Source organism: Andreprevotia lacus DSM 23236, from assembly GCF_900176275.1.
Classification (GTDB): Bacteria; Pseudomonadota; Gammaproteobacteria; order Burkholderiales; family Chitinibacteraceae; genus Andreprevotia; species Andreprevotia lacus.
The window spans coordinates 110077-166476 of the sequence record NZ_FWXD01000001.1 but is presented as its reverse complement, the minus strand read 5'-3'; the positions used below and the strand labels follow the sequence as shown (position 1 = coordinate 166476).

General features: G+C 63.3%; 50 protein-coding genes and 4 tRNA genes (1 of these 54 only partly in view). 33 read left to right on the top strand and 21 right to left on the bottom strand.

Annotated elements, in window-relative coordinates; all coding sequences use genetic code 11:
• Nucleotides 1–47 precede the first annotated feature (47 nt).
• A complete protein-coding gene (locus tag B9A19_RS00915; protein WP_084088654.1) occupies nt 48–1583 on the top strand; it encodes a BCCT family transporter in 1536 nt (511 codons plus the stop codon).
• Nucleotides 1584–1595: 12 nt separating this feature from the next.
• On the opposite strand, the gene B9A19_RS00910 is transcribed toward B9A19_RS00915, so the two are convergent.
• Both B9A19_RS00910 and B9A19_RS00905 read right to left on the bottom strand, forming a co-directional pair.
• Nucleotides 1596–4046 carry an ABC transporter permease gene (locus tag B9A19_RS00910; protein ID WP_084088653.1) on the bottom strand — a complete coding sequence of 817 codons (2451 nt, stop codon included), beginning with the start codon at nt 4044–4046 and terminating at the stop codon, nt 1596–1598.
• A complete protein-coding gene (locus tag B9A19_RS00905) occupies nt 4046–4750 on the bottom strand; it encodes an ABC transporter ATP-binding protein (RefSeq protein WP_084088652.1) in 705 nt (234 codons plus the stop codon). The genes B9A19_RS00910 and B9A19_RS00905 overlap by 1 nt, the downstream gene beginning before the upstream one ends.
• Between B9A19_RS00905 and B9A19_RS00900 the strand changes: the two genes are divergently transcribed.
• Nucleotides 4749–5366 (top strand): arylesterase, encoded by a 618-nt coding sequence (locus B9A19_RS00900; protein ID WP_084088651.1) that lies wholly within the window; start codon nt 4749–4751, stop codon nt 5364–5366. The two genes, B9A19_RS00905 and B9A19_RS00900, sit on opposite strands and share 2 nt — an antisense overlap.
• A gap of 8 nt (nt 5367–5374) precedes the next feature.
• Here B9A19_RS00900 and B9A19_RS22395 read toward each other — a convergent pair whose 3' ends face one another.
• From B9A19_RS22395 to B9A19_RS00875, 5 genes are all read right to left on the bottom strand, one after another.
• The gene (locus B9A19_RS22395) at nt 5375–5818 is read right to left on the bottom strand and encodes a hypothetical protein (RefSeq protein WP_176216721.1); all 444 of its coding nucleotides are present in this window, start codon (nt 5816–5818) and stop codon (nt 5375–5377) included.
• Between the two features lie 12 nt (nt 5819–5830).
• Nucleotides 5831–6412, bottom strand: coding sequence for a BON domain-containing protein (locus tag B9A19_RS00890; protein WP_084088650.1), 582 nt, complete (start codon nt 6410–6412; stop codon nt 5831–5833).
• Nucleotides 6409–6999: a phosphoheptose isomerase gene (locus B9A19_RS00885; protein WP_084088830.1), complete on the bottom strand. Its 591-nt coding sequence runs from the start codon at nt 6997–6999 to the stop codon at nt 6409–6411. Before B9A19_RS00885 ends, B9A19_RS00890 begins: the two co-directional genes overlap by 4 nt.
• 61 nt (nt 7000–7060) lie before the next feature.
• A complete protein-coding gene (locus tag B9A19_RS00880; protein ID WP_084088649.1) occupies nt 7061–7390 on the bottom strand; it encodes a YraN family protein in 330 nt (109 codons plus the stop codon).
• Nucleotides 7390–8520, bottom strand: coding sequence for a penicillin-binding protein activator (locus B9A19_RS00875; protein WP_084088648.1), 1131 nt, complete (start codon nt 8518–8520; stop codon nt 7390–7392). The genes B9A19_RS00880 and B9A19_RS00875 overlap by 1 nt, the downstream gene beginning before the upstream one ends.
• Here B9A19_RS00875 and rsmI point away from each other — a divergent pair.
• Together rsmI and B9A19_RS00865 are read left to right on the top strand one after the other, a co-directional pair.
• Nucleotides 8515–9399 carry a 16S rRNA (cytidine(1402)-2'-O)-methyltransferase gene (gene rsmI / locus B9A19_RS00870; RefSeq protein WP_084088647.1) on the top strand — a complete coding sequence of 295 codons (885 nt, stop codon included), beginning with the start codon at nt 8515–8517 and terminating at the stop codon, nt 9397–9399. The genes B9A19_RS00875 and rsmI overlap by 6 nt on opposite strands.
• Nucleotides 9400–9443: 44 nt before the next feature.
• Nucleotides 9444–9528: transfer RNA gene (locus tag B9A19_RS00865), tRNA-Leu, on the top strand.
• 83 nt (nt 9529–9611) lie between these two features.
• On the opposite strand, the gene B9A19_RS00860 is transcribed toward B9A19_RS00865, so the two are convergent.
• Complete coding sequence (locus B9A19_RS00860) at nt 9612–10544, bottom strand: LysR family transcriptional regulator (RefSeq protein WP_084088646.1); 933 nt, start codon at nt 10542–10544, stop codon at nt 9612–9614.
• 125 nt (nt 10545–10669) lie between these two features.
• Here B9A19_RS00860 and B9A19_RS00855 point away from each other — a divergent pair, with 125 nt between their 5' ends.
• The 4 genes from B9A19_RS00855 to B9A19_RS00840 are packed head-to-tail and all read left to right on the top strand — an operon-like array spanning nt 10670 to nt 14415.
• Nucleotides 10670–10996, top strand: coding sequence for a putative quinol monooxygenase (locus B9A19_RS00855; protein WP_084088645.1), 327 nt, complete (start codon nt 10670–10672; stop codon nt 10994–10996).
• A gap of 10 nt (nt 10997–11006) precedes the next feature.
• Nucleotides 11007–11663, top strand: a complete 657-nt coding sequence (locus B9A19_RS00850) for an NADPH-dependent F420 reductase (protein WP_084088644.1) — start codon at nt 11007–11009, stop codon at nt 11661–11663.
• A complete protein-coding gene (locus tag B9A19_RS00845; protein ID WP_084088643.1) occupies nt 11660–12430 on the top strand; it encodes a type 1 glutamine amidotransferase domain-containing protein in 771 nt (256 codons plus the stop codon). Before B9A19_RS00850 ends, B9A19_RS00845 begins: the two co-directional genes overlap by 4 nt.
• A gap of 2 nt (nt 12431–12432) precedes the next feature.
• Complete coding sequence (locus B9A19_RS00840; RefSeq protein ID WP_084088642.1) at nt 12433–14415, top strand: ferritin-like domain-containing protein; 1983 nt, start codon at nt 12433–12435, stop codon at nt 14413–14415.
• 89 nt (nt 14416–14504) lie between these two features.
• Here the strand turns inward: B9A19_RS00840 and B9A19_RS00835 are convergent, their stop codons facing one another.
• Nucleotides 14505–17219 carry a glycosyl hydrolase family 18 protein gene (locus B9A19_RS00835; RefSeq protein ID WP_084088641.1) on the bottom strand — a complete coding sequence of 905 codons (2715 nt, stop codon included), beginning with the start codon at nt 17217–17219 and terminating at the stop codon, nt 14505–14507.
• Between the two features lie 543 nt (nt 17220–17762).
• On the opposite strand from B9A19_RS00835, the gene B9A19_RS00830 reads away from it, so the two are divergent.
• Nucleotides 17763–18797, top strand: coding sequence for an AI-2E family transporter (locus B9A19_RS00830; RefSeq protein ID WP_084088640.1), 1035 nt, complete (start codon nt 17763–17765; stop codon nt 18795–18797).
• A 62-nt stretch (nt 18798–18859) separates the two neighbouring features.
• Here the strand turns inward: B9A19_RS00830 and B9A19_RS21895 are convergent, their stop codons facing one another.
• The 3 genes from B9A19_RS21895 to B9A19_RS00815 all read right to left on the bottom strand — a co-directional run bounded on the left by B9A19_RS21895 (nt 18860) and on the right by B9A19_RS00815 (nt 21247).
• On the bottom strand, nt 18860–19099 hold the full coding sequence (locus B9A19_RS21895) for a hypothetical protein (protein ID WP_139798574.1): 240 nt from the start codon (nt 19097–19099) through the stop codon (nt 18860–18862).
• A gap of 226 nt (nt 19100–19325) precedes the next feature.
• Nucleotides 19326–20558 (bottom strand): phosphoglycerate kinase, encoded by a 1233-nt coding sequence (locus tag B9A19_RS00820; protein ID WP_084088638.1) that lies wholly within the window; start codon nt 20556–20558, stop codon nt 19326–19328.
• 113 nt (nt 20559–20671) lie between these two features.
• On the bottom strand, nt 20672–21247 hold the full coding sequence (locus tag B9A19_RS00815) for a TetR/AcrR family transcriptional regulator (RefSeq protein WP_245804230.1): 576 nt from the start codon (nt 21245–21247) through the stop codon (nt 20672–20674).
• 247 nt (nt 21248–21494) lie between these two features.
• Here B9A19_RS00815 and B9A19_RS00810 point away from each other — a divergent pair, with 247 nt between their 5' ends.
• The 12 genes from B9A19_RS00810 (at nt 21495) to B9A19_RS00755 (ending at nt 36663) form a co-directional block, all read left to right on the top strand.
• The gene (locus B9A19_RS00810; RefSeq protein WP_084088636.1) at nt 21495–23033 is read left to right on the top strand and encodes an MFS transporter; all 1539 of its coding nucleotides are present in this window, start codon (nt 21495–21497) and stop codon (nt 23031–23033) included.
• A 159-nt stretch (nt 23034–23192) separates the two neighbouring features.
• Nucleotides 23193–24137 carry a DMT family transporter gene (locus tag B9A19_RS00805; protein ID WP_084088635.1) on the top strand — a complete coding sequence of 315 codons (945 nt, stop codon included), beginning with the start codon at nt 23193–23195 and terminating at the stop codon, nt 24135–24137.
• 168 nt (nt 24138–24305) lie between these two features.
• Nucleotides 24306–24785 (top strand): Lrp/AsnC ligand binding domain-containing protein, encoded by a 480-nt coding sequence (locus tag B9A19_RS00800; RefSeq protein WP_139798573.1) that lies wholly within the window; start codon nt 24306–24308, stop codon nt 24783–24785.
• A 126-nt stretch (nt 24786–24911) separates the two neighbouring features.
• On the top strand, nt 24912–26018 hold the full coding sequence (locus B9A19_RS00795; protein WP_217806938.1) for a branched-chain amino acid ABC transporter substrate-binding protein: 1107 nt from the start codon (nt 24912–24914) through the stop codon (nt 26016–26018).
• 321 nt (nt 26019–26339) lie between these two features.
• Nucleotides 26340–29501, top strand: coding sequence for a bifunctional proline dehydrogenase/L-glutamate gamma-semialdehyde dehydrogenase PutA (gene putA, locus B9A19_RS00790; protein WP_084088634.1), 3162 nt, complete (start codon nt 26340–26342; stop codon nt 29499–29501).
• Between the two features lie 78 nt (nt 29502–29579).
• Nucleotides 29580–30494 carry a branched-chain amino acid ABC transporter permease gene (locus B9A19_RS00785; protein WP_084088633.1) on the top strand — a complete coding sequence of 305 codons (915 nt, stop codon included), beginning with the start codon at nt 29580–29582 and terminating at the stop codon, nt 30492–30494.
• A complete protein-coding gene (livM, locus tag B9A19_RS00780; protein ID WP_084088632.1) occupies nt 30494–31780 on the top strand; it encodes a high-affinity branched-chain amino acid ABC transporter permease LivM in 1287 nt (428 codons plus the stop codon). Before B9A19_RS00785 ends, livM begins: the two co-directional genes overlap by 1 nt.
• On the top strand, nt 31777–32601 hold the full coding sequence (locus B9A19_RS00775; protein ID WP_084088631.1) for an ABC transporter ATP-binding protein: 825 nt from the start codon (nt 31777–31779) through the stop codon (nt 32599–32601). Before livM ends, B9A19_RS00775 begins: the two co-directional genes overlap by 4 nt.
• A complete protein-coding gene (locus B9A19_RS00770; RefSeq protein ID WP_245804229.1) occupies nt 32598–33329 on the top strand; it encodes an ABC transporter ATP-binding protein in 732 nt (243 codons plus the stop codon). Before B9A19_RS00775 ends, B9A19_RS00770 begins: the two co-directional genes overlap by 4 nt.
• Nucleotides 33330–33389: 60 nt before the next feature.
• Nucleotides 33390–34277, top strand: a complete 888-nt coding sequence (locus B9A19_RS00765; RefSeq protein ID WP_084088630.1) for a DMT family transporter — start codon at nt 33390–33392, stop codon at nt 34275–34277.
• A 175-nt stretch (nt 34278–34452) separates the two neighbouring features.
• Nucleotides 34453–35919, top strand: a complete 1467-nt coding sequence (locus B9A19_RS00760; RefSeq protein WP_084088629.1) for a glycoside hydrolase family 18 protein — start codon at nt 34453–34455, stop codon at nt 35917–35919.
• 249 nt (nt 35920–36168) lie between these two features.
• A complete protein-coding gene (locus tag B9A19_RS00755) occupies nt 36169–36663 on the top strand; it encodes a hypothetical protein (protein WP_084088628.1) in 495 nt (164 codons plus the stop codon).
• A gap of 20 nt (nt 36664–36683) precedes the next feature.
• Here B9A19_RS00755 and B9A19_RS00750 read toward each other — a convergent pair whose 3' ends face one another.
• The gene (locus tag B9A19_RS00750; protein ID WP_084088627.1) at nt 36684–37181 is read right to left on the bottom strand and encodes a hypothetical protein; all 498 of its coding nucleotides are present in this window, start codon (nt 37179–37181) and stop codon (nt 36684–36686) included.
• Nucleotides 37182–37444: 263 nt separating this feature from the next.
• Nucleotides 37445–38710 carry an ABC transporter substrate-binding protein gene (locus B9A19_RS00745; RefSeq protein WP_084088626.1) on the bottom strand — a complete coding sequence of 422 codons (1266 nt, stop codon included), beginning with the start codon at nt 38708–38710 and terminating at the stop codon, nt 37445–37447.
• Between the two features lie 448 nt (nt 38711–39158).
• On the opposite strand from B9A19_RS00745, the gene B9A19_RS00740 reads away from it, so the two are divergent.
• From B9A19_RS00740 to B9A19_RS00720, 5 genes are all read left to right on the top strand, one after another.
• Nucleotides 39159–40232 (top strand): substrate-binding domain-containing protein, encoded by a 1074-nt coding sequence (locus B9A19_RS00740; protein WP_084088625.1) that lies wholly within the window; start codon nt 39159–39161, stop codon nt 40230–40232.
• 17 nt (nt 40233–40249) lie between these two features.
• Nucleotides 40250–41749 (top strand): sugar ABC transporter ATP-binding protein, encoded by a 1500-nt coding sequence (locus B9A19_RS00735; protein ID WP_084088624.1) that lies wholly within the window; start codon nt 40250–40252, stop codon nt 41747–41749.
• A gap of 7 nt (nt 41750–41756) precedes the next feature.
• A complete protein-coding gene (locus B9A19_RS00730; protein ID WP_084088623.1) occupies nt 41757–42731 on the top strand; it encodes an ABC transporter permease in 975 nt (324 codons plus the stop codon).
• 110 nt (nt 42732–42841) lie between these two features.
• Nucleotides 42842–44452 carry a glycoside hydrolase family 3 protein gene (locus tag B9A19_RS00725; protein ID WP_084088622.1) on the top strand — a complete coding sequence of 537 codons (1611 nt, stop codon included), beginning with the start codon at nt 42842–42844 and terminating at the stop codon, nt 44450–44452.
• Nucleotides 44453–44597: 145 nt separating this feature from the next.
• Nucleotides 44598–46802 (top strand): carbohydrate-binding protein, encoded by a 2205-nt coding sequence (locus B9A19_RS00720; RefSeq protein ID WP_217806937.1) that lies wholly within the window; start codon nt 44598–44600, stop codon nt 46800–46802.
• A 259-nt stretch (nt 46803–47061) separates the two neighbouring features.
• On the opposite strand, the gene B9A19_RS00715 is transcribed toward B9A19_RS00720, so the two are convergent.
• Together B9A19_RS00715 and B9A19_RS00710 are read right to left on the bottom strand one after the other, a co-directional pair.
• On the bottom strand, nt 47062–47847 hold the full coding sequence (locus B9A19_RS00715; protein WP_084088621.1) for a helix-turn-helix domain-containing protein: 786 nt from the start codon (nt 47845–47847) through the stop codon (nt 47062–47064).
• A gap of 136 nt (nt 47848–47983) precedes the next feature.
• Nucleotides 47984–48238 carry a hypothetical protein gene (locus B9A19_RS00710; protein WP_084088620.1) on the bottom strand — a complete coding sequence of 85 codons (255 nt, stop codon included), beginning with the start codon at nt 48236–48238 and terminating at the stop codon, nt 47984–47986.
• Nucleotides 48239–48381: 143 nt separating this feature from the next.
• Here B9A19_RS00710 and B9A19_RS00705 point away from each other — a divergent pair, with 143 nt between their 5' ends.
• The gene (locus tag B9A19_RS00705; RefSeq protein ID WP_084088619.1) at nt 48382–49518 is read left to right on the top strand and encodes an NHL repeat-containing protein; all 1137 of its coding nucleotides are present in this window, start codon (nt 48382–48384) and stop codon (nt 49516–49518) included.
• Nucleotides 49519–49563: 45 nt separating this feature from the next.
• Here B9A19_RS00705 and B9A19_RS00700 read toward each other — a convergent pair whose 3' ends face one another.
• The 4 genes from B9A19_RS00700 to B9A19_RS00685 all read right to left on the bottom strand — a co-directional run bounded on the left by B9A19_RS00700 (nt 49564) and on the right by B9A19_RS00685 (nt 50555).
• Nucleotides 49564–50064 (bottom strand): GNAT family N-acetyltransferase, encoded by a 501-nt coding sequence (locus tag B9A19_RS00700; RefSeq protein ID WP_084088618.1) that lies wholly within the window; start codon nt 50062–50064, stop codon nt 49564–49566.
• Between the two features lie 156 nt (nt 50065–50220).
• Nucleotides 50221–50296: transfer RNA gene (locus tag B9A19_RS00695), tRNA-His, on the bottom strand.
• Nucleotides 50297–50360: 64 nt separating this feature from the next.
• Nucleotides 50361–50437: transfer RNA gene (locus tag B9A19_RS00690), tRNA-Arg, on the bottom strand.
• A 41-nt stretch (nt 50438–50478) separates the two neighbouring features.
• Nucleotides 50479–50555: transfer RNA gene (locus tag B9A19_RS00685), tRNA-Pro, on the bottom strand.
• A 122-nt stretch (nt 50556–50677) separates the two neighbouring features.
• On the opposite strand from B9A19_RS00685, the gene folD reads away from it, so the two are divergent.
• Genes folD through B9A19_RS00660 form a run of 5 tightly spaced genes read left to right on the top strand, consistent with a single transcriptional unit; the run spans nt 50678 to nt 54798 of the window.
• The gene (gene folD, locus B9A19_RS00680) at nt 50678–51532 is read left to right on the top strand and encodes a bifunctional methylenetetrahydrofolate dehydrogenase/methenyltetrahydrofolate cyclohydrolase FolD (RefSeq protein WP_084088617.1); all 855 of its coding nucleotides are present in this window, start codon (nt 50678–50680) and stop codon (nt 51530–51532) included.
• Nucleotides 51529–52548 carry a quinone-dependent dihydroorotate dehydrogenase gene (locus tag B9A19_RS00675; protein WP_084088616.1) on the top strand — a complete coding sequence of 340 codons (1020 nt, stop codon included), beginning with the start codon at nt 51529–51531 and terminating at the stop codon, nt 52546–52548. Before folD ends, B9A19_RS00675 begins: the two co-directional genes overlap by 4 nt.
• Nucleotides 52545–53303 carry an RnfABCDGE type electron transport complex subunit B gene (locus B9A19_RS00670; RefSeq protein WP_084088615.1) on the top strand — a complete coding sequence of 253 codons (759 nt, stop codon included), beginning with the start codon at nt 52545–52547 and terminating at the stop codon, nt 53301–53303. The genes B9A19_RS00675 and B9A19_RS00670 overlap by 4 nt, the downstream gene beginning before the upstream one ends.
• A gap of 4 nt (nt 53304–53307) precedes the next feature.
• A complete protein-coding gene (locus B9A19_RS00665) occupies nt 53308–54012 on the top strand; it encodes a M24 family metallopeptidase (protein WP_084088614.1) in 705 nt (234 codons plus the stop codon).
• Between the two features lie 15 nt (nt 54013–54027).
• Nucleotides 54028–54798 carry an alpha/beta hydrolase gene (locus B9A19_RS00660; protein WP_084088613.1) on the top strand — a complete coding sequence of 257 codons (771 nt, stop codon included), beginning with the start codon at nt 54028–54030 and terminating at the stop codon, nt 54796–54798.
• Between the two features lie 5 nt (nt 54799–54803).
• Here B9A19_RS00660 and B9A19_RS00655 read toward each other — a convergent pair whose 3' ends face one another.
• Nucleotides 54804–55886: a PQQ-dependent sugar dehydrogenase gene (locus tag B9A19_RS00655; RefSeq protein WP_217806936.1), complete on the bottom strand. Its 1083-nt coding sequence runs from the start codon at nt 55884–55886 to the stop codon at nt 54804–54806.
• A 136-nt stretch (nt 55887–56022) separates the two neighbouring features.
• On the opposite strand from B9A19_RS00655, the gene B9A19_RS00650 reads away from it, so the two are divergent.
• Nucleotides 56023–56400: the 5' portion of a DinB family protein gene (locus tag B9A19_RS00650; RefSeq protein ID WP_084088824.1), read on the top strand. It continues 159 nt past the right edge of the window; 378 of the gene's 537 nt are visible here — the first part of the coding sequence; it begins with the start codon at nt 56023–56025; its stop codon lies off the right edge, out of view.

Sequence of the window (56400 nt, the reverse complement as noted above, 5' to 3'; positions counted from 1 at the left end):
CAGATCAAGCACTTAAAATCACGCCTTGCGCATAGAAAGGAGCTTGCATGGTTTTTGCCCTGTCCCTCGCCATTGCCCTGGGCTTCGTGCTGTGGGGTGCACTTGCACCAGCCAGCATGACCGCCATTACCCAGCACATGCTGTCTGCCACCATCGGCGGCTTTGGCTGGCTTTATCTGCTGGCCGTGTTCGGCTTTTTGTTGTTTGCGGTTTATCTGGCCTTTGGCCGCTTCGGCAAGATCAGGCTGGGCGGGCCGGACGCCGAACCAGAATTCAGCCGCGCCAGCTGGTTTGCCATGCTGTTTTCTGCCGGCATGGGCATCGGTCTGGTGTTCTGGGGCGCGGCCGAGCCGCTGGCGCACTTTGCCAACCCGCCGTCTGGCGAGGCACAAAGCGCCGATGCAGCGCGCACGGCACTGCGCTACACCTTCTTCCACTGGGGTCTGCACCCATGGGCCATCTACAGCATCATGGGGCTGGCGATTGGCTATTTCAGCTTCAACCGCAAGCTGCCGGCACTGGTGTCCGAAGCCTTCCGACCGTGGCTGGGGCACCATGTCGATGGCGTGTTCGGCAAGCTGGTCGATGTGCTGGCCGTCATCGCCACCGCCTGCGGCGTGGTCACCTCGCTGGGGCTGGGCACCTTGCAGATTGCCGGCGGGCTGACGCATACGCTGGGTGTGCCGGACAGCGATGCGCTGCACATCGCCATCATCGTCGTGGCCATGGGGCTGGCGCTGCTGTCGTCGCTCACTGGCGTGGGGCGCGGCATCAAGTGGCTGTCCAACCTCAATATCGGCATCGCGCTGTTGCTGCTTGCCGCCGTGATTGCCTTCGGCCCCACCTTGTTCATCGTCGAGTCATTCACCACCACGCTGGGCGGCTATATCGACAACCTGTCCTATATGAGCCTGCGGCTGACGCCGTTCAGCAAGGGATCATGGGTGGCGGACTGGACACTGTTCTACTGGGCGTGGTGGATTACCTGGGCGCCGTTCGTGGGGCTGTTCATTGCGCGCGTATCCAAGGGCCGCACCATCCGCGAGTTCATCGTCGGCGTGCTGCTGGCGCCCAGCCTGGTCAGCTTCATCTGGTTCTCTGCCTTTGGTGGCATGGCAATTCACCAGCAACTGCTGGGCGGCGTCGACCTGCTGAGCGTGCAGACGCAGGACTACGCGCGCACCTTGTTTGCCATGCTGGCGCAACTGCCGCTGGCAAAAACGCTGTCGGTACTGGCACTGCTGCTGATCGTCAGCTTCTTCGTCACCTCGGCCGATTCGGCCAATCTGGTGCTCAGCATGCTGTCCACCCGGGGTCGCGCCAACCCGCCCGCGTGGATCAAGCTGCTGTGGGGCTGCGTGATTGCCGCCATGGCACTGGTGCTGCTGTTCAGCGGCGGACTGAAGGCACTGCAGACGCTGTCCATCGTCGCCGCGCTGCCATTCGCGCTCATCATGGTTGGCCTGTGTGTGGCGCTTTACAAGGCACTGGCGGCCGACGAGCGCGAACAGGAGCACAAGGAAAAGATGCGCCGCCATGCGGTCGATGCGCTGCTGGCGCGTGAACCGGGGTTGGGCGATTAAACCAGCCCGGCATCACCCCGGATCGCGGATCAACTCCAGCGCCGTCGCGCGTGCCAGCCGGCGGCGCTCCCACGCCGTCACCACGCCGGCCAGCAGCAAACCGGTGATGGTGCTGTAGAACGGCAGCCCCCAGTTGAAGCCCACCTGCAGCTCCAGCACCGTCTTGCCGATGGCCCAGCCGCACACGCTGGCGGCCAGCCCGGCCACGAGGCCAGCAGCAGCGCCAATGGCTGCACCCTCGCGCCACAGGATGGCACCGATCTGACTGCGCGTGGCACCCAGTGCGCGCAGCACGGCGATTTCACGGTGGCGTTCCGGTGCGGTGGTTTCCAGCGCGGCCAGCAGCACGGTGATGCCGGCAGCCAGGCAGAACGCAAACACCAGCCGCAGCGCGCCCGAGACCAGATCAAGCACGCGGCGCACCTCGGCCAGCACGGCGCCGACGTCGATCAAGGTCACGCTGGGGAACTGCCTTGAGAGCTGCGCGACCTGCTGGTTACTGCCGGGCGGCAGGTGGAAGCTGGTAATCAGGCTGGTGGGGGCATTCCGGAACAGCTCGGGTGTGCCAACCACGAAGAAATTGACCTTGAACGAATCCCAGTCTACTTGCCGCAGGTTGACCACCTTGGCGCTGACCGGGGTGCCGGCCACATCAAAATCCAGCGTGTCGCCGATCTTGATGCCCAGCGTTTCGGCCAGCCCGCTCTCGACCGAAAAGCCCGGCTGTTTCGGGTCAAGCGGCACACCGGCCTTGAGCTGGTTGTCGACGCGCAGCTGCTCGCCCCAGGATAGGTTGAACTCGCGCTCGGCCAGTTGCTTGGCGCGCTCCTCGGCATATTGCTCAGGCTTCACCGGCTGACCGTTTTTTGCCACCCAGCGGCCACGGATCATCGGCTGCAGCTGCGGCTCCCCCGGCACGCCAACACCGCGCAGTGCCTTGCCAAAATCAGCGGCCTGCTCGGGCTGGATGTTGAGGGCAAACTGGTTGGGCGCATCAGGCGGCAGCTTGTTCTGCCACGCGCGCAGCAAATCGCCCTCCACCGAGGTCAGCAGCCACACACCCAGCAAGCCAATGGTCAACGCAGCGAGTTGCGCAGCAGCCAGCCAGCGGCGACGCAGCAGTTGCCGCACGGCGATGCGCGCAGCGAAATCGCTGGAGAGGCTGGCCCAGGCGCGCACCAGTGCCCAGCCAATGACCCCGGCCAGCAACAGCGCCACCACGATACCGCCGGCCACCAGGCCAGCCAGCTTGAGCGAGCCCGCCACCCACCACAGCAATGCCAGCGCGGCACTGCCCGACAACAACAGCGCCAGCCACAAGCGCGGCGGCGCGGTCAACTCGCGCCGCAACACCTTGAGTGGCGGCGTGGCGGCCAGTTGCAGCAGCGACGGTCCGGCCACGCCCACCAGCAACACCGCGCCAAACGCGCACGAGGTCAGCCATGGCAACACGCTGCCCGGCCCCAGCGGCGCAGGCAGCTGCGCCTGTATGCTCCATGCCAGCACCGTTTGCGCACCCCAGCCCACCAAACCGCCCAGCACGGCGGCGGCGCCAAACAGCAGCAACAGCTCGCCCAGCAACAGCCAGCGGATTTGCGCGCGATGCGCGCCCAAGGTTACGAACAGCGCCACCGCATCGGCCCGGCTGGCCGCATGGCGGCGCGCCGCCAGCAAAATGGCCACGCCGGACAGTGTTGCCGCCAGCAGGGTGACCAGACGCAAAAAGTGCTCCGCGCGCTCCAACGCCACTTTGACCTGTGGTTGTGCCTCGCGCACGTCTTCCAGCCGCTCGCCGCGTGCCAGCTGTGGCTTGAGCGCCAGCTTCCATGCGGCAACCTGCTGCTGCGGCCCGGCCGCCAGCAAGCGGTATTTCACCCGGCTGCCAAAGCCGATCAGGCCGGTCGATTGCAGATCGACCGCGTTCATGATCAGGCGTGGCTGCAGGCTGGAAAAATCAATCGCCGTATCCGGCTCCTTGTCGATCAGCGCGGCAATGCGGAAATCGCGGCTGCCCAGCCTCACGGTGCCGCCTGTGGCCAGCTGCAAACGCGTCGCCAGGCGCGGGTCCAGCCAGACCTCGCCAGCTGGCGGCGGCCCGCTGACACGACCCTGCCCTTGCAGCAATAGCTTGCCACGCAGCGGGTATGGCCCGCTGATGGCCTTCACGCTGGCCAGTACCGCCGCATCCCCTGCACCCACCATGCTGGGGAAGGCAGCCGTCTGTGCAGTCTGCAGGCCATAGGGTTGCACGGAGGCCAGCGCGGCAAGCGGAATCACGTGGTCGGCGGTCAGCACCGCGTCGGCGGCCAGCAGGTTGTTCGATTCGGTATTCATCAAGCGCTGCATGCGCTCGGCAAACAGCCCCACCGCCGTCAGCGCAGCAATGGTAACGATGAGCGCCAGCAGCAGCGTGCGATAGTGACCGGCCCGCAAGCCGCGCAGGAATTGCCGCAGCGCCAGCATCAAACGCCGTCCCGGTCGACGATCTGGCCTGCGCCCAAGCGCAGCCTGGCACCACAGCGTGCCGCCAGCAGATTGTCGTGCGTGACCAGCACCAGCGTGGTGCCGGTTTCGCGGTTCAGCTCGAACAACAGCTCGGCCACCTGCTCGCCGGTATGGGTGTCGAGGCTGCCGGTTGGCTCGTCGGCAAACAGCAGTTGCGGCTTGGCAGCAAAGGCGCGCGCCAGCGCCACGCGCTGCTGCTCGCCACCGGACAAGGTGCGCGGCGTATGGTCGATGCGGCTGCCCAGGCCCACGCGCTGCAGCCACTCGCGCGCGGTGGCCTCCAGTGTCTTGCGCGGCTGGCCCTTGCCGGCGTGCAGCTCCAGCGGCAGCATCACGTTCTCCAGCGCGGTCAGCTCGGGCAGCAACTGAAAGGACTGGAACACGAAGCCGGCATGGCGGGCACGCAGGCGGGCGCGGCCATCCTCATCCAGCGTGGACAGCGCCGAGCCAGCCAGCCATGCTTCTCCCCGCGTCGGTACATCCAGCCCGGCCAGCAAGGCCAGCAAGGTAGACTTGCCCGAGCCGGACGCGCCGACGATGGCCAGACTGCTGCCGGCTTGCAGGTTGAACGTTACACCAGCCAGAATGTCCAGCTCACCATCGGCAACAACGACATGCTTGCCGAGGTTTTCGGCACGCAGCAAAGGAGTATTGGCAGTCATGAAGCGGCTCTTGTTCTGGTTGATCGGTGCACTGCTGGCACTGCAAAGCGCCATGGCGACAGCGGCAGATAAGCCGGTGTTGCTGGTATTCGGCGACAGCCTGTCGGCAGGCTACGGCCTGCCGGCCGATCAGGCATGGCCTGTACATTTGGGCAAACTGCTGGCAGCACAAGGCAAGACCGTGCAGGTAGTGAACGCCAGTGTATCCGGCGAAACCACTGCAGGCGGGCTCACCCGCTTGCCTGCGGCGCTGCAGCAACACAAACCGCGCTGGGTGCTGATCGAACTCGGCCCCAACGACGGGTTGCGCGGCCTGCCGCTGGACAAGGCCAAGGCCAATCTGCAAGCCATGGTGCAGTTAGCCCGGCGTTCGGGGGCACAAGTTCATTTGATCGGCATGCAATTGCCGCCCAATTTCGGCCCGGACTACACCAAGCGCTTTGCCGCGATGTACGGTGAAATTGCCAAGGCAGAGCGCGTCTCGCTCACACCCTTCTTGCTGGCGCCAGTGATCAGCAAGCCGGAGTGGTTCCAGAACGATCAGCAGCACCCGACCGCACCGGCCGAGCCATTGATCGCGGCAATGATTGCCAAGGATATTGCCGGGCTGTTCTGACGCAGCGGCTATTGCTGGTCGGTCAGTCCTGCCGCCGCAGTTGCGGCCAGCTCGGCACACAGCGCCGTCGCGCCGGCCGGGCAGGCGGTCTGTGCCAGTTGCTTGATCTTGAAAAGATCAGCATCCGCCAGCGAGCCATCCAGGTGGCGCAGCACGAAGGGCTGCAAAGCAGAGTCGCGCCGTATCAGGCTGACCAGTTGCGGCAAGCTGGCCCAGTGATCCACCAGCAAACGGGCGATCGCCTCGCTATTGCCTTCCGCAATCGCGCCATCATCACAATGGCCGTAGCGGGTACGCATTTGCGCCACCCGCGACCAGCTGTCCAGCCGGTCTACCATTGCATCGGCCGCCTCTGCCTGGCGCGGCGTACAGATTCTGGCTTGCACGGCGGCTGGCAGCAACAGCAACAGGGCCATGCCTGCCGCCACGGCGGTGCGCATTTGCGACCTCATGACGACCAGCCCTTAGCGCGCCGCGTCGGTGTACTGCATCAACTTCACCACCTGCACCACCCCACTCACATTGGCGGCGGCCTTGGCGGCGCGGTCGGCAATTTCGGGCGTGGTGCTGCCCATCAGGTAGACCACCTTGCGCTCGGTGATGATGGAGATGTGGATGGAGCTGGCGTCGCCAGCCTGGCCCAGCACGGCAGCCTTCACGCGGGCCGACAGCTGCGTGTCGTTGGCGCGATCGCCAGTGCCCGACGGCGGTGCGATCACCAGCTCGTCGTGCAGCTGCTTCAGGCCCTTTTCACTGCGCGCGATCTGCAGCACGGCGGCGTGCACCGTTTCATCCGGCACTTCGCCGGTCAGCAGCATGCAGCCGTTGAAGACATTGACGTTGACGTGCGCGGCGCTCTTGTAGGTGTCATATACCTTGTTGAGCACGCGGGTGCCCATCTGGAAATCATCGGCTTGCGTTTCGCTCTTGCGCGGGTCCGAGCCTATCCATGCACCGACGGCCACGCCGCCCGCCACCAGTACCGGCACGCAGGCCGACAGGCTGGATGCCAGCAAGGATGCCAGCAGCAGTTTCTTCACCATCATTCGCCCCCCAACAACAGATAATCGACCGCATCGCACAGCGCGTGGATGGCGGTAATGTGTACTTCCTGGATGCGCGCGGTGCGCTGCGACGGCACGCACAGATGGATGTCGTCGCCAGCGAGAATCTCGCCAATCTGCCCGCCATCCTTGCCGGTAAGCGCAATCACCGACATCTGCCGCTCGTGCGCGGCATGAATGGCCGACACCACATTGGGCGAGTTGCCCGAGGTGGAAATCGCCAGCAGCACGTCGCCGGCCCGGCCAATGGCGCTCACCTGCTTGGAGAACACCATGTCGTAGTCGTAATCGTTGGCAATGGCGGTAATGGCCGAGGTATCGGTGCTGAGTGCGATTGCAGCCAGACCGGGGCGTTCGCGCTCGAAGCGGCCGACCATCTCGGCAGCAAAGTGCTGCGCGTCGGCAGCCGAACCGCCGTTGCCACACGACAGGATCTTGCCGTCGGTAATCAGCACCTGCACCAGTTTGTCCGCCGCAGCGGCAATCGCCGGCGCCAGCACATCCATGGACGCCTGCTTGGCGGCGATGCTGTCTTCAAAGTGCTGACGCACGCGTTGTTTCAATTCCATATCAACATCCCTGGCCGGCGTGATCGCGGCCGTCGTGACGGCCTGCGCGCGCAAGCCGTCCTTATCCCTCAATGCAGTTTTTCCACCAGTCGATGCGCTCGCCCTCAATGCACACGGCATCGAAGCGGCATGGCGGGGTGGGCCGCACACCTTGCAGATAGATTTGTGCGGCGGCCCAGAGTTTAGCGCGTTTCGCCGCCGTGATACTGGCGGCTGCGCCGCCAAAAGTACCGCTGCTGCGCTGGCGGACCTCGACGAAGACGAGGGTTTTGCCGTCCTGGCAGATCAGGTCCAGCTCGCCGGCCTTGCAACGCCAGTTGCGCAGCAGCACTTTGAGACCCTGTGCACGCAGGAATTCCGCCGCACGGTCTTCGCCGCCCTGGCCGCGCATCAATGCGTGCCGGGGTCAGCGCTCGGGTCGCTGGTCTTGCCAGGCAAGGTCAGCGTCTTGAAATCCATGTCGCGCTGGATTACGCCACCACTGCCCACGGTCAACACGCCGCTCAGGCCATCAACGGCCACGTGGCCATCCGGTTCGGCCAGCGCAACCGCGACGCGCCAGGCATCGACACCCAGCGCGAACAAGCGCTCCAGATCGGCCGAATTGGTGCGCGTGCGCACGAACACCGCATACAGCGGGTCGTCTGCATTGGCCAGCCAGGGCATTTCCAGATAGCGGATGCCGGTCAGGTCAACCAGCGCCGTGCTGGCCAGATTGCCCGAATTGATTTGTGACGAGGCATAGATGGGCCAATCAGTACCCAGATAGGGCCGCAGCTTGCGTGCCTGCCGGCCATTGGCAGCCAGGAAGATCGCGTCCACACCCTGCTCGGCCAGCTTGGCCTTGACTGCGGCATAGCTGGCCACGCTGTCGCCCACCTCGATCAACAGCGGCGCGCTGCCGGCGTCGTCCTGCCAGGCGGCGGCAAAACCGCCTTCCATGCGGGCATTGAGCGTGCCGGTAGCGACCAGCACGGCCGGCTTGGTCACGCCCTCGCGGCTCAGGCGGTGCGCCAGCGCAGCGGCCTCTTGCTCCACCGACAGGCTGAAGCTGTACAGGTTTGGCCGGCGCAGCGTCTGCTCGTCAAAGCTGTTGAGCGCCACCACCGGCACCGGGAAGGATGCATTGTCGGCCAGGTAATTGACCGCGCTGCGCGTGAGCGGGCCGATGACGGCCGCCGCCCCCTCGTTCACCGCCTTGTTGTATTGTTTAAGGACGTCTTCGTCCTTTTCGCCGCTGTCGAACATGCGCACCGGCGGCTGGTTGCCGTCGCCGTAGGCTTTCTCTGCTGCCAGTACCCCGGCCTTGAGCTGGGAGACTGCCGGCTTGAATGCCTTGCTGTTCAGCGGCAGCAGCACCGCGATAAAGCGCTGGCCGGCATCGGCAGGGACTGCCGCCGTCGCCGACGCATCGGCTTCGGCATGTTCTGCCGCAGTGGCCATATTGCTACACAAGCTGACGAAGCCCAGCAGCGCCACGTATAGTAGCGCCCGCCAGCCCCGTGGAATCCGATTATGCATACCGACCCTTATCTCCCGGCCAAGTCCACATTATATGTAGTGGCTACCCCTATCGGTAACCTCAGGGATATGACACCGCGCGCGCTGGATGTACTCGCCGCCGCCGACGTCATCGCCGCAGAGGATACGCGGGTCACCGGCCAGCTGCTCAAATATTTTGGCATCAGCAAGCCTATGGTCAGCCTGCGCGAGCATAACGAGCGCAGCATGGCCGACAAGCTGGTGGCCCGGCTGCAGGCTGGCGAGATCATCGCCCAGGTGTCCGACGCCGGCACACCCGGTATCTCCGATCCCGGCGCACAGCTGGCCGCCGCCGCGCACGCTGCCGGCATCGCCGTTGTCCCGCTACCGGGCGCATCGGCGCTGACCACGGCGCTGTCGGCCAGTGGCTTCGATTGCGCGCACGCCTTGTTCTACGGCTTTCTGCCACCCAAACACAAGCAGCGCTGCGACGCGATCACCAGCTTTGCCGCACTGCCCTATCTGGTCGTCATTTACGAAGCCCCGCACCGCATCATCGATTGCCTGCAAGACCTGCACGAGGTGCTGGGTGCAGACCGGCAGATTGCGCTGGCACGCGAGCTGACCAAAACCTTCGAAACCATACGCCGTGGCACCCTGGCCGAGCTGCTCGCCTTCGTGCAGAGCGACAGCAACCAGCAACGCGGCGAGTTCGTACTGGTGATCGATGCCGCGCCGCCAGCCGAGCAGACCGATGCCGACGAGCACGACCACGTGCTCGCCCCGCTGGTGGCCGAGCTGCCGCTCAAGCAAGCCGTGGCGCTGGCCGTCAGCATCACCGGCGCACCGCGCAACGCGCTGTACGAACGCGCACTTGCAATCAAGCAGGCCGCCCGGCAGGACGATGACGAGGATTGACACTTGTCAGCCCGCGCCCGCTGCCGCATAATCCGCCCTCTACCGCCCGGGTGGCGAAATCGGTAGACGCAGGGGATTCAAAATCCCCCGTAGAAATACGTGTCGGTTCGAGTCCGACCCCGGGCACCAGTTAAAGCAAAACGGCTTCCAGCAATGGAAGCCGTTTTGCTTTTGTAGCGCTATTCCCCCTGCAAAGCCTGCCCGACGTCTGCTCACTCCTGCCCCGGCAGTGCGGCAGCAATTACCTGTATTTTTTGCACCAGCCAGTCCAGGCCCGGATCGGCGCGGGTAGATGCGTGCCGCATCAGATAGACAGGGAAGCTGCCGATTTCCAGCGGTGGCGCCAGCAGGCGCAAACCGAATTGCGCTGCGTATTTTCTGGCAAGCTGATACGGCACGGTTGCGACCAGATCGCTGCTTGCCACAGCAGCCAGTGCGGTCAGAAACATCGGCACGCTGGCGCGCACCCTGCGCTTGAGGCCCAGCCTGGCCAGCGCCTCGTCGGCCATGCCGGTCAGCCCGCCTGAAAACGACACCAGCACGTGCTCCAGCGCGATGTAGTCATCCAGCGACAGTGTTTCGCCCACGCCGGGGTGCTGCTGGCGGGCCACCACGGCAAAGCGCTCCTGCAACAGCGGGTGACATACAAACTCTTCATCCACCCTGCCAAAGCGGCCGATCGCCAGATCGATTTCGTCACGCCGCAGTGCTTCCAGCGCCGTCATGCCGACCGCAAAACGGGTGGTGAGCCGGGTGGATGGCGCCTCGCTCATCAATTTCGCCAGTAACGGCTCACCCAGGATAGTGGAGCCAAGGTCATTCGCGGCCAGGCGGAACTGCCGGTCCGAGCTTGCTGGGTCAAACAGCGACGGCGGGCTGACCACGTCCTGCGTCATGAACAGCAACGCGCGCACCTTGGGCGCCAGCTCCAGCGCCCGCCGCGTTGGCGTCAGGCCATCGGGGCGGCGGGTAAACAAGGGGTCGCCAAACAGTTCGCGCAGCCGCGAGAGCGCATGGCTCACTGCTGACTGGCTCAGCCCCAGCCGGTCTGCCACCACGGTGGTGCGCTCGTGCCTTATCAGCTCGTCAAAGACAAGCAGCAAGGAGAAATCGAGCTTTCTGATATTCGATTTGTCGATATCCATAATGAAAAGATATCAGTTCTATTGCTTTTTGTTCAAGCATACGATGCGCTTCAGCCCGGCATCAGCGTAGAGAGAAAAAGCGCTCGTGATGTTTTCACCACACTCACTTCAGCAAGGACTGTGTCATGACCATCGAATACATTCGCTATGAACTCAGCAAACACAGCGCCGAGGACTTGATCCTTGCCTACGGCAAGGCCGGCGAGAGCCTGAAAGCCGCGCCGGAATGCCTAGGCTTTGATCTCAGCCGCTGCGAGGAAGCGCCTGCCACCTTCGTGTTGCGCATCCGCTGGACTTCCACCGAGGATCATTTGCAGAAATTCCGCAAAGGGCCCCATTTCCCCGATTTCTTTGCCCTGGTGCGCCCCTTTATCGAGGAAATGGTCGAAATGCGGCATTACGAGGACACCGGCCTGAGCTGGTCACGCCAGCCGCACGGCCAGCAAGCCTGAGGACGCAAGCATGAAGCAGCGGATACTGATACTCGGTGCAGGCAAGGTCGGCACCGCGCTGGGGCTGGCTTGGCTGCGTGCCGGGCACGACGTGCGCTTTGGTGTGCCGGTGCCGGACAGCACCAAATACCCGGCGCTGCCTGCCGGGCGCCTGCAGCCGGCCAGCGCGTTGCGTGATGCGCAGCTTGTGGTGCTGGCTGTTCCCTGGGCTGCGGCCAGCACGGCCCTTGCCGCACTCGGCGACCTGAACGGCGTGATCGTGATCGACTGCACCAATCCGCTCGGCATGGGGCAGAACGGCCTGCAACTCACGCTCGGCTTCGATACCTCGGGTGCAGAGCAGCTGGCACAGCATGCGCCGGGCGCCAGTCTGTTCAAGACGCTGAACCAGACCGGCGCCGAGAACATGGCCGATGCCGGTGCCTACACCGCCACGCCGGTGATGTTCGTTGCCGGCGACGACAGCCGGCACAAGCCGCTGGTGCTGCAGCTGGTGGCCGACCTCGGCTTCGACGCCATCGATGCCGGCCCGCTGCGCGCCGCGCGCCTGCTGGAGCCACTGGCCATGCTCTGGATAGACCTTGCTACCAAACTGGGCCACCCGCGCGATTTTGCCTTCGCACGCGTGCGCCACCACCCGTCACCCCAACCGGAAGCCCCGCAATGAGCCTGAAGAACCCGAACCGTGTCCGCGCCAGCCAGCCCAAGCGCATCGCCATCGTGCTGGCCAATCCGAGTGTCTCGACCACCACCGGCTGGCCGGTCGGCTTCTGGTGGAGCGAACTCACCCACCCCTACTTCGCGTTCACCGAGCAGGGCTACGAGGTCACGCTGTTTTCGCCTGCGGGCGGGCGCTGCGAGGCCGATGCGCTGAGCGACCCGCGTGATCCGTCCGGCTATTCGAAAACCGACCTGATTTCGCTGGGCTTCATCGCCAGCCCGGATTTGCTGGCACTGGTCGACAACACCCGTCCGCTGCGCGAAATCGACATCGATCATTTCGATGCCATCGTGGTGGCCGGCGGTCAATCGCCCATGTTCAGCTTTGGCCCGGATGACGGACTGGCGGCCACCTTTGCTGCTTTTTATGAAGCCGGCAAAGTCGCGGCGGCGCTCTGCCACGGCGTTGCGGTGCTGAAGTACGCGCAACTCTCCAACGGCCAGCCCCTGGCCAAAGGCAAGACCGTGACCGGCTTTGCCAATGTCGAGGAAGACTTTGCCGATCAGGCGGTGTGGAGCATGAAGCTGTTGCCCGAGGACAAACACGTGATGCCCTGGCGGATCGAAGATGCGCTCAAGCAACTGGGCGCCAACTACATCCAGGCCGGGCTGTGGCGCAGCTTTGCCATCCGCGATGGCAACCTGATTACCGGCCAGCAGAATTTCTCGGGGCTGGAAACAGCCAGGCTGGTGATCGAAGCACTGGGGGCCTGAGCATGAACGAACATGCCACGCCCGAGCCAGCGCTCGTCATCAACAGCCGCGAGCAACTGCTCTATACGCTGAGCGAGGCCGCCGAGATCGAGCACAACCTGATGTGCTGCTACCTCTACGCCGCCTGGAGCCTGAAAACCGAGGCCGACGACCCGGACGCCGGCATGCGCGACGAGCTGCTGCACTGGCGGCGCGTGCTGCTGTCGGTGGCCATTGACGAAATGACCCACCTCGCGCTGGTCTGCAACCTGATGCAGGCCATCGGCGGCGTGGCGCATTTCAACCGGCCGAATTTCCCGATTGCCCCCGGCTACCACCCGGCCGCCTTGCAGGTAAAGCTGGCCCCGTTCAACGCGGATACCCTGCAGCACTTCATCCACCTGGAGCGGCCGGAAGGCTGCGACGAACCGGATGGCCAGGGCTTTGCACAGAGCGCCAGCTACACACGCGGCTTGCACGGCCTGACGTTGACACCAACCGCGCAGGACTACCTGACCGTGGGCCATCTCTATCGTTCGGTCGAAGCCGGCCTGCGTGCCCTGAGCGCCTCACTGGGCGAGGCCGCGCTGTTCTGCGGCGACACGGCCCTGCAAGTCGATGCCGGCATCGTCGGGCTCAAGGGGCTGATCGCCATCACCGACCTGGCTTCGGCCTGCCGGGCCATCACCACCATTGTCGAACAGGGCGAAGGTGCGCAGGCATCGTCGCCGGATGGGCACTACCAGCGCTTCATCGCCGTGCGCAGCGCATATGAGGCGCTGCAAGCGCAACACGCCGATTTCCGCCCGGCCCACCCGGCAGCGACCAACCCGGTAATGCGCAAACCGCCCGACGCACAGGGCCGGGTGTGGGTGGCGGCGCCCGAGGCACAAGCACTGCTGGACCTGGCCAATGCCATTTACGAATTGATGCTGCAGTGCCTGTCGCACGGTTTTGCCGCCACTGACCGCAATGAAAAACGGGCTCTGATCGATGCCGCCATCACGCTGATGCAGGCGCTTGATCCGCTTGGCAAGCAACTGGCGCGCAGCAAGGCCAACGAGCAGGACAACTGCAACGCAGGCATGAGCTTTGCCGCATTGCGGCAAGTGGCCTCGCCGGCCTCGGCACAAAGTGCCCTGCCCGCTTTTGTCCAGCGCCTGCAAACCCTGGCAGCAGCGGGCAAGGCATTGGCGCCGACACCGCGCACGCTGACGGCCGTGGTCGCGCTGGAACGCGTACACGCGCAGTTGCTCGGCTATGCCAATACCGTCTGCACCGACCTGCCGGCAGCAGCGCCCAGCCCTGCGCCCGCAACGGCCAGCGCGCACACCGGGGCTGCCAACGATGCACCACCGCAGCCCGGCCAACCCGAGGTGGTCGAAGGCAAGCAACTGACCCTGATCGTCGATGCCCAGCGCTGCATCCATGCGCGGCATTGCGTGACCGGCGCGCCGAAAACCTTCGTCGCCAACGTGGTCGGCCCGTGGCTGCACCCCGACGAAACCGCGACCGCAACCCTGGTTGAAATCGCGCACGCCTGCCCATCCGGCGCGATCTCCTACCGGCGCAAGGATGGGCAAGCGGATGAAGCCGCGCCACCGGTCAATCTCTTGCGCCAGCGGGAAAACGGCCCCTACGCCGTGCACGCCCCGCTCGTCATCGCCGGAGCAGCAGCCGGGTTCCGCGCTACGTTGTGCCGTTGTGGCGCATCGAAAAACAAGCCGTTTTGCGATGGGTCACATCACGATGCCGGCTTCGTCGCCACCGGCGAGCCGGCCACCATCAGCCTTGATGCGCTGCAAAGCCGCGATGGCCCGCTGCAGATCGCACCGCAGCGCAACGGGCCGCTGGCCGTATCGGGCAATCTGGAACTCTGCGCCGGCAGCGGCCGCGTGGTGCAACGGCTGACCGAAGCAAGGCTGTGCCGTTGCGGCCACTCGCAAAACAAGCCGTTTTGCGATGGCAGCCACGGGGCAGCGGGGTTTGTTGCTGCAGGGGATTGATCCTGCTGTTCGGAACGTATCCTAAAAAAAGGCCGGCTTCACAGCCGGCCTTTTCACTTGCAACCGGGCAAGGCCCGGTCTGTAGCGACTTACTTCAGGCCCACCGGCAACAGCGGGTAGTCCTGTGCCAGACGATACTGGTTGCCACCCACGGTGATGACGTAGTTGGACGGGCCGGAGATCGGCAGGTCGTAGCTCAGCTTCACAGCCAGCGTGCCGCCGGCTGCCAGGGCCTTGGCCAGCGTGAACTTGGCGTGGTTGAAGTCAGCCTTGAAGCCACCGATGTTGTTCGGGCCGTTGTAGCCAGCCTGGGTCACGGTGAAGTTCACTGCAGAGGTGGTCGAGCTGATGGTCGACGGTGCCGAGACCGGCACGTCAAACTCCACCACGGTGCCGGCCGGCAGGCTGGCAGCGGTGTTGTTCACCAGGTTCATGGTCACCACGAACGGGTAGTTGTCGTCACCCAGCTTCCAGCCGCTGAAGTTGACGGCGACATTGGCCGTGGTGGGCGGCAGTGTGCCGTTGGCACGCTGGCTGCCATAGGCCGCAGCACCCTTGAACTTGTTATACAGGTCGGTGGTGAAGGTGTTGCCCATGTAGTACTCGCCCTTGCCGCCATTGCGGCTGGCATCCCAGGCGTAGTCACCGGCCATTTCCCAGATCATTGCGCCACCGATGCCGTTCTTGACGATGTAATCGGCCTTGGTGTTGATGGTCTGTTCACTTTCCACCGACAGGAACACTTGCTTGTTGGCGTTCCACACCCACGATGCAACCAGGGTCGGATCGTAGAGCAGCTGGTAGCTGCCAACGATGCTCTTGTCCGTCACCTTGTAGGCATCCAGGTAATCCGGAACGATGCCCTTGGTCAGGTTCAGCGCGTGCCACACCGGGTTGCCACCGGCAGCAACCGGGTTGCCCTTGGTGTCGAGGTCATACCACACATTGTCGATGCCCGAAGCGCCGCCACCGCACGGTGCCGCGCCGGCGCAGGCCACTGCGTCGTTGATGATGGGCGCAGTACCCCACAGGCCGTTGGTGCCGCCAGTGACGGTCTTCCAGCCGTTGGTGTAGTACGGGATACCCATGTTGATGCGGCCCGACTGCATGGCGCCACGGTAGTAATGGTAAGCCCAGTCCACGTTCAGGTAGCCGATGTTCTGGTACTGATACGCGGCACCGGCGATCAGCTCGGCATCCTTGCCGTCGTCAAACAGCGCCGAGTTCGGGCCGACGTACTGGTTCCAGGTACCGTGCAGGTCGTACGACATCACGTTGACGAAGTCGAGGTATTGCAGCACCGGCAGGTTTTCCTCGCCGCGCAGTACCCAGCCCGAACCGGAGCCGGCGATGCTGAGGAAGTAGTACTTGTTGTCCTGCACTGCAGCGGTATCAAGCTTCTGGCGCAGTACTTGCATCAGCTGCTTGTAGCTGGTCATCAGGCCCTTGAGGCGCGGCTGCGACAGCGTGAAGTCGGCAGGGGCGCCGGCTTCGGTATCAGTGCTCGGGTGCTCATAGTCGATATCGATACCGTCGAAGGCCGGGTACTGGCGCAGGAAGGCCACGACCGAATCGGCAAAGGTATTGATGCCGGCAGTGTTGACCGTGCCATCGGCATTGGTGGTCATGGTGTAGAAACCGGTCGAACCGGCCCAGCCACCCACCGACAGCAGGGCGCGCACGCCCGGGTGCTGCTTCTTGTACTGCGCCAGCAGGTTGAAGTGGCCCTTGTACGGCAGCGAGTCATCCATCTGCGCGCCAGCCACGCCCGGCCAGGTCATGGCGATATCGGGGCTGTTGGCACTGGTGTCGATCTGCACCGTGTACTTGTTCTGATCCACCGTGGCGAACGCATAGTTGATATGCGACATCATGTTCCACGGCAGGTTGTTCACCAGATAGGTCGGCTGACCATCGGCGCCATGGCGCCAGTTGGTGAAGTAGCCGACGATGCGGCGCGACAAGCCATTGGGCAGGATTTCACGGCCGTTGGCATCATAAACCTGGCAGTACGGCACGTTGGCCACGCTGCTGACCATGCCGTCCGGGCGGCAGGCATCGTTGGCGCCGCTCGGCACCGGGGTGGCGGTCGGAACCGGCGTACCAGTAACCGGGACCGGTGTAGCGGTCGGCTTCGGCGTGACCGTCGGGACCGGCGTACCGGTCACGGGCACCGGCGTGGCCGTAACCGGAACCGGTGTCGCGGTCACTGGAACCGGAGTAGTAGTCGGCTTCGGTGTTGTGGTCGGTGCGGTGGTCGGGGTCACGCTGCCGCAGGGGCCGTTGTCGGTCCACGGCTGGCCATCGCCATTGCTCGACGACGGGATATTGTTCTGTGTCCACCACTTGGCAGTGTAGTTGCGACCGTTGTAGGTCACTTGCGCGCCGCCGTTATAGGCGGTGCCGCTGTTCCAGGCCTGGTAGCAACCAGCCGACGGCGCCGGTGTGGCAGTCGGCGCGGTGGTCGGAGCCGGGGTAGCTGTCGGCTTCGGGGTGGCGGTCGGTGCATTGGTAACCGGAACCGGGGTGGCGGTCGGCGCAGCAGTCGGGGCCGGGGTTGCGGTCGGTGTGGAACCGCTGCTCACGCCCAGATCCTTCCACAGGGTCGGGGTGGAGGACGGGGTCCAGCCAGCGCCGACATAGGCGGTGTGGGTCACGAGGGCCTGGTAGTCATGGCCGTTGTAGCTGACGTAGGTGCCAGCGGTGTAGGTAGTACCTTCCTGCCAGGCAGGATAGGCAGCATGCGCGAATACGGCGGCGAGCGCCAACGGCAGTGCTGCCATGCTGTAGCGAAGCATGGACATCTCGACATTTCCTTCTTTGGTTGTATGAGTACTCCCGTCCGGACATGACGGAAGCCGCCACCCGACCTGTCTTTGTTCGCGCAGGCCTGGGCGCCGAGCGTGATTAGCTGCCTTGCCGGTCGCAACGTCAATCACCGGCGGGCTTGCTGACAGCGGCAAAAGACACCGTTTTCCACACCGATGACTGCAATGCAGCCTGGAATGGATGCACCAAAATGAATAAATGTGATTTGTCTTAATAAATCATTAAAAATCATTCAGTTGAAAAGCAATTTGTCCAATGATCGCATTCAATAATGACCATATTCTGATGCGCTTCTGTACAAAATAGTTTTGATACCCCGTTGTTTGCGAACAACAAAGAAAGTTCTGCGTCATGAAAAAACGGGCTTGCGGCTTGAAATCACGCCCTGCGCCCCGATTGAGCAACGTGCAAGCGTGATCCGGCAGGTCTGCCACCGGCGTGCAAAGCAGGTCGAATACCGCTATACACAGGCAGATGCCCCGACGCGGGGCACTTTTGATCGTCGTCGAGGAATACCCATGCCCACCACGCCACTGGATCGCCAGTGCGATTTCGCCACCCTGGCCATTGCCGCGCTGCTGTTGATTGCCACGCTGGTTTTTCATCTGGTGGCCGCACTGTTCGCCGGCATGATCACCTTTGTGCTGATCCGGGGTCTATCGGCGCTGCTGGTGCGGCATATCGCCGCCCGCCGCGTGCAACTGGTGGCCGTGGGCCTGATTGCTGCGGTGGTGGTCGGTGGTCTGGCGCTGCTGGTGCTGGCCGGCATTTCCTCGCTCAAGTCCAGCGCGGGTCTGTCCGGCCTGCTCGGCAAGATGGCCGCCATCGTCGCCGATGCCAGCCGCTCGCTGCCGGACTGGATCGCAGACTCGCTGCCGACCGAGGCCGATGACCTGCGCGCCATCATGGTGAAGTGGCTGGTCGAGCACTCAACCGAGATGCAGATGATCGGCAAGGAAGCCGGCCTGCTGCTGGCGCACGTGCTGGTCGGTACCATTCTTGGCGTGCTGGTAGCACTGAACCAGAGCGGCCCGCTCAATGCGCTGGGCCCCTTGGCACTGCATTTGCGCACCCGCATGCTGCGTTTCGGCGATGCCTTCCAGAAAGTGGTGTTCGCACAATGCCGCATTTCCGCCATCAACACCGCGCTGACGGCGGTTTACCTGCTGATTGCGCTGCCGGTGCTCGGCATTCACCTGCCCTTTACCAAGACCATCTTGCTGCTGACCTTCTTGCTCGGCCTGCTGCCGGCCATCGGCAATCTGCTGTCCAACACGGTGATCGTCATCGTCAGCCTGTCGCACTCGTATCAGGTGGCCGTGGCCTCGCTGGTGTTTCTGGTGGTGGTACACAAGCTGGAGTACTTCCTGAACGCCCGCATCGTCGGCACGCAAATCCGCGCCCACGTCTGGGAAGTGCTGCTGGCCATGCTGCTGTTCGAAACCCTGTTCGGCCTGGCCGGCGTAGTGGCCGCCCCGGTGTTCTACGCCTATATGAAAACCGAGCTGGATGCGCGCGGGCTGCTGATACGCAAGGATGCAGTGGCTACCTGAAACCAGTATGAAAGGTAACGCCGGCATGCTGCCAGCGCGTATCCGGTCCAGGGGCGCTGACGCTACCGCGCAGCCCGCCACAAATCCCGACCTCCGACGTGAACGCGCATCACCACACCGGCCTGCTCTAGCTGTTGCAGCGCAGCCAGCGTTACCGACGGGCTTTCCGGCGCTGTCGGCCAGTTTATCCACCACTGGTGTATCCCTTCCAGCGTATCGGCAGACTGCGGACGCGCGGCAAGATACTGGCGAATATGCCCGGCTATCGTGCTGACCAGCTCGTCGTCCTTCATCCGTTTCACCCCTTGTTGCTGCCAGCAGCGATTGGGCCGATGGCGTATTTGAACGATGTGCGCGGCATTGCCACCGACATGCAACTCCATGCTAGCAGAGCCGTCCGGCTGAATTGCGCTCGCCGGCATTGCCGCTTGTGCGGCACGCATTTTGCACGCCTTGCCAGCATATCTCAGCCCTGCCAACAAAAAACCCGCAGCATGCTGCGGGTTTTTTGTTGCATCACCGATGCGCTTACTTGTCGCTCAGTGCTTCCACGCCCGGCAGTGCCTTGCCTTCGAGGAATTCCAGCGATGCACCGCCGCCGGTCGACACGTGGGTCACCTTGTCTTCCAGACCAGCCTTCTCGACTGCAGCCACCGAGTCGCCACCGCCAACCACGGTGATGGCACCATTGGCAGTTGCATCGACCAGCGCGTGGGCAACGGCGAAAGTGCCGGCCGAGCTGGCGTCGATTTCGAACACGCCCATCGGGCCATTCCACAGCACAGTCTTGGCCGAACGGATGATCTCCGCATAACGGGCACGGGTGGCTTCGCCGATGTCCACGCCTTCCTGATCGGCCGGAATGGCGTTGGACGCCACTTGCACCAGACCATCCAGCGTGCGCGCATCGAAGTCCAGCTTCTTGGTGACCATGGTGTCGGACGGCAGTTCCAGCTTGTCGCCAGCGGCCTGCATCAGCTCGCGCGCCAGCTCGACGCGGTCGTTTTCGCACAGCGACTGGCCGACTTCATAGCCCTTGGCCTTGAGGAAGGTGAAGGCCATGCCGCCACCGATAATCAGCTTGTCGACCTTGGGCAGCAGCGCCTGGATCACGTCGATCTTGCCGGAAATCTTGGAGCCACCAATGATGGCCACCAGCGGACGCACTGGCTGGTTCACTGCGTCGCCGAGGAATTCCAGTTCCTTCTTCAGCAGGTAACCCGATGCGCGCGGCAGGTTCACGCCGACCACCGACGAATGCGCACGGTGCGCAGTGCCGAATGCATCGTTGATGAATACATCGCCCAGCCTGGACAGCGAAGCACGGAAGGCTTCGACCTTGGCCGGATCAGCCTTGACGCTGTTGCCATCGGCATCCTTGGCCTTGCCTTCTTCCTCGATGTGGAAGCGCACGTTTTCCAGCAGCGCCACTTCGCCAGCCTGCAGCTTGGCCACGGCGCCTTCGACTTCTGCACCCACACAGTCATTCAGGAACTGCACCGGACGGCCCAGCAGCTCCGCCAGACGGGTGGCCACCGGCGCCAGTGTGTACTTCTCGACGCGCGCGCCGTTCGGGCGGCCCAAGTGGCTCATCAGCACCACCGATGCACCTTGATCCAGCGCGTAACGGATGGTCGGCAACGCAGCGCGGATGCGCTTATCGCTCTCCACCACGCCATTCTTGACCGGTACGTTGAAGTCCACGCGCATCAGCACGCGCTTACCGGAGAGGGACAAGTCCTCGATGAAGAGTTTGGTCATGCTCATGCTCCACAAAAGTCGCAGGGGAAAATCGGTTCCCCGCGATTGTACCGCGCATGGGCTTTGTAAGAATGCCTGCTTGACTACGAGATGCGCTGGATCAACCAGCCAGCCTATCCAGCAGCATCTGCCGTTGTTGCAGGCTGGCCCACCAGCGCATCCCAGGCCAGCATCCCCGCCCGTGCCAGCCCTTGCAGCGTGGCGCGGCTGGCGCCGTCGATGGCCTGCATCGACATGGCCTGGCGTATACCGGCATAGAAGCTGGTCAGCGCTTCCACATCACAGCCGGGTGGCAGATCGCCCTCGGCCAGACCGCGCAGGAAGCGCGCGCGCAGGATATCGAGCGAGCGGCCGCGCCGCTCATGCAAGTGCTGCCATACGCCGGCATTGCCGGGGGTGCAGTTGAGCGCCGACAGCAACACCATGCAGCCGGGCGGGCGGCCGGGTTCGGAGAAGCAAATCGCGCTGGCTTCCAGCATGGCCTCGATGGCATCGCGCAAGCGGGGGCGGCTATCCAGCCTGGACTGAATGGCAGCGCCCTCTTCGCGGTCGTACTGATCCAGCGCCTCCTTGAACAGCGCCTCCTTGGAGCCAAACGCGGCATAAAGACTGGGCGAATTGATGCCCATCGCCTCAGTCAGCTGACTGAGCGACGAACCTTCATAGCCATGAATCCAGAACACATCCATGGCCCGGCGCAATGCCTCTGCCCGGTCAAAACAGCGCGGGCGACCTCTTTCCGCCATACATCCCACCCTGGCAACGCCCCCCAGCCAACAGCAGGCTGACAGGCTGCACATCAATTTTGTAACGATCATCACAAATAATGATTGACACCGTGATTTGACGCCACGATGATATTTGTGTCGAACGATACAAATATAGCGCAACCGCACAAGGGTTGCGCGCCATCATTCACACTCACCGGAGACCCCGATGTCGCACGCAGAAAATCCACAAGGAAAATGGCTGGTGCTGGGCGCCGTCTGCCTGGCCGGCATGATGATGCCCCTGAGCTTTACCGCCCCCGGGATTGCCATCCCGGCCATCAGCAAAAGCCTGGGCGGCAGCGCGCTGGCGCTGGCCTGGGTCGTCAACGGTTTCATCCTCAGTTTTGGCAGCGCCGTAATGGCAGCCGGTGCGCTGGCCGACCGCTTTGGCCGCAAGCTGATGTTCAAGTACGGCATCATCGCCTTCGGCCTGCTGTCACTGCTGCAGGTCTTCGTACCCAATCTGGGCAGTTTGATCGCGCTGCGTGCGCTGCAGGGCATTGCCGCTGCCACCGCCATGGCTGGCGGATCGGCCTCACTGGCACATGCGTTCGATGGCAAGGCGCGCACGCAGGCCTACAGCCTGCTGGGCACCAGCTTCGGCGTGGGGCTGGCGGCCGGACCGGTGTGGGCCGGCTTCGTGATCGAGCAATTCGGCTGGCGTGGCATCTTCCTGACCAGTGCGGTGCTGAGCGTGCTGGTAGTGCTGTTCGGCGTGCCACGCATGCATGAATCGCGCGACCCGGATGCCAAAGGCGTGGACGTGTGGGGCACCATCACCTTCACCGTGATGTTGCTGTTGCTCACGCTGGGCATCATGCAGGGACCGCAACAGGGTTGGGACAGCTGGCCGGTGCTGGGGCTGCTGATCGGCGCCGTGGTCGCGCTGGCAGTATTCATCCAGGTGGAAAGGCTGCATCCGCGCTCGATGCTGGATTTGTCGCTGTTCCGCAACCGGCGTTTTCTCGGTGCGCAGGCTTTACCGTTGGGCACCGCCTTCAGCTTCGTGGTACCGCTGATCATCCTGCCCATGCGCTTCATCGGCATCGAGGGTTATGGTCCGGTCAAGGCCGGCCTGCTGATGGTGCCGCTGTCCGCCCCCATGTTGTTCGTACCCTTCCTGGGCGCGCTGCTGACACGCTGGCTGGCCTCCAGCACGCTGTGCGCCATCGGTTTTGCCATCTCGGCGGTCGGCTTGTTCTGGCTGGCCACGGTGGCGCCGGGCGCACCGGCGGGCGACTTCGTATTGCCGCTGCTGTTGATGGGTACGGGTGCGGGCCTGCCGTGGGGGCTGATGGATGATCTGGCCATCAGCGTGGTTGCCAAAGAGCGCGCCGGCATGGCCACCGGCTTTTTTGCCACCGTGCGTGTGGCGGGTGAATCGCTGTCGCTGGCCATCGTGGGTGCCATTCTGGTGGGTCTGCTGCAGGCGGGTTTGAACAGCCGGCTGGGCAGCGATGCCCCAGTCGTCGCACTGGGCAATGCCCTGGCCGCTGCCGATCTGCCGCAAGCACACGCGCTCTACCCGCTGGCCGGGCAAGGCACATGGCTGCAAATCTATGGCGGTGCAGTACACGACATGACACTGGCACTGGCCGTGCTGACCATACTGTCTGGTGCGGTGGCCTTCCTCACCTTGCGGCGTGCGCCCGCGCATGCAGCACCGGCGGCCAGCCGGCTGGCCGAGGCGAATGCGGGCGAGTAAGCACCGATCGGTAAAAAACAAGCCCCGCAAATGCGGGGCTTGTTCGTTTCCGTCACCCCTAACTGAAAACCGCATTGCGGGAAACGCCAACAGTCTCGTGTTGATGACGGGAGTATGTTGCCGCCTCATTGCAACTCCGGCGCAAAGCAGGCAGGACCGATGATCAAGGGCATTAGCTACGGTGCGCTGGCCGGGGCAGTATGGGGCGGGGTATTTCTGGTGCCGCGCATGCTGCACCAGTTCAGCCCCATGGCATTGATGACCGGCCGCTATGTGGCTTACGGTCTGGTCTCGCTATTGCTGCTGTTGCCCACGCTCAGGGCCGTGTGGCCGCGCCTGCAGCGGCATGACTGGATCACGTTGTTGTGGCTGTCGGTATCAGGCAATCTGGTTTACTACCTGTGCCTGTCGGTGGCGGTGCAAAGCGTGGGCGTGGCACCGACGTCGCTGGTGATCGGCATGCTGCCGGTGCTGGTGACCCTCGTCGGTGCGTTCGAGCACAACGCCATCCACATCAAGCGACTGATCCTGCCACTGCTGGCCATCGTGGCCGGCGTGGCCTGCACCAGTTACGACGTGTTCTCGGCCGAGCTGGGCAGCGGGCTGGCGCAGGATGCCAGCGGCAAGACTATCGGCATGCTGGCCGCCGCCGGCGCACTGGTGGCGTGGAGCGCTTATACCATCGGCAATGCGCGCCATCTGGCCAGGCGGCCCGATCTGAGCAGCCATGACTGGTCGCTACTGACCGGCGTGGTCACCGGCGCCATGGCGCTGTTGCTGGCGTTGCCGCTGTTGTGGTCGCCGGCCGCCACCAATCCCGCGCTGCCCTGGGGGCTGTTCGCGGGCCTGATGGCGCTGCTGGCCATCGGCCCGTCGGTGATCGGCACCGGGCTGTGGAATGCCGCCACGCGCCGGCTGCCGCTCACGCTGGGCGGGCAGATGATCATCTTCGAAACCGTGTTCGCGCTGCTCTACGGCTTCGTCTGGGAAGCCCGCTGGCCACGCCCGCTGGAACTGACCGCCATCGTGCTGCTGCTGGGCGGCGTGGCGGCTTCGTCATGGGCGCACGCCACGCATACCCCCTCGCCCGAGCACGCTGGCTGATACCACTCGTCGCCAAACGGCACATATGCTGGAAATTACCTACTTCAAAGCATTTTGTTCTGCTGTAGTTTTGCAATCAAGCAATAACAAATTGTTCACAGCAAGTTTTTCAGTTTATTGATCTCGGTCGGCATGCACTGCGGGATGCCGCTCCAAACAGGTAGAACCATGGCCAAGCTGGATCAGATTGATGTCGCCATTCTGGAAGCACTGCAGCAGCAGGGCCGCATGACCAATGTGGCGCTGGCCAAACAGGTGGGCCTGTCCACCACACCATGCCTGGAGCGCGTGCGCTCACTGGAAGAACGCGGCGTGATCTCGGGCTATGCCGCGCAACTGTCGGCCGAAGAGGTCGGGCTTGGCCTGATGGTGTTCATCGAGGTCTCGCTTGACCGCACGTCGGAGCAAGCGTTCGAAGATTTCCGCGTGGCCGTGCTGGCTGTGCCGGAAATACAGGAATGCTTCATGGTTGCAGGCGGTTTCGACTACCTGCTGAAGATCCGCGTGCCGGACATGGCGTCCTACCGCGGCTTTCTGGGCAAGGTGCTCAGCGGCATCCCCGGCATCCGGGTCACCCACAGCTACACGGTGATGGAGGCGGTCAAGGAGTCATCCGCCTTTTCGCTCAATCACCTGCACAACGAATAACAACATGCCAGCACGCCGGCCACGCCGGCGGCTAACACCGACGCAAGGGCAGAACGGCAGGCGCCAAACGCACCGCCGCCGCGTCAATCGAGGTGCTACAGCACCCAAAATCTGGAGAACGTCGTCATGAAGTCGAAACTGAACAAGCCATTTGCCGCCACCGCCTTCTGTATGGCGGCGCTGTTTGCCGCGCAGGCCCACGCCGATTACACCGTCGCCATTGCCGGCCCGATGACCGGCGAATATGCCTCGGCCGGCGAGCAGATCAAGAAAGGCGCCGAAATGGCCATTGCCGACATCAATGCCAAGGGCGGCGTGCTGGGCCAGAAGCTGAAGCTGGAAATCGGCGACGACGCCTGCGATCCGAAGCAAGCCGTGTCGGTAGCCAATGCCATGGTCAACAAGAAGATCGTCTTCATGCACGGCCACTGGTGTTCCAGCTCGACCATTCCGGCGTCGGACATCTACAACGAAGCACAAATCCCCATGGCCACCGTGTCCACCAACCCCAAGGTGACCGAGCGCGGCCTGAAGAACATCTTCCGCATCATGGGCCGTGACGACCAGCAGGGCGGCGTCGCCGGTGCCTTCATCGCCAGCAAGTTCGCCGGCAAGAAGGTGGCCGTGGTCGACGACAAGAGCGCTTATGGCAAGGGCCTGGCCGACGAAACCGCCAAGGGCATGCAGGCCAAGGGCGCCAAGCCGGTGCTGCGTGAATCCATCACCGCCGGCGAAAAGGATTACTCCGGCCTGGTTTCCAAGCTGAAGGCTGCCGGCGTTGAAGTGCTGGCCTACGGTGGCTACCACACCGAAGTCGCGCTCATCCTGCGCCAGGCACAGCAGGTGGGCCTGAAGCTGTCGGTGGTCGGCGGCGACACCATGAGCAACAACGAGCTGGTGACGGCAGCCGGCGGCAATGCCGATGCGGTGTACTTCACCTTTGCCCCGGATGCGCGCGCCAACCCGTCGGCCGCCGAAGTGGTGAAGCGCTTCCGCGATGCCAAGGTAGAGCCGGACGGCTATGTGCTGTTCGCCTACGCCGCCATGCAGCTGTTCCAGCAGGCAGCCACCCAGGCCAAGAGCGTGAAGTACGCCGACCTGCAGAAAGCCCTGGCAAGCGGCTCGTTCAATACCGTGACCGGCACGATGTCGTTCGACGCCAAGGGTGACCTGAAGGCGCCGGGCTTCGTCGTCTACAAGTGGAACGGCAACAAGTACGACGTGGTGAAGTAACACGGCGCAATGCATTGCCGGCGGCGCGCCCAACAGGTGCGCTGCCGGCCGGCAACCCGACACGGGTTTTCAGAACCTGGCATGCATCTGCATATGGGCGTTGCCCGGCCACTGTCGACAGCGAGCGCAATGAGGCGCCCTGCCGGCAGCAAGGGCAATAAGTGTGGAATCGAACGGGGAAGCACCGCTGCTTCGCCCCCGGCCGGTTTGAGCACGGCTTGGCCGGGCGCTTGATGCCGGCTCGTTCCGCAACGTCCGCCTGCAGCTGCATGACAGGCTCCTCGCGGCAGCCATCCTGCCGCCCTAAACGAGTACTGCACCATGACCGTACAGAATCAAGCGCCGACCACTGCGGTGCTGCGCAGCCGCATCCGCGACAGATTGCGCATGGACGAAGACCTCTGCGTAGCCGACCTGGTGGCCCGTGCGCAATTCAGCCCCGCCGAGCAGGCCGATATTACCCGCCGCGCCACTCCGCTGGTGGCGGCCGTGCGCGAGGCCCGCCTGACTGCCGGCGGCATCGACGCCTTTATGAATACCTATGATCTGTCATCGCACGAGGGCATCGTGCTGATGTGCCTGGCCGAAGCACTGCTGCGCATCCCGGATGCCGAGACGATAGACCTACTGATCCGCGACAAGATCGGCACTGCCGACTGGGAAAAGCGCCTGGGCGCATCCAGCAGCCTGTTCGTCAATGCCTCGACCTGGGGGCTGATGCTCACTGGCAAGATCGTCGGCATCGGCAGCGATGGCGACAGCATTTTCCGCCGCTTGCTGGCCCGCGTGGGCGAGCCGGTGATCCGCCAGGCCGTCGCCGCCGCGATGCGTATCCTCGGCAAGCAGTTCGTGATGGGCCGCACCATTACCGAGGCGCTGGAGCGCGCGCAATCGGCTGAGAAAATCGGCTATCGCCACTCCTACGACATGCTGGGCGAAGGCGCCCGCACCGCTGCCGACGCAGACAAATACTTTGCATCGTATACCCATGCGATCAGCGAAATCGGCAAGGCCGGCGCTGGTCTGCCACCGCTGGAAGCGCCGTCGATCTCGATCAAGCTCTCGGCACTGCACCCGCGCTACGAAGTCTGGCAGACCGAACGCGCGATGACCGAGCTGCTGCCGCGCGTAAAGGCGCTGGCGCTGCAGGCCAAGGCGTTGAATATCGGTTTCACCATCGATGCCGAAGAAGTCGACCGGCTGGAAATCTCACTTGATCTGATCGAAGCGCTGGCGCTCGACCCCGAGCTGGCCGGCTGGAATGGCCTCGGTCTTGCGGTGCAGGCCTACCAGAAACGCGCACTGCCGGTACTCGACTGGCTGGCTGATCTGGCCCACCGCGCCAATCGCCGCCTGATGGTGCGCCTCGTCAAAGGCGCGTATTGGGATGCCGAAATCAAGCTCGCGCAGGAGCGCGGCCTGACCGATTACCCGGTGTTCACGCGCAAGCTCAATACCGATACCTCTTACATCGCCTGTGCACGCCGCCTGTTGGCCGACCCGCAAGCGTTCTACCCCGCATTTGCCACCCACAACGCGCACACGCTGGCGGCGATCGCGGCCATTTCGGCCGGGCTGGGCGAGCGCGACTGGGAATACCAGCGCCTGCACGGCATGGGCGAGGAGCTGTACCGCGAAGTGGTCGGCCCCGAAAAATGGCAGCGCGCCTGCCGCGTATATGCCCCGGTGGGCAGCCATGAAGACCTGCTGGCCTATCTGGTGCGCCGCCTGCTGGAAAACGGCGCCAATACCTCCTTCGTCAGCCGCATTGCCGATGCGCACATGCCCATCGAGCAACTGATCGGCGACCCGGTGACCAAGGCCGCCGAACTGACGGCCACCCGCAGCAGCCGCCACCCCCGCATCCCTCTGCCGCGCCAGCTGTACGGCCCGACGCGTGCCAACAGCCAAGGACTCGACATGTTTGATCGCCCCACCCTGCAAGCCCAGGCTGACGCCATCGCGCTCAGCCGCAAGACTGTCTACACCGCACAGCCCGTCGTTTCGGGCGTGGCGCAGGGCGGCCAGTTCGTCGATGTGTGCGCACCGGCCGACCAGCGCGAGGTCGTTGGCAAGGTGGCCGATGCCAGCACCGCGCATGTCGATGCCGCCATGCTGAGTGCGCACCATGCCTTCCCACGCTGGGAAAAAACCCCGGCCGCCACACGCGCCGAAGCGCTGAACCGCAGCGCCGACCTGATGGAAGCGCGACTGACCGAGCTGGTGGCGCTGATCGTGCGTGAAGGTGGCCGCACCCAGGCCGATGCGCTGTCCGAAGTGCGCGAGGCAGTCGATTTCCTGCGCTACTACGCCGCGCAGGCGGTGGAGAAATTCGCCAAACCCATCACCCTGCCCGGCCCGACCGGTGAACAGAACACGCTGTCGCTGCATGGCCGTGGCGTGTTTGTCTGTATCAGCCCGTGGAACTTCCCGCTGGCCATTTTCACCGGCCAGATCGCTGCGGCCCTGGCTGCCGGCAACAGCGTGGTGGCCAAGCCGGCCGAGCAGACACCGCTGTGCGGTGCAGTCGCGGTGGCCATCCTGCACGAGGGCGGCATCCCCAACGATGTGCTGCACTTCCTGCCAGGTGCCGGCAACGTCGGCGCGGCCATGGTCAACCACCCGCGCTGTGGCGGCGTGGCCTTCACCGGCTCGACCGAAGTCGCCCGGCTGATTGCCGTGGCCCTCGCCACCAAGCCCGGCCCCATCGTGCCGCTGATTGCCGAAACCGGCGGCCAGAATGCCTTGATTGCCGATTCGTCGGCCCTGCCCGAGCAGATCATCCGCGATGTGCTGGCCTCGGCCTTCAACTCGGCCGGCCAGCGTTGTTCGGCGCTGCGCGTGCTGTTCATCCAGGACGACGTGGCCGACAAGGTCGTCGGCATGCTGCGCGGCGCCATGCAGCAACTGCGCATCGGCAACCCGGCCGACATCCGCACCGATGTCGGCCCGGTGATAGACAAGGAAGCGCGCCAGCTGCTGGTGGCGCACGCCGCCAAACTTGATCGCATCGGCAAGCTGATCCATCGCTGCGAGCTGACCGACGTGGGTGCGGCCGACGCGGCGCATGGCACCTATTTCGAGCCGCGCGCCTACGAGATCGAGCGGCTGTCGCTGCTGGAGCGCGAAGTATTCGGCCCCATCCTGCACGTGATCCGCTGGAAATCGCACGAGCTGGACGCCGTGTGCGATGCCATCGAGGCCACCGGCTACGGCCTGACCCTGGGCATACACAGCCGCATCGACAGCACTGTGCGCCGCATTACCGACCGGCTGCATGTGGGCAATACCTATGTGAACCGCAACATCATCGGCGCGGTGGTCGGCGTGCAGCCCTTCGGCGGCGAGGGCCTGTCCGGCACCGGCCCCAAAGCGGGCGGCCCGCACTACCTGTACCGCTTTGCCTGCGAGCGCACCGTATCGGTCGACACGACTGCGGCCGGCGGCAATGCCAGCCTGATGTCGATGGAAGAAGGCAACTAGAAAACACGCGGGGCCAGCCCGGCCCCGTCATAACAATGCGGCCGGCCATGCCGGACCGCAGTTCACCTGGAGAGCACGATGGGACAGCTTATACAGCAACTCATCAACGGTCTGACGCTGGGGGCCGTATACGGCCTGATCGCGCTGGGCTACACGATGGTGTACGGCATCATCGGCATGATCAACTTCGCCCACGGCGATATCTATATGGTGGCGGCCATCATGGCCGTTACCGTGCTTACCCTGCTGGGGGCTGCCGGCATCACGGCGGTGCCGCTGGCGCTGTTGATCACGCTGGTGGTGGTCATCCTGTTCACCGCCATCTATGGCTGGTCGGTCGAGCGCGTGGCTTACCGCCCCTTGCGCAATGCACCGCGCCTTGCTCCGCTGATTTCGGCCATCGGCATGTCCATCTTCCTGCAGAACATGGTGCAGCTGACGCAGGGCGCACGCGTGAAACCCATCCACGCACTGCTGCCCGGCGGCTTCGAGCTGGGTACCATTGATGGCTTTACGGTGCACCTGGCCTATACGCAGATCATGATCATCGTGGTCACCGTAGCTCTGCTGGTGCTGTTCACCTGGCTGATCACCCGAACCTCGTTCGGCCGCCAGCAACGTGCGTGCGAGCAAGACCGCACCATGACCGCGCTGCTGGGCATCAATGTAGACCGCACCATTTCCTACACCTTCATGCTGGGCGCCGGGCTGGCCGCAGTAGCCGGCGTGATGGTCACGGTGTATTACGGCGTGGTCGATTTCTCCATCGGTTTCGTGGCCGGCATCAAGGCATTTACCGCAGCGGTGCTGGGTGGCATCGGCTCCTTGCCCGGTGCCATGCTGGGCGGTTTGATCATTGGCATGATCGAGTCGTTCTGGAGCGCCTACCTGTCGCCCGAGTACAAGGACGTGGCCACCTTCGTGCTGCTGATCCTGGTGTTGATGTTCCGTCCCAGCGGCCTGCTGGGCCGTCCGGAAGTGGAGAAAGTCTGATGAGCGCCTACGTACCTGTCCATCAAGGCCCGGGCTTTGCCGCACGCATCAAGGATGCACTGGCCGTGGCCATGCTGTCGCTGATGCTGGGCATCCCCATGATCGGCCTGCACACCGTCGACAGCGGCGGCGCACTGTCCATCGCCACACGCTGGCCGTGGCTGGCGCTGTTTGTCGGCATCATGTTCGGCGGCAGGCTGGCAATGCAGTTCGCGCTGGATCATTTCAAGCTCAACAAGGCGCGCCGCGCGCAGAAACGCCCTGCCGTACGCGCCACACGGCCGTGGCTGAAGTGGCTGGGCTACGCGGTGCTGGGTTTCTCGCTGGTGCTGCCGATTGCGTTCTCCGGCAACCGTTACGTAGTCGATACCGCCACCACGGTGCTGATCTACGTGATGCTGGGCTGGGGGCTGAACGTGGTGGTGGGTCTGGCCGGCCTGCTCGATCTGGGTTACGTGGCCTTCTATGCCGTCGGCGCTTATACCTATGGCCTGCTGTCCACCCACTTCGGCTGGGGCTTCTGGCAAACGCTGCCGGTGGCCGGCGCACTGGCCGCCACCTTCGGCATCATCCTGGGCTGGCCGACCTTGCGACTGCGCGGCGACTATCTCGCCATCGTCACCCTGGGTTTTGGTGAAATCATCCGGCTGATCCTGGTGAACTGGACCGATTTCTCCGGCGGCCCGAACGGCATCGGCCAGATTCCGCGCCCGACCTTCTTCGGCCTGCCCTTCTCGCCCGATACCGATACACCCACCTTCGCCACCTTCTTCCATATCGAATACGCCGCCGAGCACCGCGTGATCTTCCTGTACTACGTGATCCTGGCGCTGGCCTTGCTGACCAATCTGTTCGTATCGCGCCTGCGCAAGCTGCCGGTCGGCATCGCGTGGGAGGCGGTGCGCGAGGACGAAGTCGCCTGCAAGGCGCTGGGCATGAATGTCACCAACATCAAGCTGTCGGCCTTTGCCATCGGCGCCATGCTGGGCGGCTTTGCCGGTGTGTTCTTTGCCGCGCGCCAGGGCTTCATTTCGCCGGAGAGCTTTGTGTTCTCCGAATCGGCCACCATCCTCGCCATCGTGGTGCTGGGCGGCATGGGCAGCCAGCTGGGCGTGGTAGTTGCCGCCATCCTGCTGGTATTGCTGCCCGAACTGGGCCGTGATTTCTCCGAATACCGCATGTTGCTGTTCGGCGCAGCCATGATCCTGATCATGGTATGGCGTCCGGGCGGCCTGATTGCCAGCCGCGAACCGACGGTAAAACTGAACAAGGGAGCGCAGGCATGAGCACGCACCACACCCTGCTGGAAGTCGAACACCTGACCATGCGCTTTGGCGGGCTGACCGCGTTGAGCGATCTGTCGCTCAACGTTGCTGCCGGACAGATCACCTCCATCATCGGCCCGAACGGCGCCGGCAAGACGACCTTTTTCAACTGCCTGACCGGTTTCTACAAACCGACCGAGGGCGCGGTGCGCATGCACCATCCGCAACACGGCGCGCTGCTGCTGAACGAAATGCCGTCCTATCACGTGGCGCGCAAGGCCGGGGTAGTGCGCACTTTCCAGAACATCCGCCTGTTCCCCAACATGACGGTGCTGGAAAACCTGATCGTGGCGCAGCACAACGCGCTGCAGACCGCATCGCGCTTCTCGCTGGCTGGCCTGTTCGGCCGCGCCGGCTACAAGGCGGCACGCCAGCAGGCACTGGAAAAAGCCGAAATGTGGCTGACCCGGCTCAAGCTGCTCGATCTGGCTGACACCGCTGCCGGCAATCTCTCCTACGGCACGCAGCGCCGCATCGAGATCGCCCGCGCGCTGTGCGTCGATCCGCTGCTGATCTGCCTGGACGAGCCCGCTGCCGGCCTGAACCCGCGTGAATCAGCCGAACTGAACGAGCTACTGGTCTATCTGTCGCGTGAGCATGGCAAGGGGGTGCTGCTGATCGAGCACGACATGAACGTGGTGATGCGCGTCTCCGACCACATTTGCGTGCTCAACTTCGGCAACAAGATTGCCGAGGGCACGCCGCAGCAGATCCAGCAGGATCCGAACGTGATCAAGGCCTACCTGGGCGAAGAAGAAACCGACGAAAAGGTGGCCGCATGAGCCAGACCATCCTGCAATACCATGGCGTGCACGCGCATTACGGCGCCATCCACGCCTTGCGCGGCGTTGATCTGACGGTGAACCAGGGCGAGATCGTCACCCTGATCGGTGCCAATGGGGCCGGCAAATCCACCTTGATGATGACCTTGTTCGGCAAGCCGGTCGCATCGGCCGGCAAGATCGAATACAGGGGTGACGACATCACCCGCACGCCCACGCACAAGATTTCGCGCCAGGGACTGGCATTGGTGCCGGAAGGCCGCCGCATCTTCGCGCGCATGACGGTGCTGGAAAACCTGCAGATGGGTGGCTGCTTCAGCGACCCGCAACACCACGCTGCGGACCTGCAGCGCATCTTCGGCATGTTTCCCATTCTGGAGCAGCGCCTGCAACAGCGCGCCGGCACGCTATCGGGTGGCGAGCAGCAGATGCTGGCCATAGGCCGCGCGCTGATGAGCCGGCCGCAGCTGCTGTTGCTGGACGAGCCGTCACTGGGGCTGGCGCCGCTCTACATCAAGCAGGTGTTCCGCATCATCCGCGAGCTGAACGAGCGCGACGGCATGACCATCCTGCTGGTGGAACAAAACGCACACCACGCACTGAATGTGGCGCACCGAGGCTATGTGCTGCAGCATGGCGAGATCGTGCTGACCGGCAGCGGCGAGGAATTGCTGGCCAGCGAGGAGGTGCGCGCTGCATATCTGGAAGGCAGCAGCGAAGCAGCCTGAACCCGATGCACCCGGCACGCCGGGTGCCCACACCTGGACACGATCCCCCACCCGGCGCGCATGCACTTCAACCGCTATACCCTGTTCCTGATCGCCTCGATGGCGCTGGTCGGCGCCAATGTCGGCCTCGGCAAATCCATCGTGCTGGCCGTACCCGTCACCCTGTTCGCGCTGATGCGCTTCGTGATCGGCGTGGGCTTTCTGCTGCCACACTATCGTTGGTCCCGCATGCGGCAGGTCAGCCGGCAGCAATGGCTGGGGCTGTTTTTGCAGGCACTGTTCGGCACCTTTCTGTTCACCTTGCTGATGCTGAACGGTGTGGTGCATACCAGCGCGCTGGCGGCCGGGGTCATCACCAGCACCATACCCGCCGTGGTCATCGTGCTGTCGTGGCTGTTGCTGAAGGAAAGACTGGGCCGCCGCGCCATCGCCGCCGTGGTGCTGGCGGTGCTGGGCATGCTCATCATCAATGTGTCGCGCGCTGGCAGCGGCGGCACGGGCTCGCTCTTGGGCAATGCCATGGTGGCCGGTGCGGTAGTGTGCGAATCGATCTACGTCATCCTGTCGCGCCGGCTCACGCAGAACCTGGCCGCCATCGAAATCTGCGCCTATACCCATTTGCTGGGCTTGCTGCTGATGTTGCCACTGGGGCTGGGGGCCGCACTGCAGTTCGACTACGGCGGCCTGAATACCGTGCAATGGCTGCAGATCGTCTGGTATGGCCTCGCGGCCAGCGTGTGGTCGTTCTGGCTGTGGATGAAGGGCATACGCCATGTACCGGCGCAGCAAGCCGGCGTGTTCACCGCCGCATTGCCGGTGGCTGCGGTGGCCTACGCCATCACCTTTTTGAATGAACAGCCCACCCTGGCTCACGGATTGGCGCTGCTGTGCGTGCTTGGAGCCATCCTGCTGGCCAGCGGCAAACCGGCCGAAACCACATCACACTGAGCGCCTTCCTTGCGCTTTCTGGCTGCATTTGATGGATGACCGAGCACAAGCATCCACGATTGATGCCCCAATAAGTACAGCCAAGTATCTTTTATACAACTTACACAATATTTTTTTGAGCTTGCATTTATATTTAAACATCATAAGGACTCCTACTTGAACGGAAGTCCCGAGAATGATGAATGCAAGGATCTGGATTGCCCTGTCGGCACTCGCGCTCGCCGCATGCGGCGGCGGTGACGGCGCCAAGCTACAAGCCACCGCGGCAGGCAGCGCAGCCGGCACAACAAGTGCAAGCAGTACAGCTGCCGGTGCTGCGCCGGCTTTGGCTGTCGCCGAAAGCGATGAGGAGAGGGGCTACAATAATCGCGAAGCTGGCAGCTATTTCAATTACTACACGCCGCTGACAACCGGCTATTCGCCACAAACCATAGACGGCAGCGGTGCGGCATCCAAACTGACCTTCATCAACTATGCATTTGCCATCACGCAATCGAACAGCGACGGCAGCCATGGCTGCCAGCTGCCATGGGCTTATATCGACTATGGCAAGCCCACCAGCGCCGCGTACTCGGTTGATGGCCAGGCCGATCAGCCAGGCCAGAAGCTGATGGGCAATCTGCAGCAGTTCCGCAAGCTCAAGCAGAAATACCCTCACCTCAAGCTCTTCCTCTCCGTTGGCGGTGGCGGCAACGGTGGTTACTGGTTCTCTGCCGCAGCGGCCACGCCGGCCTCACGCAAGGCTTTTGTCGCCAACTGCGTGAAGCTGCTCAAGGGCGATCTGCCAACCACGACGGAAACCGACAACTATGGCGAAGCCGGCGGTCCGGGTGCTGCAGCCGGTGTATTCGACGGCATCGACATCGATTGGGAATACCCTGGCATTGCTGCCGGCGGCCGCCCTTACGACGCGGTAAACGACAAGCACAACTTCACACTGCTGATGCGCGAATTCCGCCGCCAGCTGAACGAACTGAGCGGTTACACCGGCAAGGATCACTACTACCTGACCTATGCAGGCTCGGTGATCTTCGACAAGTTTGCGCAGACCGAAGCGCTGGAAGTCTCGCACACTGTCGACTGGGTCAACCTGATGGGCTACGACTTCACCGCGGCTGACTGGCTGCCCAACGGGCCGACCAACTTCCACGCCAATCTGTATGTCGATCCCGCCAGCCCCACCATTGCGTACAACGGCGTGCAGGCGCGTTTCGACTCCGACAGCGGTGTGAAACGCTATCTGGCTGCCGGTGTCTCGCCGCGCAAGCTGGTACTGGGTGTGAGCTATCAAGGCTATGGCTGGGGCAATGTCGCCGCGGGCAACAACCACGGCCTGTATCAGCCGGCACAGGGCGGCGCCAACCACATCTTCGGCCTCGACAATATGGTCTGGGCCATTCCGTATTTCCTGATCGAGCAGCTGCCCGGCACCGTTTATCACGACCCGGTGACGAAATCGGTCTGGAAATACGACGAAGCCGGCCAGAACTTCATCGCATTTGAAGATCCGGAGACGATTGCAACCAAGGTGCAATACGCGCGTGACCTGAAATTGCGCGGCCTCTTCTCGTGGGCGCTGGATCTGGATGACTACCAGACCAGCCTGACCACCGCCATGGCCAAGGTACGCGACAAGCGTTGAGGGCCTGCGCGGTAGCCGCAGACCGCCGTCCTTGAACCTGCATCAAGAACCCGGCCAAGCCGGGTTCTTGTTCTTGGCTGGCCGGCAAAACAGCAGCGCCCCAGCACAGCCCCATGCCCCCGGCTCAGCCGGGATGGCTTCAGGGCTCATCGCTCCGGGGGCTTTTGGGGTCTGCCCGACCCCATTCGGATCACCACTCCGTTCAAGGAATATCGCGACCATCGCACCACTCCAGAACGGAGATTCACCATGTCCTTGCCTTCCACTATCTGGCTGCAACAGCCGCAACTGCGTTTTGAATGCAGCGCCCACTGGCAAGCGATGCAGGGCGATGCGAGGCAGCGCCACTGCGCGCTATGCAACAAGACCGTGTACAACCTGTCAGCCATGCCGGCCGATGATGCAGCCGCGCTGCTTGCCACGAACGGGGGGCAGGTTTGCGTGCGTTTTTTGCAGCACGACGACGGCCGGGTCAAAACCCGTGAAGACTTGCCACTACGGTTCCGTACCAGCGCACGGCAATGGCCCAAACTGGCAGGCACCGCAGCCGGGGCCTTGCTGCTTGCAACGATTGCGGCCTGCCAGAGCGATGCGCTCAAGCCCGAGCTGCGGGCACTGGCCGGCACCCCGGTACTGCAAGGTGAGGTGAGTGCGGTGACGCCTCGCGACGGCAGCAAGATGGGTGACGTGAATGAAGCCGCAATGGGCAAACCTTTGCTGGGCGAACCGCTGCCCGCCAAATAGCCGCCGGCATGCCGGCATGGCTATCGATAGTGCGCCAAGCCAGCGTATCGATGATGCGCTGCGTGGTGTCGCTGCCGCTCAGCCAGCCAGCCAGCCAGCGGAGGATTTTGTTGCAACGCCTGTGCCCAGTCGGGATTCAGCCCGCCACTGCTCAGCAAGGAAAGCTGGTCGGCACTGCTCACTGCGGCATTGCCGTCCGTGGGCAGCTCATCTACCGTGGTTTGCAGCGCCGATGCCTCGCCGCCGGTCTGCTTGCCAGCATGGGCTGCCAGCAGATTGGCCTCGGTGGCTGCACCGCTGTCCAGTGTCTTGAAGAGATCGCCGGCGATATTGTCACAGCCGCTGGCATCCAGGGTATTGAGCAGGGGGTCGCTCTGGGTGTTGTTCTGCAACAAGGCATTCAGACTGCCCGGCAGCCCCTGCTCGCTGCAGGTCAGTGGCGCGCCCAGCAGGCTTTGCACCACATCGCCTTCCCCGCTCAGGGTGACGGCATCCTGCACCAGGCCGGCTTGGGACAAGGCCGCAGTGCTGCTCGTCTGGGCGACCCCGCTTGCTGACGAACTGCTCGCAGGCTGGTAAGCACTGCTGCCGGAAACGCAGGAAACGGTCATCGCAAGCCCCCCTGCCGCGATCTGGATGCCAGCGCAACGCAGGCAACACCGATCCGGACGATGCCCTGCCCCGCAATCTGTCATCCGGCTTGCTCTGCCAGGACAAAAAATCCCCCCACCTTGCGGTGAGGGGAAATCGATAACCGCCGAGGGAGCGGGGTAAAACGGGATTACTTCTTGGCCAGACGGTCGTTCCACTTTTTGGCGGCAACGTCGAGGGCAGCCTTGGCAGTCTTGCGGCCTTCGATGGCATCCTGAATTTCGTCGTTGAACTCGGCGCGCATCGCGGCTTCGTCCGGCATCAGATCGGCCGGCAGGATCGGCGTGCGGGCAAAGGCCATCGACTGGGCGGCCGTGGCGCGCGCAACGCCAACCGGATCACCACCATTGGCGCCCGAGCTGAAGAAGTCGTTTTCATTGGCTTTCTTCGACGACGGGAAGGTGGTGCCAGTGGCCTTGGCAAACGCCAGTTGCGCGTCGTCGTTGGTCAGCAGCAGGCCGAGCTTGGCAGCGGCTTGCTGGTCCTTGAAGTCCTTGGGCATGACGAAGGACATCAGCCAGCCACCCAGCGCCATGTTGGCGCCACCCAGCGGGAACGGCATGATGGCGGTCTTCTTGTACATGGCATCGCTCTGCGCGCCCAGCTTCTTCAGCGCGGTCGGTGCGGTGGTCATCATGGCCAGCTTGCCGTTGCCGTAGTTGGCGATTTCCTGCTCGAACTCGATGCGGAAGCTGTCTCTCGGCACCACGCCCTGCTTGTAGAGGTCAACAAAGGTCTGCAGCGCGGCAACGTGCTTGGGGCTGTTGAACACGGCCTTGCCGTTTTCAAAGATGGGCAGGCCCATGTAGACAAACCACGGGATCATGCCGCCGTCGCCGCTCTTGGTCGCCAGCTTGGGCGAGAAGGCCGGCACGCCGGTTTTTTCGGTGATCTTGCGCGCGGTGGCAATGAACTCGTCAAACGTCTTCGGCGTTGCCTTCACGCCGCTCTTGTCCAGCAGCTCCTTGTTGTAGGCAATCACCGATACCGAGTTGTAATACGGGAAGCCATAGATCTTGCCCTTGACCGACAGATCCTTCAGCGCGCCCGGCAGATAAACGGCCTTGTCGCTACCCATCAGGTCGTCCAGCGGAGCCAGCATGTTCTTGTTGGCGAACTCGTGCGTCCAGGGCACGTTGAAGTTCACCAGCGCCGGCGGATTGCCGGCAGCAATCGCCGCGACCAGCTTGGGCTGGATCTGGTCCCAGTTCATGTCATTCCAGACCGCCTCATAGTTCGGGTTGGCCTTGTTGTACTTCTGCACCACGTCATTGAAGAACGGGGCGAACTGCGCGGTATTGAAGGTCCAGAACTCGACCTTGGTACGGTCTGCATGCGCAAAGGCGGAAGTCAGCAGGGCGGCCAGCAACAGCGGCTTGTAAAAGCGTTTCGACATCGTATCAACTCCGTTTTTTTGGAAGTGCCGCTAGACGCGGCCTTGTAGGCAGCCCGGCACCAACCGGGCAAACCACTTATTTATCCAGCAGATAAGGGTATTAATTAGGTACAACGAGGTGCAGTCTAGGTAGTGCAATTGCGGTTGTCAAAATCGCACACAGGGGTGAATGTAAGAAACTCGGTGACCACGACTACGTTTTATGGCGCTTTCCACAGCGCCTGCATCCAACCATCGTGAGAAAACCTTACCAAAACAGGCCAAAAACCAGCAAAAATGTAAATTTTTATTTCAAATAAACCAAATAAATAGAAAGCAATGCGCAAAAATTGCCATCGTAGCTAATTCGCAACATGTACTTCGCATCGAAATATTTCATGACACCCGCTTGACGACACCTACATTTCACTCATAATTACCCCAACACCACCCGGAACGAGAGACGATCATGTCCAAGCATATTTGCAAGGCCCTGCTGTTCGCTGCCGCCCTCCTCCCCGCCGCTGCCAGCTGGGCAGCCAGCGAGCGCACACTAGGCCCGGGTGGCGAAACACCTACGCCGTATACCCAGGTCACGCTCAGCGCACAGGACATCGCCCAGCTCAAGGGCAAGGGCTACAAGGCCGCCATCCTGATGCACACCAGCTCGGACTTCTCCAGTGCACTCACAGCCGGTGCCAAAAAAACGCTGGATGAACTGGGCATCCAGGTGGTGGCGGTAACCGACGCGGAAATGGACCCGAAAAAGCAGCGCACCGATCTGGAAACCGTGCTCGCGCTCAAGCCCAACCTGATCATTTCGCTGGTGATCGACCCGGTATCCGGCGCTGCGGCATTCCGTCAGGCTGCCAACCAGGGCGTGAAGATGGTGTTCATCAGCAATGCGCCGCAGGGCTTCAAGGCCGGCAAGGATTACGCCGGCATCGTCACCGACGACCTGTTCGGCATGGGCCGCTCGGCCGCCGAGATGCTGGCCGGCAGCATCAACAACAAGGGCGACGTGGCGGTGATGTACCACGCGGCCAACTATTACGTGACCAACCAGCGCGATCAGGCGGTCAAGACCGTGCTGGGCAAGTATCCGGGCATCAAGATCGTCGCCAGCAAGGGCATTGCCAACCCGAACGATGGCGAAATGATCGCCTCGGCCATCCTCACGCAAAACCCGTCGGTCAAGGCCATCTACGCACCGTGGGATGCGATTGCCGAAGGCGTAGCCGCCGCTGCACGCACCGCAGGCCGCAAGGACTTGAAGATCGTCACCATGGATCTGGGGGCTGCCAACGCGCTGGACATGGTCAAGGGCGGCAATATCGCCGGTATCGTGTCCGACCTGCCGTATGACATGGGCCAGACGCTGGCACGCATGGGTGCACTGTCCTTGCTGAACAAGCCGACACCGCCCTTCGTCACCGTCGATGCCATCAAGGTCACGCCGACCAATCTGGCTGAGCAGTGGCAAAAGGCGCTGGATCGCAAACCGCCGGAAGCCGTGACCAAGGCACTGCAGGCCCGTCGCTGATTCGTCCGGAGCACACCATGCAGACCACCCCGCTCGCGATCAAGGCCACCGGACTGAAAAAACAGTTCGACGGCACCCCGGTGCTCAAGGGCGTCGATTTCGAACTGGCCGCCGGTGAAGTCCATGCCATCGTCGGCCAGAACGGCGCCGGCAAATCCACGCTGATGAAAATCATCAACGGGCTGTATCAGCCGGATGAAGGCCGCATCGAGCTGTTTGGCCAGCCAGTGCACTTTGCCACGCCGCGCGATGCCCGCGAGGGCGGGATTGCCATGGTGTATCAGGACCTGAGCCTGGTGGACAGCATGTCGGTGGCGGAGAACATCTTCATGGCCAACTGGGCCGAATCGCACTTCGGTCTGCTCGACCAGCGCGGCATGAACCTGCAGGCGCAAGAGCTGCTGGAACAGATGGGCATTGCCGACGAGATCGAGCCGACCCAGCCGGTCGCCACCCTGAGCATGGGGCAGCAGCAATTTCTGGAAATCGCCAAGGCGATTGCGCAGAAAGCACGCATCCTGATCCTGGATGAACCGACCGCCTCGCTAAGCAATCAGGAAATCGCCCGGCTGTTCACGCTGATCGAGCACCTGAAGGCGCAGGGCGTCGCCATCATCTACATCACGCACTACCTGCGCGACATCTTCAAGATTTGCGATTCGATCACCGTGCTGCGCGACGGGCGCTGCGTGCGCCGCGTGCGCACCGCCGATACCCGCATCGAAGCCCTGCTGGCCGACATGCTCGGCCACCACGCCGACAGCAGCGTGGAGTGGGTGCGCCCCACGCCGGCACCCGGCATGGAGCCACTGCTGGAGCTGCGCGCGCTCTCCACACGCCAGCTCGATGCCGTGTCGCTGCGGGTTTATCCCGGCCAGGTGGTCGGGCTGGCAGGCCTGTTGGGCAGCGGCCGTACCGAAATCCTGAATGCCATTTTCGGGCTGGACCCCATCCTGTCGGGCGAGGTACTGGTCAACGGCCAACCGGTACAAATCCGCTCGCCGCGTGATGCGATCGAGCAAGGCATCAATCTGGTACCCGAAGACAGGCGCGAGCAAGGGCTGGTGCTGGATTTCAGCGTCATGGATAACCTGTTAATGTCATCGCTGCGCGATCTGGCCGCGCCGGTACTGCTCGATGAACAACGCGGGCAGCGCATTGCGGCCGATCTGATTCAACGGCTGCAAATCAAGACCAGCGGGCCGCAACAGACGGTGCGCTTTCTGTCCGGGGGCAACCAGCAAAAGGTGGTCATCGGCAAGTGCATGAGTGCATCGGCCCGCGTGCTGCTGCTGGATGACCCCACCTTCGGCATTGATCTGGCCGCCAAGCTTGAAGTCATGCGCATCGTGAACAACTACGCCGCAGCCGGCAATGCCGTCATCTTCGTGTCGAGCGAGTATGGCGAAATCGCCAGTTTCTGCGACGCAACCTACATCGTGAACCGTGGCCGCATCACCGGACAGATGCAGCGCCACGAGCAAAGCGAAGAACAACTACTCGCCGCCGTGCAATGAGGACACCATGGACATCGCTGTGAACGCCCCGGCCACCGCCGCCAAAAAACGGGCCATCCAATGGAATACGCTGCTGATCTACATCGTATTCGTGGTCATCTTCCTGTTCTTCTCGATCACGCTGCACGACAAGGGCTTTCTGCAGCCCGGCAACCTGATGAACATCGCGCGCCAGACCGCCATGATCTCCATCATGGCGGTGGGCATGACCTTCGTGCTGTCTGCGGCCGAGATCGATCTGTCGTTCTGCGCCATCGTTGCACTGTCAGCCGTTACCGTAGCACTGCTGCTACCGCACGGCATGATCGTTGCGGTCGGCGCGGCACTGCTGGTGGGCGCGTTCTGCGGCCTCGTCAACGGCCTGTTCGTCTCCAAGGTCGGCATCCCTTCCTTCCTCGTCACGCTCGGCACCGCCGGCATCATTACCGGCATCACCCGCTGGATTACCGAACTGCAGACCATCCCGGTCGACAACGAAACCTTCGCCTTCATTTTCGGCTCGGGTGACCTCGGCCCGATCTCGGTGCTGTTTGTCTGGATGGTGGCCATTGCCGTGCTCGGCCATGTACTGCTGCGCAAGACCCGATTCGGCAAGGAAGTGCTGGCCAGCGGCGGCAACAAGATTTCCGCCATGTACTCGGGCATCCAGGTCAACCGCATCAAGCTGTATGTACTGGTGCTCAACGCAGTACTGGCCGCGCTGGCCGGCATCCTCTACGCCGGCCGCCTGCAGAGCGCGCGCTACACGCTGGGCGAGAACGACCTGATGATGGTGATCGCTGCGGTCATCATCGGCGGCACCAGCCTGTTCGGCGGCAAGGGCACCGTGGCCGGCACCATGGTGGGTGCGCTCATCATGGGCATGGTCAACAACGGCCTGGTGCTGATGGGCCTCAACATCGACCAGCAACTGATCTTCCGCGGCGTGATCATCATCTTCTCGGTCACGCTGACCATGGGGCATCTGCGCAAGAAGCACTGACGCCGCCCCGCACGCCCTGAACTGAATCCGGCTCCCCCTTTTTGAATTGCTGCCATGCGGCAAGGGGGATTCCTGCGCCCGAAATTCGCCTCGCCCTACGGAGTTACCCCATGTTTGAAGCCTTCCGCCAACAAGCCGCCACCCAGATTGCCGGATGGTCCTTGCCGGAAAAAGTCGGTCAGCTGTTCATCCTCGCCTTCCCCGGCAAGGACGCCGAAGCCGCCCGCCCGCTGATCACCCGCTACAACCTCGGCGGCTGCTATCTGAGCCAGGACAACGCCGACACCTTTGCAGAAGCGCGTGAACTGACCCGCGCCATGGACGGCATGCGCCGCGCCGACTTCCCGCCACTGCTGCTGGGCGTGGATCAGGAAGGCGCCTGGAGCGTGCTGTCGCCCGATTCGACCACTGGCCCGGGCAATCTGGCACTGGGCAGCGCGGCCGATCCGCAGCTGACCGCCGCGATGTATGGCGTCTACGGCAACGAGATGCGCTCGGCCGGCTTCAACTGCGTGCTCGGCCCCTGCGCCGACATCAACCTCAAGCCCAATTCGCCCATCATCGACACCCGCTCGTTCGGCGAGATTCCGGTGCGCGTGTCGGCCCATGTGGCGGCGGCCGTGCACGGCGCGCACGACGGCGGCATCGTCGCCTGCGCCAAGCACTTCCCCGGCCATGGCGATACCACCGGCGACACCCACCGCGACATCCCCAGCGTGGACAAGTCGCTGGAGCAGTTGCTGGAGCAAGATCTCGCGCCATTCCAGGCCGCGATCCAGTCGCGTGTCGAGCTGATCATGACCTCGCACATCCGCTATCCGCAGATCGACCCGGAGCACCCGGCCACGCTGTCCGCGCCCATCCTGCAGGGCATCCTGCGCGAGCGGCTCGGTTTTAAGGGCATCGTGATTTCGGACAGCATGAACATGGGTGCGATCCGCCGCAATTACGACGCCGTGGATGCCACCCTGCGCGCCTTCCGCGCCGGCATCGATCTGATCATGCTGTCCGAAGAGCACTACGACCATCAGGCCGACTATCTGGAGCGCCAGCTTGCCATGGTGGAAGCCGTGGCCGACGCGGTGCGCGATGGCCGCTTCCCCGAGGACGAGCTGAACGCCAAGCTGGAGCGCGTGGTGGCGTTCAAGCTGGCACGGCTGGAGCACATGGCGCTGTACCGCGACTTCGATCCGGCGCAAAGCCAGCAGGTGGAGCGCCAGGCTGCCGAGGCCGCTATCAAGCTGCTGACCGACCCGGGCCATTGCCTGCCATTGCGCCGCGACGATGCGGTGGTGCTGATCCAGACCACGCCGGAAGCCGACTACGACAATCTGGTCAACCCGCGCGGCATCGGCCCCAACCAGGCCACGCCAGCCTTCAAATACTTCGCGCAAGCGCTGCTGGAACAGCACCACAACGTGACGGTGCTCGATCACGACCTGGCCCGGACCTTCGTCGCCAATGCGGCCACCCAGCCGGGGCAGGTGATTCTGGCCGTCACCGAAAACTATCCGCTGCCGGGCGAGGACTTCAAGCAGGACGCCTCGCGCGAGCTGGTTGCCGCGCTGGCCGAGCGCTTCGGCAGCCGCCTGGTGGTCATCAGTCTGCGCAGCAACTACCTGCCGGTGCCCGAGGGCGTCGGCCATCTGTGCGCTTATTCCAGCCGCCCTTGCAGCGCCGAGGCGGCAGCGCGTGCCTGCGTAGGTACGCCGGGCATCTGAGGCACCGCGCCTGCAGACCCCTTTCCCTCGACCCACTGCACAAGGAGCAGACAGCAAATCACAAGCCGTTTTACCCGGCCCGAACGCGGCACCGTATCGCCAAGGGCCTTCCCTTGATCTGAAACCACCAAAGGAACAGGTAACAATGAAGCACCCCATGCCGTCCAAACCGACATTGCTGTGCATGCTGATTCTTGCTGCGACGCTTTCTCCGGTCGCCAGCGCCGCCTCCAACGGCAATTTCCAGGGCTTCCTCGACAAGCTGCGCGCTTTCGAGTCGGGCATCGATCCGGCCAAGGCCTCGGTCTATGCCGCGAACCTGGATAACCCCTCGTTCACCAACTATGCCAAGGTCACCTCGCCCGGCCACATCGTGCGCGATACCAAGACCGGTGCCCTGATTTCCGAGCCGACCTCGGCACGCCAGTTCTTCACCAAGCTGGGCATCATCGACCTGTACAGCACCAACCCGCCCGACCAGGCCGCCATGTTCCGCGCCATGCAGTATCGCTCGCTGAACGCGTGGGGCTTTGTCGGCTACCAGCTGGGCGAAGGCGTGCTGATCTCGGCCGGCTACTACAGCCCGAAGATGGTGCAAGTGGGCAACGAGCTGCTGGAAAGCTACTACATCTATACCCCGGACAGCACCTGGGCCAACGGCGTGCATGAAGCCCGTGTGGAAATCCCGGGTTCGGGCGGCCACTTCGTACAGGCCACCGACGTGAACCGCTGGGAAGGCACCTTCACCGGCCGCAACGGTATCAACAGCTTCCAGGATCTGGTGAACCCGGACAAGCAGGAGCTGGCCATCCGTGACGCCATGCGCTTCAACTACGGCGTGATGAGTGACCTGATCGGCAAGGCCAACATGACCTGGGGCCAGGTACTGGCCAAGAGCTGGCCGGGCAAGGATGCGCAAGGCAACCCGATCCAGATCAAGGCCACCATGTCGGGCATTCTGGCTGCCGCTCACCTGACCGGTGCGTGGGGCGCTGCCGACCTCTTGACCAAGGATGCGGTCACCTGCGACGAAACCGGCACTTGCAACACCAGCTATGTGCAGATGTTCGGCGGCTATGACACCGTGTTCGACACCCCGGCCAACGATGCCATCACCGGCAACCAGTACGACAGCACGCTGTCGGCTGGCCTGGGTAGCGACACCGTCACCATCGGCGGCAGCAAGGCCACCATCCTGCTGAGCCAGTTTGCCGGCGGCACCACCACGATCAACGACTTCGTTGTCGGCAAGAACAAGATCGTGCTGCGCAACTGGAGCATCGCCAACCCGCTGACCGGCCTGACCGTGACCGACAGCGCCAACGGCGCCGTGCTGAGCTTCTCGGGCCAGACCGTGATACTGAAAGGCATCACGGCTGCTGCGGTGAACGCCAATGTGTCGGCCGTGATCGGCGTCAGCCACCTGTTCACACTGGCATGGAGCGGCACCTCGGTGGCTACCGGCTTTGATCCGAAGCTGGATCAGATCCAGGGCACCTCGGGCATCGACTTCAAGAACATCAAGATCTTCCAGGAAGGCAGCAGCCTGTTCGTCGGCACGCAAGCCGCCGACGGTGGCATCTATTCGTGGGTTGAACTGCCGGGCGTGACACGCGCCCAGGTCACACCGGACATGTTTACCGGCGTGTCGGGCAACTTCAACGCCATCGAGTTCACGGTGCTGCTGAAGTCGACCAACTGGGGCTGGGGCGTAACCAAGACGGTGGACTACTTCCAGGCCGCCAACACCACCATCAACCTGTCGGCCTTCACCTACAACTTCAACAGCCTGAAGCTGGCCAAGGATGGCGCCAACACCATCCTGAGCCTGTCCGACGCTGCTGCAGGCGGTGATACCAAGAAACTGATCCTCCTCAACACCAACCTCTCCGACCTGACTGCCAAGAACTTCTTCGGCATCAAGGGTGGCTCGTTCTCGGATATCCAGATCGACAACGCGATCCAGTATCCGGTCACGGCTTCGGTCTCGGGCACCGGCGGCACCATCTCGCCGTCCGGCACCGTGCAGGTGAAGGAAAAGACCAACCAGGTCTTCACCATCACGCCGAACGTCGGCTACCAGATCGACAAGATCCTGGTCGATGGCGTTGCCGTAGCAGCTTCCGGCACTTACACCCTGAGCAACGTGACCGCTGCGCACAGCATCGTCGCCAGCTTCAAGGTGGGCCAGAGCAATACGTGCAGCTCGCCGGTCTGGTCGGCCGCAACGGTTTACACCGGTGGCCAGAAGGCGCAGTACCTGAACAAGGAATACCAGGCCAAGTGGTGGTCGCAAAACAACCTGCCGACCGCAGGCGATCCGTGGCAATACCTGCGTGATTGCCAATAAGGCAAACTGAATGGGCGGCGCCGCAATCCCGGGCGCCAGCAATGCAAAGCCCCCGCCTTGGCGGGGGCTTTTTCAATGCATGCTCGGTGGCGACCACCGGCGAGCGACGCGAGGCGCCCTCGCGGTGGCGAGGGCGGGGGAGTGGGGCCAAACAAATGAGCGCCGCTGCTTCGCGCCCGAAAACCGGAATGCACCCGGCTTTGCCGGGAGCTTGCTGCCAGTCATCCCTGAATCGAGTGACGGAGGTGGCGAGCGGCGCTCAACCCGACAGGCTGATCAGGTAGTTGCGCAGGTTGATGCCCTTGTTGGTGATGCCCAGCTTGGCCCGCAGGCTGTTGCGGTGGTTCTCCACCGTCTTGGACGCCACACTCAGGCTCTTGGCGATTTCCTTGGTGGACATGCCCACCTTGATGAACTTGGCCACTTGCGCCTCGGATGGCGTCAGCAGCGCATACAGGCTGGCATCCAGATTCGAGTCATCACTGACCGTGGACGACACGATGCCTTCGATCAGATCCAGGCACATCACCAGAATGGGGTCCTTGATCGACTCCTTCACGTAGCGGATGCGCGGCAGATGCTCGTGGCGGATGCGCTCCATCAGCGCATCGACCTCACCGCCGTCCTGCAGCTCCTTGAACTCGGCCAGGGTGGCGGTCAGGCTGTAGAACTTCTCGAAATCGGGGTTGGGAAAGTGCGCGTCGTTTTCCTCTTCCTGCGAGCCGACCTCGATATGCCACAGGTCATCCTGCACGCGGAACAGGTGCAGCATCAGGTTGCGGTTGTAAAACTTCCAGCCCTCGTCGCCCTTGACCGAGGTTTTGACCAACGCCTTGATTGCCGCCAGATTGTCCTGCCCGATCAGAAAGGCAAAGCTGTCGATATGCGCCGCTTCTTCATGCGACGGGTAGTTGTGGCTGACGATCTCGCCCGAGCTGATGAAGCAGATGATGAAGATATTGCGATAGGCCAGTACATGCTGCAGCGACTTGATCGTCAGCGACATGCGTTGGACTACGGATGAATCGGGCGTTTGCGTCGTCATGGTGAAGGGGCTCGGGGCTCGAATTCAGTATACACGGCGGTGCCCAAAGCAGCCGCCGCCAAGGACGGGATTGCCGTGTTCACACCACATACGGAATACCCCTTCTACCTGCCAAGCCTTAGCCCCCTCACGCAATTCAGCCTGCCCGTCCCAGACAACCCACGGGCACGCAAAACGAATGCCCGCTGCACCCACCAACATCGCCTTCAGCCCGTGTCGCGCTGAACGCCACCCAGTAGTACCCGAAGTCATCGATGTCGGTCACTACAGTCCATTTGCCGACAAATGACGCGATTTCTTCTTGTTCGTCGCTCGGCAAATCGTGCACAAGCCACTGCGGCACCTTGAGCAGCTGCACGCGCTCCCCTACTGCGATGGCAGATGTTGCCATGTTTACCTCCAAGCCCGCTGCATACCCATCTGGGGTACGCTCAAAATCCTGATCACAATACAAAAATGAAACAAAAAGTCAGCTTCGCGTTTGTTTTTGCAATGTATCATGCTCTCGCCCCCACCCTTGCAGGCATGAGCCCAATGACCGAAGCCGCAATCAATTCACCCATCCTCGCACTGAAAAGCGTGGTCGAATATCCGCTGCCCGCCTCCAGCCAGACGCATGAAGTCATCGCCATCGCGCCGACGACCTTGCTGGTTTCACAGCAACCCTCCGGGGCCGTGGTCAAGGTGCGGGTCGATCCGCACAGCGGCCGCCCGCTGGAAGCGGCCAGCCATGTCATCGACAACGCCTTCACCGGCCTGCACGGCCTGACGGTCTCGAAAAACCACCCTGGCTGCGTGTGGATCACGCTGCAGTTCACCTCCGAGCTGATCCTGGTTGATCCGGTGGCCGAAGACCTGCACGCGGCGCCACGCGTGCTCAAGCGCATCAAGCTGCCCGCCCCGGCGCGCGGCCCGCACGTGGTGGCCGAGCATGGCAATACGCTGTGGGCATCATGCAAGGACAGCCATCACGTGGTGCGGATCGATGCCGACAATCCGGCCAACTTCCGCATCATCGACTGCCCGCCGCGCCCCATCTTCGCGCAGTTGCACCCCACCAGCGGCGACGTATACGCCACGCTGGATCAATCCAGCGCGCTGTTCCGCATCCCGGCCAGCAGCGCAGAACAGCCCAGCGTCATCCCCGTACCGCCAGAGCACGGCAGCACACCGGTCGGCATGGTGCCGGGGCCGGATGGCAATCTGTGGTTTGCCCTGCTGGGCAACTCGGCCGGCGGCAACGGCAGCTTCGGCCGCATCCGCGCCAACGGGCAGATCGACTTCTACAAGCTGGGCAGCGCCCCGGCTGCCGGTGCCGGCTTCATCCACCTCGGCTTCCCGCCGGCCGCAACGCAGCCGCTGATTTACCTGCTGGCGTCTTCAATGGCCTCGGGCAATGCACTCAACGGCGTGGTCGAACTGACCATGAATGCCGACTACAGCCGCGTGGAAAAACAGCAGACCATCGCCTTCCCGTCGCAGCACAGCATGACCCACCGCGTGTTGTGCACCCCGCAAGCCATTTACGCCACCGAGCTGGGCAGTTGTGCGCTGGCACACCTGCACGTGGCACGCTCGCCTTACGGCGAGGGCATCAACGAAGCCGCCGACCCGTATTCGCTGTGGGGCTGCGGCGTGCCGGGTACAACGGTGCGCTATCCGGGGCTGTAACCGACACCGCTACGCATGGCCGTCCCGCCCGGGGCGGCCGGCGGATCAGGACGCGATGCGGTAACGCTCTACCACCCGGTCTTCAAGCTGCACGGTCGAATCCAGCACGCCGCCATTGGCCACAATCATGCGCGCAGAAGGATGGTTGTCGGCATAGCAATGCACATGAATATCCCGCAAGCCACGCGCGCCTGCAGCAACCAGCGTTTGCGCCAGCAACCGCGTCCCCAAGCCCTGCCCGCGCCGGCTCGGGCGTATGCCCAACCCGACATGCCCGCCAATGTGCCGTATGCGCTCATTCAACACATGGCGCAGGTTGGATACACCGATCAACTCGCCATCGTCCACCAGCCAGTAGGTGCTGGATGAAACATGCCCGGGCAGCAGCGCAATGCCCTGCTCGATTTCGGCCAGCCTGTGCAGCAGGCTGTCGAAATCGTCATGCGGCAAATCCATGGTGAACGGGTAGCGCACTTCATCGCCCAGCTCGGCGATATAGGCACGATAGCTGGCTTGATAGGCACGGTTGGGCGGGATCAATTCCATGTATTTCGACCTGTCAAAAGCCGACGATGCCACAGCACAAGCGGCTAACGCCAGCCACGGGCATTGCATCGCGCGGAATGTGGTTGATGCAAACACGGCCGGTTGGATGTGGCCAATGCAAAAAGCCCCCGATTTCTCGGGGGCTTTCTATTTGGATGGGGTGGCTGATGGGACTCGAACCCACGACGACAGGAATCACAATCCTGGACTCTACCAACTGAGCTACAGCCACCACCGAAACTGGGGTCACGCACTACTGTGCATGACGAATTCGGGCGATTTTTTTCGGGGCCACATGGCGCGCCCGACAGGAATCGAACCTGTAACCTACGGCTTAGAAGGCCGTTGCTCTATCCGGTTGAGCTACGAGCGCCGGTACCTAAAGAGCAAAGAACGATCATAACATACTGTTGCTGGTCGGGGCGGTGGGATTCGAACTCACGACCCTCTGCTCCCAAAGCAGATGCGCTACCAGGCTGCGCTACGCCCCGAACAGAGGCAGGAATTTAACAGGCCCCGTTGCGCTACGTCAAGCCTGCCGCATGCAGAATTTGAGCGGCGGGGGTGAAAATGCGAGAATACGCGCTTTGCATCAGCCCGCCCGGAGCCCCAGATGACCGCCCAGATCCTTGACGGTAAAGCCATTTCGCAGGAAATCATTGCGCAGGTACGCGCCCGGGTGGATGCCCGCCTTGCTGGCGGCAAACGCGCACCGGCACTGGCCGTGGTGCTGGTGGGCAGCGATCCGGCCTCGCAGGTGTACGTGGGCAACAAGAAGCGCCAGTGCGAAAACGCCGGCATCACCTCGATTGCTTATGACCTGCCGGCCGAAACATCTGAGGCCGATCTGCTGGCGCTGGTGACCAAGCTGAACCACGACGATGCCGTGGACGGCATCCTGGTGCAACTGCCACTGCCCAAGCACTTGAACGCAGAGAAAATCATCGAACTGATTGACCCGGCCAAGGACGTCGATGGCTTCCACCCCTACAACATCGGCCGTCTGGCGCTGAAGATGCCGCTGCTGCGTCCGTGCACGCCGCGCGGCGTGATGACCCTGCTGGAAAAGACCGGCATTGATCTGGTGGGCAAGGATGCAGTCATCGTCGGTGCATCCAACATCGTCGGCCGCCCGCAAGCGCTGGAGCTGCTGCTGGCCCGCGCCACCGTCACCGTCTGCCACAGCAAAACCAAGGACCTGGCCGACAAGGTGCGCGGCGCCGACGTGGTGGTGGCCGGTGTGGGCATCCCCAATTTTGTGAAGGGTGAGTGGATCAAGCCGGGAGCGGTCGTCATCGATGTGGGCATCAACCGCCTTGAATCGGGCAAGCTGTGCGGCGACGTGGAATTCGATGTGGCCAGGGAAAACGCCAGCTGGATCACCCCGGTGCCAGGCGGCGTGGGCCTGATGACGGTAGCGACGCTGATGCAGAACACCATTGACGCTTGCGAGGCACGCGGCCGATGAGTTACGGACTGATTCGCCCGCTGCTGTTCATGCTGGACGGCGAGCGCGCCCACAATCTGACCCTGAGCAGTGCCGACATGCTGCACGGCCTGGGCTTTTTGCGCGTATTCACGCCGGGCATTGCCCCGTTGCCGACCAAGGTGATGGGCATCGACTTTCCCAACCCGGTTGGCCTTGCTGCAGGTTTGGACAAGAACGGCGCCCACCTCGACGCGCTGGCCGACTTCGGCTTCGGCTTCATCGAAGTGGGCACCGTCACCCCGCGCCCGCAACCGGGCAACCCCAAGCCGCGCATTTTCCGCCTGCCGCATGCCGAGGGCATCATCAACCGCATGGGCTTCAACAATGACGGCGTGGATGCGCTGGTCGAGAACGTGAAGCGCGCGCAGTACAAGGGCATTCTGGGCATCAACATCGGCAAGAACTTCGATACGCCGATCGAAAACGCCACCAGCGATTACCTGATCGGGCTGGAAAAGGTTTACCCCTACGCCAGCTACGTCACGGTCAACATCAGCTCGCCCAACACCAAGAATCTGCGCCAGCTGCAACAGGCCGACGAGCTGAATCAGCTGCTGGCCGCGCTCAAGCAGAAGCAGACCGAGCTGGCCGATAAGCATGGCCGCTATGTGCCGGTGACACTGAAGATCGCCCCTGATCTGGATGAACATCAGATCCAGGATATTGCCGAGCGACTGATCGCCAACAAGATTGATGGTGTGATCGCCACCAACACCACGCTGTCGCGCGTCGGGGTCGAGCACCTCAAGCACGGCAACGAGGCCGGCGGGCTGTCCGGCGCACCGGTGCGCGCCAAATCCACCCACGTGATCCGCGAGCTGGCCGAGGCGCTGGATGGCGCGCTGCCCATCATCGGCGTAGGCGGCATTACCGAGGGCGAGCACGCACTGGAGAAAATCCAGGCCGGCGCATCGCTGGTGCAGGTCTACAGCGGCCTGATCTATCGCGGCCCGCAACTGGTGGCGGATTGCGTCGACGCGATTGCCCGCCAGTGAACACGCCCGACCCGGCGTTGATCGCCCGTATCGACGCCATCCTGCCGCAAACGCAATGCAGACAGTGCGGCTTTGACGGCTGCCAGCCCTACGCAGCCGCCATCGCCGGCGGCGAGGCCGACATCAACCAGTGCCCGCCGGGCGGTGCCGCCGGCATTGCCGCGCTGGCCGCCCTGCTGGGGCGGGCCGTCATTGCACTCAACCCGCAGCACGGCGTGGACAAGCCACGCGAGCTGGCCGTCATCGACGAAACGCGCTGCATAGGCTGTACGCTGTGCATTCAGGCCTGTCCCACCGATGCCATCGTCGGCGCAGCCAAGCTGATGCATACGGTGATCGCCGCCGAATGCACCGGCTGCGGCCTGTGCGTGCCGCCCTGTCCGGTCGATTGCATCACCCTGCCTGCACTGCAGCCAGCACGCCCGGCACGGCTGGCAGAACCCGAGCGCAGCCACGCGCGCGAACGCTACCGCTTCCGCCAGTTCCGCCTGCAGCGCGATGCACAAGAGCGCGCGGCACGGCTCGCGGCCAGATCGCCACGGGCAGCATCCCCCGTTGCCGAGACACCGACACCAAGCGCTGCCGACGCCCGCCAGGCCAAGATCGCGGCGATGATGGCACGCGCACAGGCCAAGCTGGCCGGCGCCCACACCCCACCTCCGGCTGAGCCCCAGACCAGCGATGCCGACGCACAAAAGCAGGCACGCATTGCCGCAGCCATGGCGCGGGCAGCAGCGTTGCGCAAAGAGCAGTAAGCACATGCCCGATACCGCGCTGATTGCAGCCCATCGCCACGTACAGGACATCGCCAAAGCGGTGCTGGCCGCACTGCCAGCCCACATCACGCCGGATGACAGCGAATACAGCATTACGCAGACCGCCTACCGATTGCTGTGTGAGCTGGGCGCCCCCGATACGTGGTACTACAACTGCCCGGCCTTCGTGCTGGCGGGCGAGCGCTCCTGCCTGTCCATTTCCGGCCGCGACTATGAAGCCAGCCGCACGCTCCTGGGCCACTACAATCTGATCACCGTCGACCTCAGCCCCAGCATCGACGGTCATTGGGGAGATTGCGCCCGCTCTTTCTACCTCGAAAACGGCCGGATCAGCGCAGCCCCCACAGACCCTCAGCTGCAAGCAGGCCAGCGTTTTCTGACCGGCCTGCACGCTGCCATGCGGCATTTCGTCACACCAGACACCCGCTGCAGCGAATTGTTCGACTGGTCGGCCGCGCAGATTGCCGCAGCCGGGTTCGAGAATCTCGACTTCCTCGGCAACGTCGGGCATAGCATTGCCACCCGGCGTGAAGACCGCACCTTCATAGAACGTGGCAAGGGCACCCGGCTCGGCGAGCTGCCGTTCTTTACCTATGAGCCGCATGTGCGGCAGCAGGATGGACGCTGGGGTTTCAAGCACGAAAACATCTTTTACTTTGATCATGCCAACCAGCTTGTCGAGCTCTGAAACAGGCCGCCCGACATGCACGCCTTGCTGAAAGTCACCCTGAAACTGGCGCGGCTGGTACTGCTGGCCTGGCTGATAGTCTGCGCCGCGCTCTATCTGTGGCAACGCAAGCTGCTCTACTTCCCGGCCCCTGCCCTGCTTGCCAACGCAAGCAACACGCTAATGCTCGACGTGGGCGATGCCAGACTGCAGCTGTCTACCCGCCCGGCGAGCGGCCCCGGCGCCGTGCTGTATTTCGGCGGCAATGCAGAGGATGCGTCGCAAACGCTGCCGTTGCTGGCTGCGGCATTTCCCGATCAGGCCATCTATCTGCAGCACTATCGCGGCTATGGTGGCAGCACGGGCGAGCCAAGCGAGGCCGCGCTGGTCGGCGATGCGCTGAAAACCTTCGACTGGCTGCACACCCGCCATGCCAGCATTACCGTCATCGGCCGCAGTCTGGGCAGTGGCGTGGCGGTGCAGCTTGCCGCGCAGCGCCCGGTCACGCGACTGGTGCTGGTCACGCCGTACGACAGCGTGCAGAACGTCGCGCAGCAACAGTTTCCATGGCTGCCGGTATCGTGGCTGCTGCAAGACAAATATGAGTCCTGGCGCTACGCCAGCCGCATCAGCGCCCCGGTCAGCGTACTGCTGGCCAGCGATGACCAGGTCATTGCGCGCGGGCGCTCGCTGGCGCTGATTGCCGCATTTGGCCGCCAGTCCGTGCGGGTGCACACCCTCGCCCACACCGATCACAACAGCATCAGCGATGCCGCAGACTACGCCCAGCTGCTGGCGCTGCCCTGAGCACGTCAGCGCCGCCCCTCATAACCCACCCGCCAGATCACCCCGCCCTCATCATCCGACACCAGCAAAGCCCCATCCGGTGCAACGATGATGTCCACCGGCCGCCCCCAGGCTGCCTGCCCTTGCAGCCAGCCCTCGATAAAGGGCACGACTTCGGCCACCCGCCCCTGCGCATCCAGCCGCGCCCGCACCACGCGGTAGCCCACCTTGCTGCTGCGGTTCCACGAGCCATGCTCGGCAATGAAAATCTGCCCGCGATACGCCGCCGGAAATTGCGTACCCGTGTAAAAGCGCATGCCCAGCGAGGCTACATGCGCGCCCAGCTTGGCAGCAGGCGGCACGAACTCGCTGCAGGCGTGCTGTGCACCGAACTCCGGGTCGGCCAGATCGCCCTGATGGCAGTAGGGATAGCCGAAGTGCTGGCCCGGCTGCGTGCTGCGGTTCAGTTCGTCCGATGGCAGATCATCGCCCAGCCAGTCGCGGCCGTTGTCGGTAAACCATAACGCCTTGCTGCCCGGCTGCCAGTCAAACCCCACCGTGTTGCGGATGCCGCGTGCCACCACCTCGCGCTTGCGGCCATCGGGCGAAATGCGCTGCAGGTTGGCGTAGGTATCCGGCTCTGGTGCGCAGATATTGCACGGTGCGCCCACACCAAAATATAGCCAGCCATCCGGGCCAAAGCCCAGATAACGCCCGCCATGGTGCCGCTCGGCCGGCAGGCCGGCATAAAACACCTGTGGCTGCGGCGGCTTGCCCGGCTTGGCCTCGATGCCCGGCCAGCGCAGGATGCGGTCGACCGACGATGCATAAAGATCACCGTTGCGAAACGCAACCCCGATGGGCAGGGTCAGCCCGTTGGCAATCTGCACCGCTTCGCCCGCCTTGCCGTCGCGCCCCAGCGGCACCGCATACACCGCGTCGCCACGGCTGCCGACAAACAGCGTCTGCCCGCCCAGTGCCATGCCGCGCGCACCGGGTACGCGGGCGAATGCACTGATGCGAAAGCCATCCGGCACGCGCAGTTGCGCGGCATCGTCGGCACACGCCTGACACATCAACAACAGCAACAGCCAAGCCCAACTACGCATGGTCTCATCCTCGCGATCTGGCCGGGGCCGGATTGATTACCAGTGTAGCCGGCAGCGGGGCCCGGCACTCGCATCAAACTGCAGCGCCACCTTTCCTGCTAGGATCAGCAGCCTGCCAACCGTGGAGCACATGCCGATGTCCCAGCTTGAACAATTTGCCCTTCTGGCCCGTTACAACGCATGGATGAACGCCAAGCTCATCGATGCCGCCCGCCAGCTGCCGGCCGGTGCGCTGACGCAGGAGCGGGGTGCATTCTTTGGCTCCATCCTCGGTACACTCAATCACCTGATCGTTGCCGATACCATCTGGCTGAAGCGTTTTACCCATCACCCGGCCGGCTTTGCCGCACTGGCCAGCGTGGCCGCCCTGCCTACGCCCGATGGGCTGAACGACATCCCCTGTGCGGACCTCGACAGCTACATTGCCCGCCGCAGCGTGCTGGACGACGCGCTGAGCGGCATGGTGGCCGCGCTGCAGCCGGCCGATCTGGATGTCGTTCTGGATTACAAGAAC

What these genes read in the sequence shown, in the direction of transcription:
- B9A19_RS00915 (WP_084088654.1), top strand. Translation starts at nt 48, where the DNA reads ATGGTTTTTGCCCTGTCCCTCGCCATTGCCCTGGGCTTCGTGCTGTGG.
- B9A19_RS00910 (WP_084088653.1), bottom strand. Translation starts at nt 4,046, where the DNA reads ATGCTGGCGCTGCGGCAATTCCTGCGCGGCTTGCGGGCCGGTCACTAT.
- B9A19_RS00900 (WP_084088651.1), top strand. Translation starts at nt 4,749, where the DNA reads ATGAAGCGGCTCTTGTTCTGGTTGATCGGTGCACTGCTGGCACTGCAA.
- B9A19_RS00905 (WP_084088652.1), bottom strand. Translation starts at nt 4,750, where the DNA reads ATGACTGCCAATACTCCTTTGCTGCGTGCCGAAAACCTCGGCAAGCAT.
- B9A19_RS22395 (WP_176216721.1), bottom strand. Translation starts at nt 5,818, where the DNA reads ATGAGGTCGCAAATGCGCACCGCCGTGGCGGCAGGCATGGCCCTGTTG.
- B9A19_RS00890 (WP_084088650.1), bottom strand. Translation starts at nt 6,412, where the DNA reads ATGATGGTGAAGAAACTGCTGCTGGCATCCTTGCTGGCATCCAGCCTG.
- B9A19_RS00885 (WP_084088830.1), bottom strand. Translation starts at nt 6,999, where the DNA reads ATGGAATTGAAACAACGCGTGCGTCAGCACTTTGAAGACAGCATCGCC.
- B9A19_RS00880 (WP_084088649.1), bottom strand. Translation starts at nt 7,390, where the DNA reads ATGCGCGGCCAGGGCGGCGAAGACCGTGCGGCGGAATTCCTGCGTGCA.
- rsmI (WP_084088647.1), top strand. Translation starts at nt 8,515, where the DNA reads ATGCATACCGACCCTTATCTCCCGGCCAAGTCCACATTATATGTAGTG.
- B9A19_RS00875 (WP_084088648.1), bottom strand. Translation starts at nt 8,520, where the DNA reads ATGCATAATCGGATTCCACGGGGCTGGCGGGCGCTACTATACGTGGCG.
- B9A19_RS00860 (WP_084088646.1), bottom strand. Translation starts at nt 10,544, where the DNA reads ATGGATATCGACAAATCGAATATCAGAAAGCTCGATTTCTCCTTGCTG.
- B9A19_RS00855 (WP_084088645.1), top strand. Translation starts at nt 10,670, where the DNA reads ATGACCATCGAATACATTCGCTATGAACTCAGCAAACACAGCGCCGAG.
- B9A19_RS00850 (WP_084088644.1), top strand. Translation starts at nt 11,007, where the DNA reads ATGAAGCAGCGGATACTGATACTCGGTGCAGGCAAGGTCGGCACCGCG.
- B9A19_RS00845 (WP_084088643.1), top strand. Translation starts at nt 11,660, where the DNA reads ATGAGCCTGAAGAACCCGAACCGTGTCCGCGCCAGCCAGCCCAAGCGC.
- B9A19_RS00840 (WP_084088642.1), top strand. Translation starts at nt 12,433, where the DNA reads ATGAACGAACATGCCACGCCCGAGCCAGCGCTCGTCATCAACAGCCGC.
- B9A19_RS00835 (WP_084088641.1), bottom strand. Translation starts at nt 17,219, where the DNA reads ATGTCCATGCTTCGCTACAGCATGGCAGCACTGCCGTTGGCGCTCGCC.
- B9A19_RS00830 (WP_084088640.1), top strand. Translation starts at nt 17,763, where the DNA reads ATGCCCACCACGCCACTGGATCGCCAGTGCGATTTCGCCACCCTGGCC.
- B9A19_RS00820 (WP_084088638.1), bottom strand. Translation starts at nt 20,558, where the DNA reads ATGACCAAACTCTTCATCGAGGACTTGTCCCTCTCCGGTAAGCGCGTG.
- B9A19_RS00815 (WP_245804230.1), bottom strand. Translation starts at nt 21,247, where the DNA reads ATGGATGTGTTCTGGATTCATGGCTATGAAGGTTCGTCGCTCAGTCAG.
- B9A19_RS00810 (WP_084088636.1), top strand. Translation starts at nt 21,495, where the DNA reads ATGTCGCACGCAGAAAATCCACAAGGAAAATGGCTGGTGCTGGGCGCC.
- B9A19_RS00805 (WP_084088635.1), top strand. Translation starts at nt 23,193, where the DNA reads ATGATCAAGGGCATTAGCTACGGTGCGCTGGCCGGGGCAGTATGGGGC.
- B9A19_RS00800 (WP_139798573.1), top strand. Translation starts at nt 24,306, where the DNA reads ATGGCCAAGCTGGATCAGATTGATGTCGCCATTCTGGAAGCACTGCAG.
- B9A19_RS00795 (WP_217806938.1), top strand. Translation starts at nt 24,912, where the DNA reads ATGAAGTCGAAACTGAACAAGCCATTTGCCGCCACCGCCTTCTGTATG.
- putA (WP_084088634.1), top strand. Translation starts at nt 26,340, where the DNA reads ATGACCGTACAGAATCAAGCGCCGACCACTGCGGTGCTGCGCAGCCGC.
- B9A19_RS00785 (WP_084088633.1), top strand. Translation starts at nt 29,580, where the DNA reads ATGGGACAGCTTATACAGCAACTCATCAACGGTCTGACGCTGGGGGCC.
- livM (WP_084088632.1), top strand. Translation starts at nt 30,494, where the DNA reads ATGAGCGCCTACGTACCTGTCCATCAAGGCCCGGGCTTTGCCGCACGC.
- B9A19_RS00775 (WP_084088631.1), top strand. Translation starts at nt 31,777, where the DNA reads ATGAGCACGCACCACACCCTGCTGGAAGTCGAACACCTGACCATGCGC.
- B9A19_RS00770 (WP_245804229.1), top strand. Translation starts at nt 32,598, where the DNA reads ATGAGCCAGACCATCCTGCAATACCATGGCGTGCACGCGCATTACGGC.
- B9A19_RS00765 (WP_084088630.1), top strand. Translation starts at nt 33,390, where the DNA reads ATGCACTTCAACCGCTATACCCTGTTCCTGATCGCCTCGATGGCGCTG.
- B9A19_RS00760 (WP_084088629.1), top strand. Translation starts at nt 34,453, where the DNA reads ATGATGAATGCAAGGATCTGGATTGCCCTGTCGGCACTCGCGCTCGCC.
- B9A19_RS00755 (WP_084088628.1), top strand. Translation starts at nt 36,169, where the DNA reads ATGTCCTTGCCTTCCACTATCTGGCTGCAACAGCCGCAACTGCGTTTT.
- B9A19_RS00745 (WP_084088626.1), bottom strand. Translation starts at nt 38,710, where the DNA reads ATGTCGAAACGCTTTTACAAGCCGCTGTTGCTGGCCGCCCTGCTGACT.
- B9A19_RS00740 (WP_084088625.1), top strand. Translation starts at nt 39,159, where the DNA reads ATGTCCAAGCATATTTGCAAGGCCCTGCTGTTCGCTGCCGCCCTCCTC.
- B9A19_RS00735 (WP_084088624.1), top strand. Translation starts at nt 40,250, where the DNA reads ATGCAGACCACCCCGCTCGCGATCAAGGCCACCGGACTGAAAAAACAG.
- B9A19_RS00730 (WP_084088623.1), top strand. Translation starts at nt 41,757, where the DNA reads ATGGACATCGCTGTGAACGCCCCGGCCACCGCCGCCAAAAAACGGGCC.
- B9A19_RS00725 (WP_084088622.1), top strand. Translation starts at nt 42,842, where the DNA reads ATGTTTGAAGCCTTCCGCCAACAAGCCGCCACCCAGATTGCCGGATGG.
- B9A19_RS00720 (WP_217806937.1), top strand. Translation starts at nt 44,598, where the DNA reads ATGAAGCACCCCATGCCGTCCAAACCGACATTGCTGTGCATGCTGATT.
- B9A19_RS00715 (WP_084088621.1), bottom strand. Translation starts at nt 47,847, where the DNA reads ATGACGACGCAAACGCCCGATTCATCCGTAGTCCAACGCATGTCGCTG.
- B9A19_RS00710 (WP_084088620.1), bottom strand. Translation starts at nt 48,238, where the DNA reads ATGGCAACATCTGCCATCGCAGTAGGGGAGCGCGTGCAGCTGCTCAAG.
- B9A19_RS00705 (WP_084088619.1), top strand. Translation starts at nt 48,382, where the DNA reads ATGACCGAAGCCGCAATCAATTCACCCATCCTCGCACTGAAAAGCGTG.
- B9A19_RS00700 (WP_084088618.1), bottom strand. Translation starts at nt 50,064, where the DNA reads ATGGAATTGATCCCGCCCAACCGTGCCTATCAAGCCAGCTATCGTGCC.
- folD (WP_084088617.1), top strand. Translation starts at nt 50,678, where the DNA reads ATGACCGCCCAGATCCTTGACGGTAAAGCCATTTCGCAGGAAATCATT.
- B9A19_RS00675 (WP_084088616.1), top strand. Translation starts at nt 51,529, where the DNA reads ATGAGTTACGGACTGATTCGCCCGCTGCTGTTCATGCTGGACGGCGAG.
- B9A19_RS00665 (WP_084088614.1), top strand. Translation starts at nt 53,308, where the DNA reads ATGCCCGATACCGCGCTGATTGCAGCCCATCGCCACGTACAGGACATC.
- B9A19_RS00660 (WP_084088613.1), top strand. Translation starts at nt 54,028, where the DNA reads ATGCACGCCTTGCTGAAAGTCACCCTGAAACTGGCGCGGCTGGTACTG.
- B9A19_RS00655 (WP_217806936.1), bottom strand. Translation starts at nt 55,886, where the DNA reads ATGCGTAGTTGGGCTTGGCTGTTGCTGTTGTTGATGTGTCAGGCGTGT.